At 73.6% G+C, this 46,488-nt stretch carries 48 protein-coding genes; 18 read left to right on the forward strand and 30 right to left on the reverse strand.

From position 1 onward, the window contains the following. The 5 genes from EAD96_RS11755 to EAD96_RS11775 all read right to left on the reverse strand — a co-directional run. Window positions 1–483 (reverse strand): GNAT family N-acetyltransferase (locus EAD96_RS11755; RefSeq protein WP_233585659.1); only part of this gene is annotated, 483 nt, incomplete at its 3' end. A gap of 131 nt (window positions 484–614) precedes the next feature. Continuing rightward, on the reverse strand, window positions 615–2,558 hold the full coding sequence (gene dxs / locus EAD96_RS11760) for a 1-deoxy-D-xylulose-5-phosphate synthase (RefSeq protein ID WP_121684282.1): 1,944 nt from the start codon (window positions 2,556–2,558) through the stop codon (window positions 615–617). Between the two features lie 58 nt (window positions 2,559–2,616). Next, entirely contained in the window at window positions 2,617–3,807 is a 1,191-nt protein-coding gene (locus tag EAD96_RS11765) for an anhydro-N-acetylmuramic acid kinase (protein WP_121684283.1), read from the reverse strand. 9 nt (window positions 3,808–3,816) lie between these two features. Next, window positions 3,817–5,025 (reverse strand): class I SAM-dependent RNA methyltransferase, encoded by a 1,209-nt coding sequence (locus EAD96_RS11770; RefSeq protein WP_121684301.1) that lies wholly within the window; start codon window positions 5,023–5,025, stop codon window positions 3,817–3,819. Window positions 5,026–5,144: 119 nt separating this feature from the next. Next, a complete protein-coding gene (locus EAD96_RS11775; RefSeq protein ID WP_121684284.1) occupies window positions 5,145–7,196 on the reverse strand; it encodes an APC family permease in 2,052 nt (683 codons plus the stop codon). Between the two features lie 158 nt (window positions 7,197–7,354). Here EAD96_RS11775 and EAD96_RS11780 point away from each other — a divergent pair, with 158 nt between their 5' ends. Further along, window positions 7,355–8,020: a TrkA family potassium uptake protein gene (locus tag EAD96_RS11780; RefSeq protein WP_120571019.1), complete on the forward strand. Its 666-nt coding sequence runs from the start codon at window positions 7,355–7,357 to the stop codon at window positions 8,018–8,020. 3 nt (window positions 8,021–8,023) lie between these two features. Continuing rightward, window positions 8,024–8,713, forward strand: coding sequence for a TrkA family potassium uptake protein (locus EAD96_RS11785; RefSeq protein ID WP_120571020.1), 690 nt, complete (start codon window positions 8,024–8,026; stop codon window positions 8,711–8,713). Window positions 8,714–8,723: 10 nt separating this feature from the next. Here EAD96_RS11785 and EAD96_RS11790 read toward each other — a convergent pair whose 3' ends face one another. From EAD96_RS11790 to dut, 4 genes are all read right to left on the reverse strand, one after another. After that, window positions 8,724–9,404: a DUF3159 domain-containing protein gene (locus EAD96_RS11790; RefSeq protein WP_120571021.1), complete on the reverse strand. Its 681-nt coding sequence runs from the start codon at window positions 9,402–9,404 to the stop codon at window positions 8,724–8,726. Then, entirely contained in the window at window positions 9,401–9,781 is a 381-nt protein-coding gene (locus EAD96_RS11795; RefSeq protein ID WP_013284795.1) for an OB-fold nucleic acid binding domain-containing protein, read from the reverse strand. The genes EAD96_RS11790 and EAD96_RS11795 overlap by 4 nt, the downstream gene beginning before the upstream one ends. Before the next feature lie 169 nt (window positions 9,782–9,950). Further along, the gene (locus EAD96_RS11800) at window positions 9,951–10,571 is read right to left on the reverse strand and encodes a DUF3710 domain-containing protein (RefSeq protein WP_120571022.1); all 621 of its coding nucleotides are present in this window, start codon (window positions 10,569–10,571) and stop codon (window positions 9,951–9,953) included. A gap of 25 nt (window positions 10,572–10,596) precedes the next feature. Next, entirely contained in the window at window positions 10,597–11,094 is a 498-nt protein-coding gene (dut, locus tag EAD96_RS11805; RefSeq protein ID WP_199733147.1) for a dUTP diphosphatase, read from the reverse strand. An 85-nt stretch (window positions 11,095–11,179) separates the two neighbouring features. On the opposite strand from dut, the gene EAD96_RS11810 reads away from it, so the two are divergent. After that, window positions 11,180–11,671 carry a DUF3093 domain-containing protein gene (locus tag EAD96_RS11810; protein WP_121684285.1) on the forward strand — a complete coding sequence of 164 codons (492 nt, stop codon included), beginning with the start codon at window positions 11,180–11,182 and terminating at the stop codon, window positions 11,669–11,671. A 24-nt stretch (window positions 11,672–11,695) separates the two neighbouring features. Here the strand turns inward: EAD96_RS11810 and EAD96_RS11815 are convergent, their stop codons facing one another. Beyond that, the gene (locus EAD96_RS11815) at window positions 11,696–12,424 is read right to left on the reverse strand and encodes a hypothetical protein (protein WP_176739835.1); all 729 of its coding nucleotides are present in this window, start codon (window positions 12,422–12,424) and stop codon (window positions 11,696–11,698) included. A 292-nt stretch (window positions 12,425–12,716) separates the two neighbouring features. Next, window positions 12,717–13,013 carry a DUF4193 domain-containing protein gene (locus EAD96_RS11820; protein WP_013284790.1) on the reverse strand — a complete coding sequence of 99 codons (297 nt, stop codon included), beginning with the start codon at window positions 13,011–13,013 and terminating at the stop codon, window positions 12,717–12,719. 439 nt (window positions 13,014–13,452) lie between these two features. Between EAD96_RS11820 and EAD96_RS11825 the strand changes: the two genes are divergently transcribed. Beyond that, window positions 13,453–13,968 (forward strand): LytR C-terminal domain-containing protein, encoded by a 516-nt coding sequence (locus EAD96_RS11825; RefSeq protein ID WP_199733148.1) that lies wholly within the window; start codon window positions 13,453–13,455, stop codon window positions 13,966–13,968. Window positions 13,969–14,037: 69 nt separating this feature from the next. Here the strand turns inward: EAD96_RS11825 and EAD96_RS11830 are convergent, their stop codons facing one another. Continuing rightward, window positions 14,038–14,859, reverse strand: a complete 822-nt coding sequence (locus tag EAD96_RS11830; RefSeq protein ID WP_121684287.1) for an inositol monophosphatase family protein — start codon at window positions 14,857–14,859, stop codon at window positions 14,038–14,040. A gap of 286 nt (window positions 14,860–15,145) precedes the next feature. Here EAD96_RS11830 and EAD96_RS11835 point away from each other — a divergent pair, with 286 nt between their 5' ends. Together EAD96_RS11835 and EAD96_RS11840 are read left to right on the forward strand one after the other, a co-directional pair. Next, the gene (locus EAD96_RS11835) at window positions 15,146–16,747 is read left to right on the forward strand and encodes an RNA polymerase sigma factor (RefSeq protein WP_121684303.1); all 1,602 of its coding nucleotides are present in this window, start codon (window positions 15,146–15,148) and stop codon (window positions 16,745–16,747) included. 244 nt (window positions 16,748–16,991) lie between these two features. Then, the gene (locus EAD96_RS11840; protein WP_013284786.1) at window positions 16,992–17,225 is read left to right on the forward strand and encodes a hypothetical protein; all 234 of its coding nucleotides are present in this window, start codon (window positions 16,992–16,994) and stop codon (window positions 17,223–17,225) included. Between the two features lie 100 nt (window positions 17,226–17,325). Here the strand turns inward: EAD96_RS11840 and EAD96_RS11845 are convergent, their stop codons facing one another. From EAD96_RS11845 to EAD96_RS11855, 3 genes are all read right to left on the reverse strand, one after another. Further along, window positions 17,326–19,047 carry a DEAD/DEAH box helicase gene (locus tag EAD96_RS11845; protein ID WP_120573908.1) on the reverse strand — a complete coding sequence of 574 codons (1,722 nt, stop codon included), beginning with the start codon at window positions 19,045–19,047 and terminating at the stop codon, window positions 17,326–17,328. Between the two features lie 192 nt (window positions 19,048–19,239). Further along, window positions 19,240–19,890, reverse strand: a complete 651-nt coding sequence (locus EAD96_RS11850) for a trimeric intracellular cation channel family protein (RefSeq protein ID WP_120571027.1) — start codon at window positions 19,888–19,890, stop codon at window positions 19,240–19,242. 40 nt (window positions 19,891–19,930) lie between these two features. Then, entirely contained in the window at window positions 19,931–20,149 is a 219-nt protein-coding gene (locus EAD96_RS11855) for a DUF3039 domain-containing protein (protein ID WP_013284783.1), read from the reverse strand. Window positions 20,150–20,237: 88 nt separating this feature from the next. Between EAD96_RS11855 and EAD96_RS11860 the strand changes: the two genes are divergently transcribed. Together EAD96_RS11860 and EAD96_RS11865 are read left to right on the forward strand one after the other, a co-directional pair. Further along, the gene (locus EAD96_RS11860; RefSeq protein ID WP_120571028.1) at window positions 20,238–21,158 is read left to right on the forward strand and encodes a pseudouridine-5'-phosphate glycosidase; all 921 of its coding nucleotides are present in this window, start codon (window positions 20,238–20,240) and stop codon (window positions 21,156–21,158) included. After that, the gene (locus EAD96_RS11865) at window positions 21,155–22,051 is read left to right on the forward strand and encodes a carbohydrate kinase family protein (RefSeq protein ID WP_120571029.1); all 897 of its coding nucleotides are present in this window, start codon (window positions 21,155–21,157) and stop codon (window positions 22,049–22,051) included. Before EAD96_RS11860 ends, EAD96_RS11865 begins: the two co-directional genes overlap by 4 nt. A gap of 39 nt (window positions 22,052–22,090) precedes the next feature. Here EAD96_RS11865 and EAD96_RS11870 read toward each other — a convergent pair whose 3' ends face one another. Beyond that, window positions 22,091–22,447, reverse strand: a complete 357-nt coding sequence (locus EAD96_RS11870; RefSeq protein ID WP_013284780.1) for a DUF3099 domain-containing protein — start codon at window positions 22,445–22,447, stop codon at window positions 22,091–22,093. 106 nt (window positions 22,448–22,553) lie between these two features. On the opposite strand from EAD96_RS11870, the gene EAD96_RS11875 reads away from it, so the two are divergent. Both EAD96_RS11875 and EAD96_RS11880 read left to right on the forward strand, forming a co-directional pair. Next, the gene (locus tag EAD96_RS11875) at window positions 22,554–22,865 is read left to right on the forward strand and encodes a hypothetical protein (protein ID WP_216932656.1); all 312 of its coding nucleotides are present in this window, start codon (window positions 22,554–22,556) and stop codon (window positions 22,863–22,865) included. Next, window positions 22,855–23,166 (forward strand): hypothetical protein, encoded by a 312-nt coding sequence (locus EAD96_RS11880; protein ID WP_121684289.1) that lies wholly within the window; start codon window positions 22,855–22,857, stop codon window positions 23,164–23,166. The genes EAD96_RS11875 and EAD96_RS11880 overlap by 11 nt, the downstream gene beginning before the upstream one ends. Window positions 23,167–23,170: 4 nt before the next feature. Here the strand turns inward: EAD96_RS11880 and EAD96_RS11885 are convergent, their stop codons facing one another. The 3 genes from EAD96_RS11885 to EAD96_RS11895 form a co-directional block, all read right to left on the reverse strand. Beyond that, window positions 23,171–24,403, reverse strand: coding sequence for a low temperature requirement protein A (locus EAD96_RS11885; protein ID WP_121684290.1), 1,233 nt, complete (start codon window positions 24,401–24,403; stop codon window positions 23,171–23,173). A gap of 72 nt (window positions 24,404–24,475) precedes the next feature. After that, a complete protein-coding gene (locus tag EAD96_RS11890; RefSeq protein ID WP_121684291.1) occupies window positions 24,476–25,060 on the reverse strand; it encodes an HhH-GPD-type base excision DNA repair protein in 585 nt (194 codons plus the stop codon). Between the two features lie 118 nt (window positions 25,061–25,178). Further along, a complete protein-coding gene (locus tag EAD96_RS11895) occupies window positions 25,179–26,399 on the reverse strand; it encodes a S8 family peptidase (protein WP_120571034.1) in 1,221 nt (406 codons plus the stop codon). 180 nt (window positions 26,400–26,579) lie between these two features. Between EAD96_RS11895 and EAD96_RS11900 the strand changes: the two genes are divergently transcribed. Next, window positions 26,580–28,064: a methyltransferase gene (locus EAD96_RS11900; protein ID WP_184977129.1), complete on the forward strand. Its 1,485-nt coding sequence runs from the start codon at window positions 26,580–26,582 to the stop codon at window positions 28,062–28,064. Continuing rightward, the gene (gene dtd / locus EAD96_RS11905; protein ID WP_013474500.1) at window positions 28,064–28,486 is read left to right on the forward strand and encodes a D-aminoacyl-tRNA deacylase; all 423 of its coding nucleotides are present in this window, start codon (window positions 28,064–28,066) and stop codon (window positions 28,484–28,486) included. The genes EAD96_RS11900 and dtd overlap by 1 nt, the downstream gene beginning before the upstream one ends. A 6-nt stretch (window positions 28,487–28,492) precedes the next feature. Here dtd and EAD96_RS11910 read toward each other — a convergent pair whose 3' ends face one another. Continuing rightward, a complete protein-coding gene (locus EAD96_RS11910) occupies window positions 28,493–29,281 on the reverse strand; it encodes a sporulation protein (RefSeq protein WP_121684305.1) in 789 nt (262 codons plus the stop codon). A gap of 220 nt (window positions 29,282–29,501) precedes the next feature. Here EAD96_RS11910 and sigB point away from each other — a divergent pair, with 220 nt between their 5' ends. From sigB to EAD96_RS11930, 4 genes are all read left to right on the forward strand, one after another. After that, entirely contained in the window at window positions 29,502–30,488 is a 987-nt protein-coding gene (gene sigB, locus EAD96_RS11915; protein ID WP_120571035.1) for an RNA polymerase sigma factor SigB, read from the forward strand. A gap of 102 nt (window positions 30,489–30,590) precedes the next feature. Then, window positions 30,591–30,932 (forward strand): helix-turn-helix transcriptional regulator, encoded by a 342-nt coding sequence (locus EAD96_RS11920; RefSeq protein ID WP_199733146.1) that lies wholly within the window; start codon window positions 30,591–30,593, stop codon window positions 30,930–30,932. Beyond that, a complete protein-coding gene (locus EAD96_RS11925) occupies window positions 30,929–31,420 on the forward strand; it encodes an SRPBCC family protein (RefSeq protein WP_121684292.1) in 492 nt (163 codons plus the stop codon). Before EAD96_RS11920 ends, EAD96_RS11925 begins: the two co-directional genes overlap by 4 nt. After that, complete coding sequence (locus tag EAD96_RS11930; RefSeq protein ID WP_121684293.1) at window positions 31,417–31,824, forward strand: VOC family protein; 408 nt, start codon at window positions 31,417–31,419, stop codon at window positions 31,822–31,824. Before EAD96_RS11925 ends, EAD96_RS11930 begins: the two co-directional genes overlap by 4 nt. A gap of 3 nt (window positions 31,825–31,827) precedes the next feature. On the opposite strand, the gene EAD96_RS11935 is transcribed toward EAD96_RS11930, so the two are convergent. From EAD96_RS11935 to EAD96_RS11945, 3 genes are read right to left on the reverse strand one after another with little or no spacing between them, the layout of a single operon-like run. Then, window positions 31,828–34,383: a bifunctional GNAT family N-acetyltransferase/acetate--CoA ligase family protein gene (locus EAD96_RS11935; protein WP_121684294.1), complete on the reverse strand. Its 2,556-nt coding sequence runs from the start codon at window positions 34,381–34,383 to the stop codon at window positions 31,828–31,830. Window positions 34,384–34,408: 25 nt separating this feature from the next. Then, window positions 34,409–35,590 carry an acetoin utilization protein AcuC gene (locus EAD96_RS11940; RefSeq protein WP_121684295.1) on the reverse strand — a complete coding sequence of 394 codons (1,182 nt, stop codon included), beginning with the start codon at window positions 35,588–35,590 and terminating at the stop codon, window positions 34,409–34,411. Between the two features lie 47 nt (window positions 35,591–35,637). Continuing rightward, window positions 35,638–36,495 carry a sulfurtransferase gene (locus tag EAD96_RS11945; protein WP_121684296.1) on the reverse strand — a complete coding sequence of 286 codons (858 nt, stop codon included), beginning with the start codon at window positions 36,493–36,495 and terminating at the stop codon, window positions 35,638–35,640. Between the two features lie 97 nt (window positions 36,496–36,592). Here EAD96_RS11945 and EAD96_RS11950 point away from each other — a divergent pair, with 97 nt between their 5' ends. Continuing rightward, the gene (locus EAD96_RS11950; protein ID WP_030274585.1) at window positions 36,593–37,279 is read left to right on the forward strand and encodes a metal-dependent transcriptional regulator; all 687 of its coding nucleotides are present in this window, start codon (window positions 36,593–36,595) and stop codon (window positions 37,277–37,279) included. 75 nt (window positions 37,280–37,354) lie between these two features. On the opposite strand, the gene EAD96_RS11955 is transcribed toward EAD96_RS11950, so the two are convergent. The 7 genes from EAD96_RS11955 to nrdR form a co-directional block, all read right to left on the reverse strand. After that, complete coding sequence (locus EAD96_RS11955) at window positions 37,355–37,903, reverse strand: hypothetical protein (RefSeq protein WP_120571040.1); 549 nt, start codon at window positions 37,901–37,903, stop codon at window positions 37,355–37,357. An 87-nt stretch (window positions 37,904–37,990) separates the two neighbouring features. Beyond that, a complete protein-coding gene (locus EAD96_RS11960; RefSeq protein ID WP_071096262.1) occupies window positions 37,991–38,224 on the reverse strand; it encodes a DUF5522 domain-containing protein in 234 nt (77 codons plus the stop codon). A gap of 29 nt (window positions 38,225–38,253) precedes the next feature. Continuing rightward, window positions 38,254–39,696: an alpha/beta hydrolase gene (locus EAD96_RS11965; protein WP_121684297.1), complete on the reverse strand. Its 1,443-nt coding sequence runs from the start codon at window positions 39,694–39,696 to the stop codon at window positions 38,254–38,256. Window positions 39,697–39,798: 102 nt separating this feature from the next. Next, a complete protein-coding gene (locus tag EAD96_RS11970; RefSeq protein ID WP_121684298.1) occupies window positions 39,799–40,440 on the reverse strand; it encodes a class I SAM-dependent methyltransferase in 642 nt (213 codons plus the stop codon). A gap of 146 nt (window positions 40,441–40,586) precedes the next feature. Further along, complete coding sequence (locus EAD96_RS11975) at window positions 40,587–41,522, reverse strand: DUF2332 domain-containing protein (protein WP_121684299.1); 936 nt, start codon at window positions 41,520–41,522, stop codon at window positions 40,587–40,589. Between the two features lie 100 nt (window positions 41,523–41,622). After that, window positions 41,623–44,517 (reverse strand): vitamin B12-dependent ribonucleotide reductase, encoded by a 2,895-nt coding sequence (locus EAD96_RS11980; RefSeq protein WP_121684300.1) that lies wholly within the window; start codon window positions 44,515–44,517, stop codon window positions 41,623–41,625. A 38-nt stretch (window positions 44,518–44,555) separates the two neighbouring features. Further along, window positions 44,556–45,056 carry a transcriptional regulator NrdR gene (nrdR, locus tag EAD96_RS11985; protein ID WP_013284751.1) on the reverse strand — a complete coding sequence of 167 codons (501 nt, stop codon included), beginning with the start codon at window positions 45,054–45,056 and terminating at the stop codon, window positions 44,556–44,558. 489 nt (window positions 45,057–45,545) lie between these two features. On the opposite strand from nrdR, the gene lexA reads away from it, so the two are divergent. Continuing rightward, on the forward strand, window positions 45,546–46,328 hold the full coding sequence (gene lexA / locus EAD96_RS11990; RefSeq protein ID WP_013284750.1) for a transcriptional repressor LexA: 783 nt from the start codon (window positions 45,546–45,548) through the stop codon (window positions 46,326–46,328). Window positions 46,329–46,488: the final 160 nt, after the last annotated feature.

Here is a 46,488-nt window from a genome sequence, read left to right on the forward strand (position 1 = left end):
CACGTAGGGGGTCTCGGCTGGGCCGGGGCGGGAGGTGCCGTCGGGGCGCCATCCGTGGCGCGTGTAGAAGGCGCGGGCCCGGGTGTTGCGCTCCCACACCTCCAGCACGCCCAGCGCCAACCCCTCGTCCGCCAGGTGACGTACGAACAGCGCGTGCAGCGCACTCCCCACGCCTCGTCCCCACATCTCCGGGTCGACGTGGATCTGGTAGAGCTGCGCGGTCGTCCGCGGATCCAGGTCGGACGAGTGCGGCGGCCCCATGGCGAGCACCCCGGCCAGCACACCGTCCACGATGGCGCACCGCACCCGCTTGTGCGCCGAGGTGATCGCCGCCGCCCAGCCCTCCCGCTGTTCCCGGGCCAGCTCCGGAGTGAGGATGTCCCCGATCGGCAGCCCGCCGGCCCCGTAGTAGGCGACCCGCGCCCGGCTGTGCACCTCGACGATCCCCAAAAGATCCCCGAGCCCCGCCTCCCGCACCTCCACGAGCCCTCCCTCCACGTCAAGGCCCCCGCGATCTTGCGATTGCGGCCCTCCGTAATCGGGCGAAGCCGACATCAGGAGGGCCGCAAGTGCAAGATCGACGCGGGTGGCGACCGAGGCGCGCGCGGGGCGGGTCAGCTCTGGGCTCGGGCTCCGTTCGTGGCCGGGTCGACCGGGGCGGCGTCCAGGCCGGAGATCCAGCCGGTGACGTCGCGCGCCACGTCCTGTGCGGTCAGCCGCAGGTCGGCCAGGATCTGCGCGCGGGTGCCGTGCGGGTGCCAATCGGCCGGTACGCCCATGTCCTTGACCGGTACGCGGACGTCGGCGTCGCGCATCGCCTGGGCCAGCGCGGAACCGACGCCGCCGATGCGCACGCCGTCCTCGACGGTGACCACGAGCCGGTGACCGGCGGCCAGCTCGACCAGTTCGGCCGGCACCGGGCGCACCCAGCGCGGGTCGACGACCGTGACGCCGTAGCCCTGCTCGGCGACGCGGGCCGCGATCTCCACGCCGAGGCCGGCGAACGAGCCGACCGCGACCAGCAGCACGTCGGTACGCGCCGACTCGGCCAGCACGTCGACCGGACCGACCCGGCGCACGGCGGGCAGGTCGGCGGCGACGGTGCCGGTCGGGAAGCGCAGGATGGTCGGGCCGTCGTCCACGGCGACCGCCTCGCGCAGTTCCTCGCGCAGCGTGGCCGAGTCGCGGGGCGCGGCGATCCGCAGGCCGGGCACCACGCCGAAGACGGACATGTCCCAGATGCCGTAGTGGCTGGGCCCGTCCGGGCCGGTGATGCCGGCCCGGTCCAGCACGAACGTGACCGGCAGCTTGTGCATGGCCACGTCCAGCAGCACCTGGTCGAACGCGCGGTTGAGGAACGTGGCGTAGACCGCGACGACCGGGTGCAGCCCGCCCATGGCGAGGCCGGCGGCGGAGGTGGCCGCGTGCTGCTCGGCGATGCCGACGTCGTACACCCGCTCCGGGTACTTGCGGGCGAGCGTGGCGATGCCGGTGGGCTCGGCCATGGCGGCGGTGATGCCGACCACGTCGGGCCGCTCGTCGGCGATCGCGACCAGCTCGTCGGCGAAGACGTTCGTCCACTTCACCGACGGCACGGCGAGCAGCTTGCCGGTCTCGGCGTCGAACGCGCCGGGACCGTGCAGGCAGTCGGCCTCGTCGTCCTCGGCGGGACGGTAGCCGTAGCCCTTGCGGGTGACCGCGTGCACGATGACCGGGCCGCCGAAGTTCTTCGCGGCGCGCAGGGCCGCCTCGACCGCCGGTACGTCGTGGCCGTCGACCGGGCCGACGTACTTGATGCCGAGGTCCTCGAACATGGCCTGCGGGGCGACCGCGTCCTTGATGCCCTTCTTGACCGCGTGCAGCACCTCGTACATCGGCTTGCCGACGAACGGGGTGTTGCCCAGCGCGTCCTTGACCGTGTCGAGCACCTTCTCGTAGCCGGGGTTGAGCCGCAGCGACGACAGGTGGTCGGCGAGGCCGCCGATGGTCGGCGAGTAGGACCGGCCGTTGTCGTTGACCACGATCACCAGCGGGTTGCCGGCGGTGGCGATGTTGTTCAGCGCCTCCCAGCACATGCCGCCGGTGAGCGCGCCGTCGCCGACCACGGCGACCACGGACCGCTTCTCGCCGCGCAGCGCGTACGCCTTGGCCAGGCCGTCGGCGTACGACAGGGCGGTGGAGGCGTGCGAGTTCTCGATCAGGTCGTGCTCGCTCTCGGCCTGGCTGGGGTAGCCGGAGAGGCCACCGCGCTGGCGGAGCTTGTCGAAGCCCTCCTGCCGGCCGGTGAGGATCTTGTGCACGTACGCCTGGTGGCCGGTGTCGAAGAGGAGCCGGTCACGCGGGGAGTCGAAGACCCGGTGCATCGCCAGGGTCAGTTCGACCACACCGAGGTTGGGGCCGACGTGGCCGCCGGTGCGGGAGACCTTGGCGATCAGGAAGTCACGGATCTCGGCGGCGAGGATGTCCAGCTGCTCGGCGGTCATCCGCTTCACGTCCTGCGGGCCGTGGACGGTGCCCAGCAGCCGACCGTGGTTGGCCGTGCCCTCTTCAACACTCATGACCGGAGAGTCTATCGGCCGCCGAACAGTCCGCAGCCCGGCCGTGCATCGACCCAGGTCAGGCGGCCACCACCAGCCGCCTCGGGGCGGGTGGGCGCGGCGCGGCGGCGGACGGCCCGGCCGGGGCCCAGGAGCCGAGCACGGCGGCCCGGGACGCCCCGGTCACCGACGGCACCGCGCCCGGCAGCCCGTGCCAGGACAGCCAGCCCAGCAGCGCGAACGCGTACGCCTCCTTCGCCTGGGCGGGCACGCCCAGCTCGTCGGTGGTGCGCAGCCGCCAGCGCCCTCCGCCCAGCGCGGCCAGCCGCGCCCGGAGTGTGGGATTGCGCACTCCCCCGCCGGCGGCCACCACCTCGGTCACCCGGTGCCGGTCGCAGGCGTCGGCCACCGTGCGGGCGGTCAGCTCGGTGAGCGTGGCCAGCACGTCGTCGGCGGCCACCGGCTCGCCGAGCGCGGCCAGCGCGGCGTCCAGGTAGCCGCCGTGGAACAGCTCCTTGCCGGTCGACTTGGGCGGCGGCGCGGCGTAGTACGGCTCGGCGAGCAGCCGGGCCAGCAGCGCCTCGTGCACCCGGCCGGCCGCGGCGCGGACGCCGTCGACGTCGCAGGGCCGGTCCAGGAAGCGCCGGGCGGCGGCGTCCAGCAGCGCGTTGGCCGGGCCCACGTCGTACCCGAGGACGGGCGCGCCGGGCGCGACCACTGTGAGGTTCGCGATTCCGCCGAGGTTCAACGCGGCGCGGGCCCCGGCGGCCGCGCCCCCCGGTGCGCGCGGGGAGGCAGCCGGGTCGAGCAGCAGCGCGTCGAACGCCGGGACCAGCGGCGCGCCCTGGCCGCCGGCCGCCACGTCCGCCGAGCGCAGGTCGTGCAGCACCGGTACGCCCACCCGGGCGGCCACCCGGGCCGGCGCGCCGAGCTGGAGCGTGCCGCGCACCCGGCCGTCCTCGACCCAGTGGAAGACCGTCTGGCCGGGCGACACGACCGCGTCGGCCGCTCCCCCGGCCAGCTCGACGCCGACGGCCGCCGCCTCCGCGAACGCCTCGCCGAGCCGGTTGTCCAGCCGGCAGACCGCCTCGATCGTGGTGGCCGCCGGGGGCAGCAGCGCGCCGATCTCGGCCCGCAGGTCGTCCGGGTACGCCAGCTCCCGGTGCCCGAGCGGCCGCAGCCGCAGCGTGTCGCCGTCGGCGGTGAACTCGGCCGCGACCACGTCCACGCCGTCGTAGGACGTGCCCGACATCAGCCCGACGATCTTCATCGGGTCAGGCTAGCCAGGCAGGAACAGGCCCACCAGCTCCACGTGCTGGGTCATCGGGAACAGGTCGAAGCCGCGCAGCGCGGCCAGCCGCCAGCCCGCGTCGGCGAACGTGCGCACGTCGCGGGCGAACGCGGCCGGGTCGCAGGCCACGTACGCGACCGCGCGCGGCCCGGCGGCCGCCACGGCACGGACCACCGGGGCGCCCGCGCCGGAGCGCGGCGGGTCGAGCACCACCAGGTCGACCGGGCCGGTGATCCGCCGCCGGGACAGCGCGGTCTCCACCCGGGCCGCCACCACCTCGACGCCGGCCAGGTCGGCCAGGTTCTCCCGGGCCGCGGCCACGCCGTCCGGCGCCGACTCGACGAGCGTCACCCGGGCGCCGCCGACCCGTCCGGCGAGCGCGGCGGCGAACAGGCCGGCCCCGCCGTACAGATCCCAGGCCGTCTCGCCGGGCCGCGGGTCGAGCAGGTCGAGGACCGCGCCGGTCAGCGCGTCCGCCGCCGCCGGGTGCACCTGCCAGAACCCGGAGGCGGGCAGCGTGAAGGTCCGCCCGGCCGCCGTCTCCCGGACCCGCTCCGGCCCGCTCACCGCCGTCGGAACCCCGTCGGTGTACGCGACCACGGCGACGTCCCCGCCGGTGCTGGCGACCGTCTCCACCGCGTCGGCGTCCGGCCAGCGGGCACCGGTGGGCGGGAGCACCGGCAGCTCCTGGATCGCCGGGTGCGCGATCAGGCACCGCTCGATCGGCACCACCTCGTGCGAGCGGTGCTTGAGCAGCCCCGCCCGGCCGGCCGCGTCGACCGCGTAGCGGACCCGGGAACGCCAGCCCAGCGGCCCGCCGGGCAGCGCCTCGACGCGTACGCCGAGCGCGTCGACCTGCTCGGCGGTGAGGCCGCCCAGCCGGGTGAGCTGTTCGCGCACCACCGCCAGCTTCCAGTCGAGCTGGGCGGCCGGGGCGACGTGCTGGAGGTCGCAGCCGCCGCACGCGCCGGGCCGGGCGTACGGGCAGGGCGGGGTGACCCGGTCCGGCGAGGCGTCCAGGATCTCCACCGCGTCGGCGCGGGCGAAGCCCCGGTGCAGCTCGGTCACCTCGGCCACGACCCGCTCGCCGGGCAGCGCGTGCCGGACGAAGACCACCTGACCGCCGACCCGGGCCACGCAGTGCCCGCCCGGCGCGACGGCGTCGACGGTCAGCTCGACCCGCTCGGCCTCCTCCAGCCCGGGCCGGTCCGCCGACGCAGGGCCGGGCCGGTCCGCCGACGCAGGGCCGGGCCGGTCCGTCGACGCGGCACCGGGCCGCCCGGCCGGCGACGCAGGCCCAGACCGCTCCACGGCGCTCACGAGCGCTCCTCCGGCTCGGCGGAGGGGGTGGACGCCACCGGCGGCGGCAGCGTGCTCTGCGGCGCCACCCGGGGGCCGCGCGCCGGCCCGCGGCTCAGCGTGGCGTCCAGCCGGTCCAGGTTCTTGCTGGCGGTGGAGGCGAGCTGCCAGGGCACGCTGGTCACCATCACGCCCGGCTCGAACAGCAGCCGGCCCTTGAGCCGCAGCGCGCTCTGGTTGTGCAGCAGGTTCTCCCACCAGCGCCCCACCACGTACTCGGGAATGAAGACGGTGACCACGTCGCGCGGCGACTCCCGGCGCACCGACGCGACGAAGTTGAGGATCGGGCGGGTGATCTCCCGGTACGGGGAGTCGATCACGGTGAGCGGCACCGGCAGCTCGCGGCGCTCCCAGTCGGCCTGGAGGTCGCGGGTGTCCTGCTCGTCCACGTTCACGGTGACCGCGGTGAGCGTGTCCGGCCGGGTGGCCCGGGCGTACGCGACGGCCCGCAGCGTCGGCTTGTGCAGCTTGCTGACCAGCACGATGGCGTGGTTGCGGGCGGGCAGGACGGCCCGCTGCTCGGTCGGCTCCAGCTCCTCGGCGATCCGGTCGTAGTGGCGGCGGATGCCGAGCATCACCACGTACATCACGGCCATCGCGACGATCGCGATCCAGGCGCCGAGCAGGAACTTGGTGGCCAGCACGATGATCAGCACGACGCCGGTCATGACCATGCCGAACGTGTTGATCGCCCGGGAGCGGATCATCCGGCGGCGCGCCTCCGGGTCCCGCTCGCGGCGCAGGTGCCGGTTCCAGTGCCGGATCATGCCGGCCTGGGAGAGCGTGAACGAGACGAACACCCCGACGATGTAGAGCTGGATGAGCTTGGTCACCTCGGCCTGGAAGCCGACGATCAGCACCACCGCGAAGACGGCCAGGAACAGGATGCCGTTGGAGAACGCCAGCCGGTCACCGCGGGTGTGCAGCTGGCGGGGCAGGTAGCGGTCCTGCGCGAGGATCGAGCCGAGCACCGGGAAGCCGTTGAAGGCGGTGTTCGCGGCCAGGAACAGGATCAGCGCGGTCATCCCGGCGACCACGTACAGCAGCACCGAGCCGCCGCCGAAGACGGTCTCGCCGAGCTGGGTGGTGACCGTCTTCTGCACGTACCCGTCCGGGCCGGAGATGATCTGCGTGCGCGGATCCTCGACGAACTGGAGGCCGGTGAGGCGGGCCAGCCAGATGATGCCGACGAGCATGGCCACCGCGATGCCGCCGAGCAGCAGCAGCGTGGTCGCCGCGTTCTTCGACTTCGGGCTCTTGAACGCCGGTACGCCGTTGGAGATCGCCTCCACGCCGGTGAGCGCGGCGCAGCCGGAGGAGAACGTGCGCAGCAGCAGGAACACCAGCGCGAACCCGGTGACGCTGTGCTCGGCCTGGATCTCCAGTCCGGCGCTCGGCGCGCGCAGGTCGTCGCCGAGCACGAAGACGCGGACCAGCCCGGTCAGCAGCATGCCGCCGATCACGATCACGAAGCCGTACGTGGGGATGGCGAAGGCGGTGCCCGACTCGCGCAGGCCGCGCAGGTTGATCGCGGTGAGCAGCACCACCGCGCTGACCGCGATGAGCACCTTGTGGGTGGCCACGAACGGCACCACCGAGCCGAGGTTCGCCACGCCGGAGGAGACCGAGACGGCGACGGTGAGCACGTAGTCGACGAGCAGCGCGCTCGCCACCGCGAGGCCGGCCTTGGGACCGAGGTTGACCGTCGCCACCTCGTAGTCGCCGCCGCCGGAGGGGTAGGCGTGCACGTTCTGCCGGTAGCTCGCCACCACAGTCAGCATGACCACGACGACCGCGAGCGCGACCCACGGCGAGAAGATGAACGCCGAGGCGCCGGCGATGGACAGCGTCAGGAGGATCTCGTCCGGGGCGTACGCCACGCTGGAGAGCGCATCCGAGGCGAAGACCGGCAGCGCGATGCGCTTCGGCAGCAGCGTGTGCTGGAGGCGGTCGGACCGGAACGGTCGACCGAGGAGGAGTCGCTTCAGCAGCGAGGTGGGTCGGGCCACAACCGCCAAGCGTACGACCACCGGGTCCGGGGCGCGGGGGTGGTCGATCTCCCCCGCACGCGGCCGCGCGGTACGGTTCGGTCCCCCGTCCGGCAGAGGGACGTGGCAGGCTCGCAGACGACGGGTCGGCGGGCGGCGCCGTGGGAGGAGCGGACACCGTGCATGTGGTGATCATGGGCTGCGGCCGGGTCGGGTCGACCCTGGCCCACAGCCTGGAGGCGCGTGGCCACTCGGTGGCGGTGATCGACCAGGACGCGGACGCGTTCCGCCGTCTCGGGCCCGACTTCGCCGGCATCACCGTCACCGGCGCCGGCTTCGACGGCGAGGTGCTGCGCCAGGCCGGCATCGAGCGGGCCGACGCGTTCGCGGCGGTGTCCAGCGGCGACAACTCCAACATCATCTCGGCCCGGCTGGCCCGGGAGACGTTCGGCGTGTCCCGGGTGGCGGCCCGCATCTACGACCAGCGTCGCGCCCAGGTCTACGAGCGCCTCGGCATCCCCACCGTGGCGACCGTCCGGTGGACCGCCGACCGGATGCTGCGCCACCTGGTCCCCGAGGGCAACGTGGAGATCTTCCGCGACCCGACGAGCACCGTCTCGATCATCGAGGTGCCGGTGCACAAGGACTGGATCGGCCGGCCGCTGCGGCAGCTGGAGCAGGCCGTCGGTGCCCGGGTCGCCTACCTGAACCGGTTCGGGATCGGCACCCTGCCCACCGCCTCCACGGTGATCCAGGAGGGTGACCAGGTCTACATGCTGGTGACCGACGACATCAACGGCCCGGTCACGTCGGTGGCGGCGGCGCCGCCGGAAGGGGGGCACTGAGCCATGCGGATCGCCATCGCCGGCGCCGGCAACGTGGGCCGCTCGATCGCCCAGGAGCTGATCGACAACGGCCACCAGGTGATGCTGATCGAGCGGCAGCCGAAGATGCTGCGGCCCGACCGGGTGCCGGCCGCCGACTGGGTGCTCGCCGACGCCTGTGAGCTGGCCAGCCTGGAGGAGGCCAACGTGGCCGGCTGCGACGTGGTGGTGGCCGCCACCGGCGACGACAAGGTCAACCTGGTGGTGTCGCTGCTGGCCAAGACCGAGTTCGCGGTGCCCCGCGTGGTGGCCCGGGTCAACCGCGCGGAGAACGAGTGGCTGTTCACCGAGCAGTGGGGCGTGGACGTCGCGGTGAGCAAGCCGCGGGTGATGGCGGCGCTGGTCGAGGAGGCGGTCACCGTCGGCGACCTGGTCCGGCTGATGACGTTCCGGCAGGGCGAGGCGAACCTGGTCGAGATCACGCTGCCGCCGACCGCGCCCTACGTGGGGCAGCCGATCCACGCGGTGCCGATCCCCCGGGACGCGGCGCTGGTGGCGATCGTACGCGGCAAGCGGGTGCTGGTGCCGACGCCGGACGACCCGATCGAGGCCGGCGACGAGCTGGTGTTCGTCTGCACCGCGGCGGTGGAGGACGACGTGCGCGCGGTGATCCTCGGCCCGACGAGCGCGGACCGGCACCGGGACCGCTCCTGAGGCGGCGGCCTCAGGAGCCGGGCAGCGGGGTGGGTGCGGTCTCCCGGGTGACCCGGCGCACCACCCACACCGTGATCAGCAGCAGCAGCGCGTACGGCGGGTAGCCCAGGGCGAGCCGGGCCACGCCGAGCGCGGTGTCCTGGTGGGCCAGGTAGAGCCCGGCCTGTACGCCGACCTTGGCCAGCCACACCACGCCCCAGAGCACGGTGAGCTGGGTGAAGGTGCGCACCAGCTTGGGGTCGTCGCGCCACTCGGAGCGGCCCTTGGCCACCAGCACCGACCAGATCCAGCCGACCAGCGGCTGCCGGATCGCGGCCGACAGCAGCAGCGCCAGGCCGTACCCGATGCCGTAGAGGATGCCCGGCAGGTAGAAGTCGCGCTCGTCGCCCGTGCGCAGCGCCAGCAGCGCGCCGATGCCGACACCGAACAGCCCGTTGACCGCGTGCCGCACCGGCTTGCGCTGGGCCAGCCGCAGCCCGGCGATCAGCAGCGCGACCGCCACCGAGGCGTACACGGCGGGGCGCAGCTCCCCGATCACGTTGGCGACCACGAAGACCACCACCGGGATGCTCGACTCGACCAGCCCGCGCCATCCGCCGAGCTGGTCGGCCATCTGCTCGGCGAGGCTGGGCAGCCGCTCCTCGTCCTGCGGGCCGAGGCCGGGCGGGGTCTGCTGCTGTCCGGTCGTCACTTCGGCGACTCCAGCTCGTAGTACGGGTTGTAGATCACCTTGCGGTCGTCGCGCACCGCCACCCGGCCGCGCGCGGTCAGGTGCCGGCCCGGTTCGATCCCGGCGATGTGCCGGCGGCCCAGCCAGACCAGTGTCACCACGTCGTTGCCGTCGTAGAGGTCGGCTTCCAGCGTGGGCAGGTTCGTGCGGGGCGTGTAGACGACGGTACGCAGCCGCCCGGCCACCGACACCACCTGACCCCTGTTGCACTGGTGGGCGGGCGTGCCGCCGGACTCGGCGCTCTCCCGGCGCAGCTCCTGCGCCTCGATCTCGGCCTCGCTCGCGGTGAGCCGGTGCAGGAGCCGCCGCAGCGACCCCCGGCTCTCGTCGGTCGTCATGACCTCCGCGTCACCCTCTCCACAGCGGGGCCCCGCGGGCGGCGGAACCGTCCCGCCAGCGTACGCGCAGTGGCCCGCCGGCGGGAGCGGCGCGGCGCGTACCGCCGGCCGGGACCGGACACGCCGCGGGCCCGGCGCCGTTCCGCGCCGGGCCCGTGCACGTCGTGGATCAGACCTCCTGCGCGTCGGCGGCCTGCTGCTCGGCGACCTCGCGGGGCAGCCGCAGCGGCAGCGGCTCGCGCACCGGCTTGGCCTCCTGGCCGCGGTCGACGACCAGGCCGTCCAGGCAGGCCGCGAGCGGGCCGGCGGAGGCCGGGTCAGCGGCGGCCGCGCCCTGGAAGACGCCGCGCACCATCCAGCGCGGGCCGTCGATGCCGACGAACCGCAGGTCGGTCGGCCCGTCCGGAGTACGCACCCGGGCGCGCAGCTCGGGCCCGTGCTCCCCCTCGACCTCCTGGACGGTCGCGCCGTCGCTCACCAGCGACTGGCGGATCTCCTCGCGCACCTCGTCCCAGATGCCCTCGGAACGGGGTGCGGCGAAGACGCCGAGCTGGAGCGCGTTCTGCCCGTGCACCAGCACGACCTGCTGGATCACGCCCTGCGGGTCGGCCTGCACCCGCACCTCGACGTCCGGCACCGCCGGGATCTGCAGGCTGCCCAGGTCGAGGCGAGGCGCCTCGGGTGCCTCGCTGACGTCGTACGGGCCGCGGTCCGGCGCCGACGGGGTCTCCTCGGCGTCGAGGACCCCATTGTCACGCGCCTCGTCGGCCCGCTTCCGGGAGAAGATCACTGCGCCCACCCTCCGCTGTTCACACTCACCCTGCCACCTCTTCGCTCTGCCCGCCGGACGGCGCCGGGACCAGCCCGGCGTGCCCGCCGGTGGACCCGTGCCCGCCCGTGCCACGCCGGGACCCGGGCAGCTCGGCCACCGGCCGGAACTCGGCCCGGGCGACCCGCTGGACCACGAGCTGCGCGATGCGGTCGCCCCGGCTGATCTTCGCCGGCGTGTCCCGATCGTGGTTGATCAGGTTGACCAGGATCTCACCCCGGTAGCCGGCGTCGACCGTACCGGGCGCGTTGAGCACCGTCACGCCGAGTCTGGCGGCGAGTCCGGATCGCGGGTGCACCAGCCCGACGTAGCCGTCCGGCAGCGCCACCGCCACGCCGGTGGGCACCAGGGCCCGGCCGCCGGGGGGCAGCTCGACGTCCGCGGCGGCCACCAGGTCCGCCCCGGCGTCGCCGGGATGGGCGTACGCCGGCAGTGGCAGCTCCGGGTCGAGCAGCCGTACGGGCACGGGTACGACGTCTGTCACGGTCATCCTCTTCCGTCCGGTCCTGCGGGGTGCCCCTGCCATCCTGCCGGTTGCCGGGCCGCTCCCGCGCCGTACCCTCGTCTGTGTGCGTCAGTCGTCATCTCCGGCCGCCCCGACGGCCACCGCCGCGCCGTACGCGGAGCGCCTCGGGCTGCCCTGGTGGGCGTGGCCGCTCGGGCTGGCCGCGGCCGGCCTGCTCGCGGTCGAGCTGTGGATGGGCGCGACCGGGGTGCGCGCCTGGCTGCCGTTCGTGCTGCTGATCCCGGCCGCGGTGGCCGCCCTGTGGTGGCTGGGCCGGATCCGGGTCGAGGTGCGCGACGGCGAGCTGCGGGTGGACGACGCCCACCTGCCGGTGCGGTACGTCGCGGACGTGGTGCCGCTGGACGCGGCCGGCCGGCGCGAGGTGCTCGGCGTCGGCTCCGACCCGCTCGCCTTCGTGGTGCAGCGCCCGTGGATCGGCGGCGCCGTGCAGGTGGTGCTGGACGACCCGGCCGACCCGACGCCGTTCTGGGTGGTCAGCACCCGGCACCCGGTCCAGCTGGCGACCGCCCTGCTGGCCGCCCGCGACGCGGCCTGACCTGCTGCCGCCCGGCCCGCACGGTCAGGACGGCGCCTCCGGCAGGGCACGCGCGGTGCGCCGCAGGTCCTTGCGCAGTTGCTCGCCGAGCGCGCGGGTGGCCCGGCGGTTGAGGTACCCGGCCACGGCGGCGCCGGTCAGGAACGGCCCGAGCGTGGTGAGGTTGCGCCCGAAGCGGCGCATCAGGCTGTCCCGCAGTTCGCGGCGGGCGGCGGTGCCGAGCACCGCGCTCACCCCGACGCCCGGCATCATCGGGTTGACCCCCCGCTGGGTGGCCCAGGACTGCACGAGCGCCACGGCACGGCCGGCGCCGCCGGCCGGCAGCGGCACCCGGTGGACCTCGTGCAGCTCGCCGATCAGCTTCAGCTCGATCGCCACCACGGCCACCGTCTCGGCGGCCAGCAGCACGGGCGCGGAGAGCAGCGTGGGCGTGACCGCCCACTCGACCGCGGCCACCCCGCCGCCCGCGGCGCCGACCCCGGCGGTGGCGCGGGACGCGTTACGGACCAGCCGGTCGGCGAGCGCGTCGTCGTCCAGGCCGGGGAAGTGCCGCCGCAGCGTGGCGAGGTCGCGGATCGGCACGTGCGGGGCGACCTCGGCGACGGTGTCGGTCATCCAGCGCACCGCGGCACGGGGCTTGAACAGGTCGGTGATCCCCCGGGCCCGGGCCTGCCCGACCAGCCGGGTCAGCAGTTGGCGCCGGCGGGCCGGCGCGATGTCGTCGGCGGTCAGGGCGGCGACGGTGGCACCCAGCTCCTCGGTGTCCGGGCCGGTCGGATCGGGTGTCGTGCCCGCGCCGTCCGGGCCCCTGTCCGGTCCGGCCGCTGTCACGTCCGGCCCGGTCGGTGCCGGCCTCGCCGCCGGAGCCGGGGTCCGGTCGGCGCCGGTCCCCTCGCTGCGCTCGCTCACCCGTCCGCCCTCCCGCTCCGCGCGGCGTGGCAGCCGCCCGTAACGAGTCAAGCAGCAATCGGCCGCACGCGCACGGCGGCGGCTCGAACAGCGGCGGCCCCGTCGAGGAGGCCGCCGCTGGTGTCCTCGGTCGGGATCAGACGCACTCGCGGCAGATCAGGTCGCCGTTGCGCTCGACCGCCAGCTGGCTGCGGTGGTGGACCAGGAAGCAGCGGGCGCACCGGAACTCGTCCTGCTGCATCGGGAGGACCTTGACCGTGAGCTCCTCGTCGGCCAGATCGGCGCCGGGCAGCTCGAAGCTCTCGGCCACCTCGGCCTCGTCGACGTCCACGGCGCCCGACTGTGAGTCGACCCGCCGGGCCTTGAGCTCTTCCAGGCTGTCCTCGCCGAGGTCGACCTCGTCGCGACGCGGGGCGTCGTAGTCGGTGGCCATCGGTTTCACTCTCCAATATCGATATTGTCGCTGCCGGTTGTAACGCCGGACGACGCCGTTTCGGTTCCCCTGACCGGCCACCATCTCTGTCGGGCACCCGACCCGACGAGCGGTGGGCCGGGCTCGCCGGTGCGAAATGCCCCCGGTGAGCGCGGAACCTTACCCCCCCTGTGGGCGAGGCATGTATACCGCCCTCGCGGGAGAGATGTACGCCTCTGCGCCCGAAGTTGTTCCCAATGTGACTCAGGCGACACGAAGATAGGGGTAGTCCTACCGGTTCACCGCGTGGCGCGCCGGTATGTCGGACTGTTTCCACGCCTGAGCCGGACAAGCGTTAACCTCAGCGGCGTACTGGACGGCCGACAGGTCGCGGCCCGACCGCGTCGCCCGCCACCACCCAATCACTGTCCGGGGAGCGCCCAGGATGAGTTTTGCGCGAGTGCGGGCACTCGTTGTCGTCGGACTGCTGGCGGTCGTCGCCCTGGTCTTCGTGGTCGTCGCCGTGCTGAAGGACAGCCAGGGCACAGCCGGTACGGCGGCCGCCTGCCCGGACGGCTGGCCGCTGGTCGACCTGCGACTGCGGGAACAGAAGGACGTCAAGATCAACGTCTACAACGCCACCGACGAGGCAGGCCGGGCCGGCAGCGTCGCGGACGACTTCCGCAACCGCAAGTTCCAGGTCAAGAAGGTCGGCAACGAGGCCAAGGCGTTCGACGGCGTGGCCCAGTTGCGGTTCGGGCCCAAGGCCGTGGGCTCGGCGCACCTGCTGCGCGCGTACTTCCTCAACGAGGCCGACCAGAAGTTCGACGCGAACCGCAAGGACGACGTGGTCGACGTGGTCCTGGGCAACCAGTTCCAGCAGCTCGCCACCACCACCGAGGTCAACCAGTCGCTCGGCGACCTGGGCGCGCCGCAGGCGCCGCCCGAGACCTGCCCGATGCCGATCGAGAAGTAGGCGGCGGCGCGACGACGGCACAGGGCGGTCTCCCTCCGGGGAGGCCGCCCTGTCGCGTGTGCGGCGCCGTCACGGCCCGCCGGAGGCGTCCAGGTCGACCAGCCGGTCGTGCAGCGGCCCGTGCAGCGCCGGCGGCGCGGCGAGCACCAGGTCCGGGCCGGGCGGGCGGCCGGACAGGCCGGTCACCAGCAGCCCGGCCTCCCGGGCGACCAGCCCGCCGGCGGCCAGGTCCCAGTCGGCCAGGCCCTTCTCGTAGTACGCGTCCACCCGCCCCTCGGCGGCCAGGCAGAGGTCGAGCGCGGCGGCGCCCATCCGGCGGATGTCCCGGATGTGCGGGATCAGCTCGGTCACCACCCGCGCCTGGTGGGCCCGGCGGCCGGCGTCGTAGCCGAAACCGGTGGCGACGAGCGCCTGCCCGAGGTCGGTCGCGGTGGAGCCGTGCAGCCGCTGCCCGTCGCGCCAGGCGCCGCCGCCCAGCGTCGCGGTCCACTCCTCGCCGGTGACGACGTTGCGGACCACCCCGGCGACCACCTCGCCGGCCACCTCGGCGGCCAGCGAGACGGCGCAGTACGGCAGCCCGTACAGGTAGTTCACGGTTCCGTCGATCGGGTCGAGGATCCAGCGCACGCCGTCGGGGTCGGCGGGGCCGGTCTCGCCCGCGCCGTACTCCTCGCCCAGCACCGCGTCGCCGGGCCGCCGCTGCCGCAGCGCGGCGACCACCTGCCGTTCCACCGCCCGGTCGGCGGCGGTGACCACGTCGGTCACAGTGCTCTTGGTCGCGGCCACCGAGACGCCCTCGACCCGCATCCGGTACGCGGTGGCGGCGGCCTCCCGGGCCACGTCGACAGCGATCGTGAGCAACTCCCGCGCCGTGGGCGTCGAGGTGATCATGTCTCTCCCCTTCCGGCACGATCGGGACCGGCCGTCTCGTGCGCGGGTATCATCCTTACAAAGTCCACATCTGCGCCGAATCTGCGGTCCCGGACCGCAGGTCCGCCGTGCGGCGCGGGATGATCGCGGCAGACGGCGTTACAATTCACCCTGCCCACGCGCCACGGACCGCCAGCGACCGGACGGCCCGGGACACGGGGGTCCTCAACGACTCGCCCGGCGCGGCCGTCCCATGCTGCGCCGGACGACCCGGCCGTGCTCGCTCTTTCGCCTCCGGAAGGTCTTCGTGACAGATCCCCGCCAGACCGGCGCCGACGTTCGCTCGCTCACCGACACCCTGATCGCCCACGCGCAGAGCGCCGGCGGCCAGCTCACGTCGGCCCAGCTCGCGCGCACCGTCGAGTCCGCTGAGGTGACCCCGGCCCAGGCCAAGAAGATCCTCCGCGCGCTCTCCGAGGCGGGCGTGACGGTGGTGGTGGACGGCTCGGCGAGCACCCGCCGCCGCGTCGCCGCCGCCCGGTCCGCCACCCCGGCCTCCCGCGCCACCACCGCCAAGACCACCAAGAAGGCCGCCGCGCCCGCCCCGAAGCAGGCGCCCGCCGCCGACGAGTCGCCCGCACCGGCCCCCCGGAAGGCGACCGCGCGCAAGGCCACCACCGCCGACGTGGCCAAGGCCGCGGCCCCGGCGAAGGCCACCAAGGCGACCCGCGCCACCAAGGCCACGGTGGCGGCGAAGACCGCCGCGGCCAAGCCGGCCAAGGCCGGCGGCAAGGCCGAGGGCCCCGACGGTGAGATCGACCCGGAGGAGCTGGCCGCCGAGATCGAGGACGTGGTGGTCGAGGAGCCGGCCGAGCTGACCCAGGCCGCCGAGGCCGACGCGGCCAGCTCCGCCACCGACAACGACTTCGAGTGGGACGACGAGGAGTCCGAGGCGCTCAAGCAGGCGCGCCGGGACGCCGAGCTGACCGCCTCCGCCGACTCCGTGCGGGCGTACCTGAAGCAGATCGGCAAGGTGCCGCTGCTCAACGCCGAGCAGGAGGTCGAGCTGGCCAAGCGGATCGAGGCCGGCCTCTACGCCGCCGAGCGGCTGCGCGCCGCCGACGAGGGCGAGGAGAAGCTGGTCCGCGACCTCCAGCGCGACCTGATGTGGATCTCCCGGGACGGCGAGCGGGCCAAGAACCACCTGCTGGAGGCGAACCTCCGCCTGGTGGTCTCGCTGGCCAAGCGCTACACCGGTCGCGGCATGGCCTTCCTCGACCTCATCCAGGAAGGCAACCTCGGCCTCATCCGCGCCGTCGAGAAGTTCGACTACACCAAGGGCTACAAGTTCTCCACCTACGCCACCTGGTGGATCCGCCAGGCCATCACCCGCGCCATGGCCGACCAGGCCCGCACCATCCGCATCCCGGTGCACATGGTCGAGGTGATCAACAAGCTCGGCCGGATCCAGCGCGAGCTGCTCCAGGACCTGGGCCGCGAGCCCACCCCGGAGGAGCTGGCCAAGGAGATGGACATCACACCGGAGAAGGTGCTGGAGATCCAGCAGTACGCCCGGGAGCCCATCTCGCTCGACCAGACCATCGGCGACGAGGGTGACAGCCAGCTCGGCGACTTCATCGAGGACTCCGAGGCGGTCGTCGCGGTCGACGCGGTGTCGTTCTCGCTGCTGCAGGACCAGCTCCAGCAGGTCCTCCAGACGCTGTCCGAGCGTGAGGCGGGCGTGGTGCGGCTGCGTTTCGGCCTCACCGACGGCCAGCCGCGCACTCTGGACGAGATCGGCCAGGTGTACGGCGTGACCCGGGAACGCATCCGGCAGATCGAATCCAAGACCATGTCCAAGTTGCGGCACCCCTCGCGTTCCCAGGTGCTCCGCGACTACCTGGACTGACCGCGCACGTCAACAAATCGTGCCGGTTTGATCACCAGCCGTACAACACTCTTTGGTGATCGGTCGGTTGCCTGTTTGTGATCGTTGACGTGGCACCCTTGGTGCACGGCACACTGTCCTCCACGCCAGGTGTGACCTCGGTCCCCCGCGGGCACACAGGGAAGGCAGGGCCCGAGATGGGTGTTGCACGATAGGTGAGCAACCGAAGAGAGTGTTCATCGGTGACGACCAGAGGAGGAAGGCGATGACCCCGACCCTCACGCCGCCGCCCGAGACGGTGAGCCCCCCGGCCGCCGATGAACGGTGCGACCGCTGCAATGCTGCCGGCAAGCTCCGGATCACTCTGGCGGGTGGGAGCGAGCTGGTGTTCTGTGGGCACCACGCGAACAAGTACGCGGAGGATCTCGTGAAGATCACCGTGCGCTACGCGTCGGACCCGGAGTTCAGCTGGCGTGGCGCCGATCTGATGGCGAACTGAGGTCCGACAGGAAGTCCATAACCCGACATGACCGGCCGGAGGCACCCGCAAGGGGAGCCTCCGGCCGGTTTTTCGTGTCCGGTGCGACCCGGCCGACCCGTCAGAGGGTCTGCACGGTGGCGATGCGCTCCTCGAGCTGCTCGATGGTGGCCTGCGCGCTGGGCGGGCCGCCGCAGATCCGGCGCAGCTCGGCATGGATCTTGCCGTGCGGCTGGCCGGTGTGGTGGTGCCGGGCGGCCACCAGGGCGTTCAGCTGCCGCCGTAGCGCCACGCGGCGCTGGGCGGCACTCATCGGTGGGGGCGCCGCCGCCGGGGCCGCAGCGGCCGGCTCAGCGGTCCGCTGGGCGGCCCGGCGCTTCTGCGCGGCGAGCTGCTCGGCCTGCCGCTTGGTGAGCAGCAGCGAAACCTGGTCGGCGGTGAGCAGCCCGGGCAGGCCGAGGTATTCCTCCTCCTCCGGCGTGCCGGCCTGGGCGGCGGTGCCGAAGGAGGCCCCGTCGAAGATCACCTGGTCCAGCTCGGCGGTCGCGGAGAGCGCGGCGAAACGCTTCTCCAGTTCCCCGCTGGCGCCGTCGTCGCGCTGGGCGCGCTCCAGCAGGTCGTCGTCGAAGCCCTCGCGGTCCTTCGGCTTGCCGAGCACGTGGTCCCGCTCGGCCTCCATCTCGCTGGCGAGCCCGAGCAGGTGCGGCACGCTGGGCAGGAAGACCGACGCGGTCTCGCCGGAGCGGCGGGCCCGGACGAACCGGCCGATCGCCTGCGCGAAGTACAGCGGGGTGCTGGCGCTCGTCGCGTACACGCCGACGGCGAGCCGGGGGATGTCGACGCCCTCGGACACCATCCGCACCGCGACCAGCCACCGTTGCTGTGAGGCGGCGAACGTCGCGATCCGCGCGGACGCGCCCTGGTCGTCGGAGAGCACCACGGCGGCCTTCTCACCGGTCACCTGCTCCAGCAGCTTCGCGTACGAGCGGGCCACCTGCTGGTCGCTGGCGATGACCAGGCCGCCCGCGTCGGGCATGCCGTTGGCCCGCAGCACGCTGAGCCGGGCGTCGGCGGCGCGCAGCACCTGCGGCATCCAGTCGCCGGCCGGGTCGAGCGCGGTACGCCACGCCTGGGCGATCAGGTCCTGCGTCATCGGCTCGCCGAGGCGGGCGGCCAGTTCCTCGCCGGCGTTGGTGCGCCACCGGGTCTCCCCCGAGTACGCCAGGAACAGCACCGGCCGGACCACGCCGTCGCGCAGCGCGTCGGAGTAGCCGTAGACCGAGTCGGCGCGGGAGCGCAGCAGCCCGTCGCCGCCGCGCTCGTAGCTGACGAACGGGATCGGGTTGTCGTCGGAGCGGAACGGCGTACCGGTGAGCATCAGCCGGCGTACCGCGGGCTCGAACGCCGCCTTCACACCGTCGCCCCAGGTACGGGAGTCGCCGGCGTGGTGGATCTCGTCGAGGATGACGAGCGTGCGGCGGGTCATGGTGCGGCGCCGGTGCACCTGCGGCGCCATGCCCACCTGGGCGTAGGTGACCACCGCGCCGTGGAAGTCGGCCGCGGAGTGCAGGTCGGCGTTGCGGAACGCGGCGTCGAGCTGGATGCCGACCCGGGCGGCGGCCTGCGCCCACTGGGTCTTGAGGTGCTCGGTCGGCGCGACCACGGTGACCGCCTCGACGCTGCCGTCGGCGAGCAGCTCGGCGGCGATGCGCAGCGCGAACGTGGTCTTACCGGCGCCGGGCGTGGCGACCGCGGTGAAGTCCTCGGTCCGGCGGCGCAGGTATTCCACGAGCGCCTTGCGTTGCCAGGCGCGCAGGGGCGGGAACGTGTCGAGCGCCGGCATCCGCGGTGGCACGCGTAGCTCCTCTCCGCCGCGGACGGCGGCGGGCCCGACCGGGGCCACGGGAGCCGCCGCCCATGAAAACGCCCTCGCGCATCCGGTGCCGCGAAGGCCGGGGTCAGCATAACCAGCGCGGGCCGTACGCCCCACTCGACGCCACGCCTGTCACATCCGCCCACCCCGGCGCACGGCGGGTCAGGGCAGTGGTCCCCGGGTGCCGGTGCGCGGCGGCCGCATCGTCGCCACCGGTGCGGACCAGCGGCGGCGCAGCGCGATCAGGCGCAGCCCGAACACGAACATCGCGGCGCCGGTGAGCGGCACGGCGGTGGCCTGTCCGCACGCCGACAGCAGCGCCACCGCGATCGAACCGGCGAGCGCGGCCAGCGCGTAGATCTCGCGGCGCAGCACCACCGGGATCTCGCCGGTGAGCAGGTCCCGGCCCAGCCCGCCGCCGATCGCGGTGAGCATGCCGATCATGCAGGCGCCGACGGCCGGGACGGCGGCGTCGAGGGCCTTGAGCGTGCCGGTGACGGTGAACAGGCCGAGGCCGGCGGCGTCGAGCACCAGCACCGTGGTGCGCAGCCGGGCGAGCTGGGGGTGCAGCCAGAACACGGCCGCGGCGACGACTGCGGCGGTGGCGGCGTAGCGCCAGTCGGCGAACGCCAGCGGGGGTACCTCGTCGATCGCCAGGTCACGGAAGATGCCGCCGCCGAGCGCGGCGACCACGCCGACGAAGACCACCCCGAACAGGTCGAGCCGTTTCGCCACCGCCGCGGAGGCGCCGGAGGCGGCGAAGACCGCCACGCCGGTCAGATCGGCGAGCAGAAGGGGGGTGGAGGTGGTCACCGCCGCAGGTTACGTCCAGGGGCGGCGGAGCCGCCCGGGATCACTCGGCGTACGAGTCGTAGATCTCCTTGCACTTCGGGCACACCGGCGAGCCCGGCTTGGCCGCCTTGGTGACCGGGAACGTCTCGCCGCAGAGCGCGACCACGTAGGTGCCCATGACGGCACTCTCGGCGATCTTCTCCTTGCGGACGTAGTGGAACATCTCCGGACCAGTGTCCGCGTCCTTCAGCTCGGGACGCTCGAGAACCTCTGTGCTCACGACTACACCTCCGGCGTTCCAGTTTTGCAGGTCGGTCCGCCCCGGTCCACCTGGGCCCCGGCCGGAGGCGGCCCGTACGGTAGCCGACGTGACCAACTTTCACATCAGTCTCGGTAGTGAGGTGGCCGACGCCCTGCGGGACGGCCGCCCGGTCGTGGCGTTGGAGAGCACGATCGTCTCGCACGGGCTGCCCCGGCCGGACAACCTGCGCGTGGCGCGCGAGATCGAGCAGGCCGTGCGGGACGCCGGGGCGGTGCCGGCCACCATCGGCATGGTCGCCGGCAGGCTGCGGGTCGGGCTGGACGACGACCAGCTCACCCGGCTCGCCACCGTCGACGGCGTGAGCAAGCTCTCCGTCCGCGACCTGGCCCCGGCGGCGGCCACCGGAGCGGACGGCGCCACCACCGTCGCGGCCACGAGCGCGGTCGCGGCGGCGGCCGGGATCGGCGTGTTCGCCACCGGCGGGCTCGGCGGCGTGCACCGCGAGGCGGCGCAGACGTTCGACGAGTCGGCCGACCTGGTCACGCTGGCCCGGACGCCGATCGCCGTGGTCTGCGCCGGGGTGAAGTCGATCCTCGACGTGGGGGCCACGCTGGAGCGGCTGGAGACGCTCGGGGTGGGCGTGGTCGGCTACCGCACCCGCCGGTTCCCCGGCTTCTACCTCACCGACGCGGGCTTCGACCTGGACTGGTCGGTCGAGTCGCCGGAGCAGGTGGCCGACGTGCTGGCCGCCCGCGCGGCGCACGGCGTGCACCACGGCGGTCTGGTGGTGGCCAACCCGCTGCCCGCCGACGAGCAGCTCGACCCGGCGCTGCACGACCGCACGCTCGCCGAAGGACTGGCGGCGCTGGCCCGCGAGGGGATCACCGGCAAGGCGGTCACCCCGTTCCTGCTGTCGCACTTCCACTCCGCGACCGAGGGCGCGAGCCTGGCGGTGAACGTCCGGATCATCCTGCGCAACGCCGATCTCGCGGCCCGGATCGCGGTCGCCGCGGCGACCACCTCATGAGCGGGAGGCCGCGCATCGTCGTCGTCGGCGACGTGATCACCGACGTGCTCGCGGTGCTGTCCGGGCCGCTGGCGACCGGCTCGGACACGGCGGCCGGGATCCGGTTCAGCGGCGGCGGGCAGGCGGCGAACACCGCGGCCTGGCTCGCCGGTCAGGGCGCGGCGGTGACGCTGGTCGCCGCCGTGGGCGACGACGAGACCGGCCGGGAGCGGGTGGCCGAGCTGACCCGGATCGGTGTCGAGTGCGCGGTGGAGCGGCACGAGGGCTACCCGACCGGCACCGTCATCGTGCTCGCCCACGACGGGGAGCGCACGATGATCAGTCAGCGGGGTGCGAACCTGCGGCTGACCGCCGGGCACGTGGACGCGGCGCTGGCCGCCGCGCCCGACGCCGGGCATCTGCACCTGTCCGCGTACACCCTGTTGGACGTCGGGTCGCGCGGCGCCGGCCTGCGCGCGCTGGCCACGGCCCGCGAGCGCGGGCTGACCGTCAGCGTCGACGCGGCGTCCGCGGCGCCGCTGCGGCGCGTCGGCGGGGCGTTCCTGACCTGGGTACGCGACGTCGACCTGCTGCTGGTCAACACGGACGAGGCGACGGTGCTGGCCGGCGGGCTGGACCCGGCGGCGCAGGCGCGGGCGCTCACAGCGGTGGCGCACCGGGTGGTGGTCAAGCGCGGCGCGGCGGGCGCGGTGTGGGTGGAGCGCGGCGGTGTGGTGGAGTTCGCGCCCGCGCCCGGGGTGGACGTGGTGGACGTGACCGGCGCCGGGGACGCGTTCGCGGCCGGGCTGCTCACCGCGTGGCTGGCCGGCGCCGACCCGCGTGCCGCGCTGGCCCGGGCCGGTGACCTGGGCGCGCTCGCCGTGACGACAGTGGGTGCCCGCCCGGCGCCGTGACGCCGGCGGCCGGTCCGGGCGGCGCTCCGCCCGGGCCGGTCAGGGCTCGGCGTCGATGATCTTGTGCGGGTTCTCCTCGGCGGTGAGGGCCGTGGGCGCGGGCTCCTCGCGGCGCCGGTTCTGGAACCGGTTCGCCAGGCGGTGCTCCTCCTTGGGCGGCCGGTCGTTCGCCAGCAGCACCGCCAGCCAGGGCACGAGCACCATGCCGAGCGCGCACAGCGGCAGCCAGAGCCAGAGCAGCGGTGCCTTCGCGCCGACCAGGATCGCGCCGGCCACCAGACACGCGACCCGGATGGCCATCATCAGCACGTAACGCTTCTGCCGGCTGTTGAGCTGGTCGTCCTGGCTGCGCGGGGCGTCGGTGATCAGTATCGGCTGGTACGCCTGACGCTTCACCACGGACCTCCTACGAGGGGATAGGGCCCATCCTGTCACTCCGGACGGATGATCGGCGAAAATCGTGACAGGCCGGTGCGTGTTACGTGCGTGGTACGCTTCGCCCGTGGCCAACCGGTTCAGCTTCACCGACGAGGCGCTGGCGAACCTGCGGGTCTACGACGTCACACCCGGGGAAGTCTGGGAGGCCCTGCACAGCAACCGCCGGGTCATCCGCCACCTCGGGGACGACGTCATGGTGGTCTACGCCACCGACCACCGCGGCCGGCGGCTCGCCGTGCTGCTGGCCGAGGCCGACGGCACCGACAACGACTGGGACATCCTCTCCGCCCGCGAGCTGAGCGACGTCGAGGCCAAGCGCTACGACGAGGCGGTGCGGAACTCACGCCGACGAGGAGGCGGTCACGATGCACCGTGACGAGGCGACCAAGCGGTTCCACTCCGGAGGCGACGCGTTCGCCGACCTGATCGACGACACGTCACCGGCGCAGCTGCCCACCCCCGACACCGACGTGCCGATGGTCAGCCGGTCGGTCCGGCTCCCGCTGGAGACGTACGAGCGGGTCCGCGCCGCCGCCGACGCGCGCGGCATCGGGGTGACCACACTGATGCGGCAGTGGATCGAGGCCGGCCTGGCCGACCTGGACGACTCGGCCACCGTCTCGCTGGCCGACGTACGCCGCGCGCTGGCGTCGCTGTCCCGCCCGACCGCCGCCTGACGGCTCACGCCTCCGGGCCGGCCTCGTCGAGCACCTCCCGCCCGATCGGTGAGGCGGAGGGCTCCGGCGGCCGGTGCCAGGCCCGGCGGGCGTCGGCGAACGCGACCAGCGCCAGCACGAGAGCCACCGCGCCGAGCGCGAACATCGCCGGCACGGCCGCCAACGCGGGCAGGAGCAGCACCAGGGCGAGCAGCCCGACCAGCCGGGGGCGGGACACCCGGCCGAAGATCTCGTACTCGAACCGGGACCGGGCGGCCAGGAACAGCGCGGGGCCGCCCGCCACGAAGACCAGCCAGTTCGGCTGAACCGTGTCGTACGGGTGGGCGATGACCAGCTCGTAGCCGACAGCGGCGCCGATCACGCCGAGCACCATGAACAGGTGGGTCTGCGCGGCCGACTCGGCCAGCCGCCCCGGCGTGCCGGCCATCCGCAACGCCTCCGCCAGCAGGTGACCGGCCCGGTAGAAGTAGATGCGCCAGAGCAGCGCCGTGATCACGAACGAGATCGCGAACGCCACCGCAGCCTCACCGGAGAACTCCTTCCCGCTGTACGTCACGCCGATCACCAGGATCGACTCCCCCAGCGCGATGAGGAAGATCTGCTGGTAGCGCTCGGCGAGGTGTTCCCCGGCGACGAGCCACTGCCGGATACGCGACGCCCCGATCCACGGCAGCGGCCAGCCCAGGAACGTGCCGAGGTGATCCACCGCCAGCGCGACGACCCACAGCGCCAGGCGGGGACCGGGCATCAGGGCGCCGGCGAGCCACAGCGGGGCGCTGGCCACCGCCCAGGCGGCCAGCCGCACCGGGACCAGACGCCGCGGGTGGCCGCGCAACGCCACCGCGATCAGCAACGGCCGGCCGACCATCACCACCACGTACGCGAGCGCGAACGGCAGCGCCCGCTCCTCCAGGGCGCGGGGCAGCGTCACGCCCAGCACCAGGCTGCCGAACATGGTGCCGACCACCACGACCTGGATGACGACGCGCTCCGGCTCGTACCGGCTGGTCACCCAGGTGGTGATCGTCCAGACCTGCCACAGCACCATGAACAGCAGCAGGGTCTTGCCCACTTCGGCGGCCACCGCGCCGGCGGAGCCGTCGAGGCCGTTGATCAGCCGCTGGGAGACCCGGGTCAGCGCGAACACGAAGACCAGGTCGAAGAAGAGCTCCAGGAACGTGGCCCGCCCGGGACTGGACGCGGTACGCAGCAGCGCCCCGCCCCGCTGCTCGGTCATCGTCCGCTCCCGTCCCCCGTCCTGGCGACCAACGACAGCGGCGACGGGCCGGTTGCGGCGGCGGGCGGCGGATCAGCCCTTCGCGGCCTTCGCCTCCGCCTTCATCCGCTGCTTGAACTCGCGTACCCGGCGCAGCGACTCCGGATCGGTCACGTCCGCGACCGACCGGTGGGCGTCCGCGTCGCCGTAGTCACCGGCCGCCTCGCGCCAGCCGTCCGGGGTGATCCCGAACCGCTTGCCGAGCAGCGCGACGAAGATCTGCGCCTTCTGCCGGCCGAACCCGGGCAGCTCACCCACCCGGCGCAGCAGTTCCCGGCCGTCGGTCACGTCGGACCAGAGCCGGGCCGGGTCGCCGTCGTAACGCTCCACGAGCGCCCGGCACACCTCCTGCACACGGGCCGCCATCGCCTTGGGAAAGCGATGCAGCGCGGGCGGCCGGGCGAAGATCTCCACCAGCGCCTCCGGGTCGTACCCGGCCAGTTCCGCGGCGTCGGGCTCGTGGCCGAGCCGCTGCGCCAGCACGTACGGGGAGGAGAACGCCTTCTCCATCGGCACCTGCTGGTCCAGCACCATGCCGAGGAGCAGGGCCAGCGGGCTGCGCGCCAGCAGTTCGTTGGCCTCGGGATCGATGGGCAGTGACAGCGTCATGGGAACCATCCTGCCGCCCCGCCCGCCGGTCGCGGGCGCCGACTCCCCGACGACGTGACGCGGCCCGGCGGACCCCTGCGAGGTCCACCGGGCCGCGGCCCACGGTGTGGTCAGGTCACCCGTGTCGTCAGTTGACGACGAAGAGCAGCCGGTTCGGCGAGCCCGAGCCCGGGCTGGTCACCTTGCCGGTGGTGGCGTTGCTGGTCAGGTAGCTGGCCACCTGAGCCGGGGTGTAGGAGGTGTTCGCGGACAGCACGAGCGCCGCCGCGCCGGCCACGTGCGGGGACGCCATCGAGGTGCCGCTGATCGAGTTGGTGGCGGTGTCGCTGGTCCGCCACGCCGAGGTGATCGACGAGCCCGGGGCGAAGATGTCCACGCAGGAGCCGTAGTTCGAGTAGGAGGCACGGGCGTCGGTGCTGGTGGTGGCGCCCACCGTGATCGCCGAGGCGACCCGGGCGGGCGACGAGTTGCACGCGTTGGCGCTGGAGTTGCCGGCCGCGAGCGCGTACGTGATGCCGGAGTTGATCGAGTTGGCCACCGCGTTGTCCAGCGTGGTGCTGGCGCCGCCGCCGAGGCTCATGTTGGCCACGGCCGGCTTAACCGCGTTCGAGGTGACCCAGTTGACGCCGCTGATCACGCCGGCGGTGGTGCCGCTGCCGGAGCAGTTGAGCACCTTGACGGCCACCAGGCGCACGCTCTTGGCCACGCCGTACTTGGTGCCGCCGACGGTGCCGGCGACGTGCGTGCCGTGGCCGTTGCAGTCGGTGTTGTTGGTGTCGACCGTGTTGGTGCCCCAGGTGGCCCGGCCGCCGAAGTCGCTGTGCGTGGTGCGGATGCCCGTGTCGATGATGTAGGCGCGCACGTTGCTGGCGGTGTTCGGGTAGGTGTAGGTGCTGTTCAGCGGCAGGTTGCGCTGGTCGATCCGGTCCAGGCCCCAGGTGGCACCGGTCTGGGTGCCCTGGGTGGTCATGACGCGGTCCTGCTCGACGTACGCGACGGCCGGGTCGGCGGCGAGCCGGCGGGCCTGGGCGGGCGTCATCTTCGCGCTGTAGCCGGTGAGAGCGGAGCTCCACACCGTGCCGACGTTGCCGCCGTAGCGCTTGGCCAGGCCGGCGGCCCGGTCCGGCACGGCGGTACGGGCGGCGAGGGTGTTCGCGGTGCCGACCGCGTCGCCCTTGAGCACGACCACGTAGCTGCCGCTGACGGCGTCCGCGGCGCCGGCGTACCGGATCTCCCCGGTGGGCGCGGCGAGAGCGGGCGTGGAGGCGGCGGCGGCGAAGGCCGCGGCGGCGGCCGTGACGGCGAGCGCACGCAGCGCGCGCCGCCGGGGAAGGGACACGTCGGGCATCGTCTGGCTCCCTACCGGGCGGCCCGGTTCGTGGCCGGATCGCCCATCGACGGATGTTGGCAGGAATGCTAGCCAGAGATCGATAAACATGAAAGAGATAGCCGCCGATAGATACGGTCGACGTTATGGATTCGGCGGGTGCCGCGCCACGCCGGACCGCGCCCGGGGCAGGATGAGCACGTGGACCGTCACGACATGCTGCTCTCCCCCGCCGGGGTCGACGCGCTGCGCACCGCGCTGACGCTCGCCCGCTTCACCGCCAACGGGATCGCCGACCGCCTGGGCCCGCAGGCCACCGGCGCGGTGGCCCGCAACGACTACCGGGCCGCACTGCGCGCCACCGAGGACCGGGACCGGCTGGCCACGATGATCCGGGTGTTCATCTGCGACCAGACCGAGCCGGAGGCGGCGGTGGCCGCCGCGCTGGCCCCGCTCGCGCTGGACGAGGCACTGGCCGGGGGCATCGTGGAGCGGCACGGCGACGGCCTGCGTGCCGGGGTCGACCTGGAGCCGTACGGGGACGAGTGGTGGGTGCTCGCCGACGTGCCGGCCGCCGCGCGCCCCGGGCGCCCGCTGCACGCCGAGCACGTGCTGGGCATCGGCGGCGCCACCCAGACGCTGATCTCGGCCGCGGTGCGCCCGACCGTGGACACCGCGCTCGACCTCGGCACCGGCTCCGGCGTCCAGGCGTTGCACCTGGGCACCCACGCCCGCCGGGTCACCGCCACCGACGTGTCCGAGCGGGCGCTGCGGTTCGCCGCGACCACCGCCGCGCTCAACGGGCAGGACTGGGAGCTGCTGCGCGGTGACATGGTCGCCCCGGTGGCCGGGCGCCGCTTCGACCTGGTGGTCAGCAATCCCCCGTTCGTGGTCGGCCCGGGCACCACCACGCACGTCTACCGGGACTCCGGCCGGGTCGGCGACGCGATCGGCGCGGAGCTGGCCGCCGCCGCGCCGGACCTGCTCACCGAGGGCGGCACCATGCAGTACCTGGCGAACTGGGTGCACGTCACCGGCGAGGACTGGGCCGAGCGGGTCACCGGCTGGTTCGCCGGCACCGGCCTGGACGCGTGGGTGATCCAGCGCGAGGTGGCCGACCCGATGGCGTACGTGAACCTGTGGCTCACCGACGTCGGCGAGAGCGCCGACCCGCAGCGGATGGCGGCCTGGCTGGACTGGTTCGACGCGCACAAGGTGGAGGCGATCGGCTTCGGCATCGTCTCGCTGCGCCGCTCCGGCCACGACCAGCCGGTCGTCCGGGTGGAGGACCTGCGCCAGCGGGTCGAGCCGCCGCTGGGCGACCGGATCGGCGAGTGGTTCGCCCGGCAGGACTGGCTGCGCGCCCGGAACACCGAGGGTCTGCTCGCCGCCCGCTACCGCGCCGCCGAGGGCCTCCAGCTGCGGCAGGAGGCCACCATGGGCGACGACGGCTGGGCTGTCGACCGGCAGGTCCTGGCCATGCCGCGCGGGCTGCGCTGGTCGGAGGAGATCGACCCGCTGGTGCTCGCCCTGGTCGGCGGCGCCGACGGCCGGCTGCCGCTGCGCGACCAGCTCGCCCTGCTGGCCGCCGCGCACGACGTGGCACCGGACGAGCTGGCCGAGGCGGCCGGGCCGATCGTGGCGCACCTGGTCGAGCGCGGCATCGTCGAGCCGGTGACCGACTGATGCGGGCGGTGGTGCAGACCGTCGGCCGGGCCCGGGTGACAGTCGACGACGAGGTGACCGGTGAGATCGCCGACGGGCTGCTGGTGCTGCTCGGCGTCACCCACACCGACACCCCGCAGGTGGCCGCCACGATGGCCCGCAAGCTGCACGAGCTGCGGATCCTCGACGACGAGCGCAGCGCCGCCGACGTCGGGGCGCCGCTGCTCGTGGTCAGCCAGTTCACGCTCTACGGCGACGCCCGCAAGGGCCGGCGGCCGAGCTGGACCGCCGCCGCGCCGGCCGAGGTGGCCGAGCCCCTGGTGGACGCCGTGGTCGAACAGCTGCGCGCCCGGGGCGCGAAGGTGGAGACCGGCCGTTTCCGCGCCCACATGCTGGTGGAGAGCGTCAACGTCGGTCCCCGGACCCTCGTGCTCGACCTCTGAGGAGGATCAGAAGAACAGCCCGCGGCGGGACAGCGACTGACGCAGCCAGCCGTCGAGCTGGGCGGCCCAGTCCGTACGGTCCGCCGTCGCGTGGTCCACTGTGAACCGGCCGAACGCGTCGCGGCCCTCGGTGAACAGGCCACCCCGCTTGTCCAGCTCCAGCACCACGTGGACCTGCCGCGGATCGGTCACGAAGGTGACCTCCAGCTGGTTCATCGCGCCCGCGTACTGCGGCGCCGGGTAGAACTCGATCTCCTGGTAGAAGGGCAACTGCTGGTGCAGGCCGTAGATGTGTCCACGCTCGACGTCGGCGCGCGCGAAGCGGAAGCCCAGCCGTAGCAGCGCCTCCAGCAGCCGCTCGTGGGCGGGCAGCGGGTGCACCGCGACCGGGTCCAGGTCACCCTTGTCCATCGCCCGCGCCACCTCCAGCTCGGTACGCAGACCCATCGTCATGCCGTGCAGGTGCTGGCCGTACAGGTCGGTGAGCGGCGTCTCCCACGGCACCTGGAAGCGGAACGGCACGTCGTGACGCTGCCCCGGCTCCAGCCGGAACGGGCCGGTCATCTGGGCCCGGCCGAACTCCTGGTTGACGTCGTACTCCGAATCGGAGCTCTCCACCTCGACCCGCGTGACCAGACCGAGTGCGACGTAGCTCACGTCCACCGGGTGGTCGCCACCGACCACCTGGATCCGGCCCTCCAGAACGCCGCCCGGGCGGCAGTTCGGGTTGGCCAGCACCGTCTCCACCGACGGTCCGCCCACACCCATCGCCTGCATGAGCCGCTTGAAGACCACCACGTTCTCCGATCATCAGTGCCGGGCCGGCTCCGACGGCCGGTCGGTGGCACGGTAACCGCGCCGGGCAAGCGGATGCCGGATTCCCGCGAGGATTCCTGTCGGTTCCCCGATCGCCTCACTCCCGTCTCACGCCCCGACCGCCAAGCTGTTTGTCATCGGCCACCACCGCGTGGGCGGCACGGGACCGGTAGGCACGTCGGACACGGGGAGAACAGAGATGACCCAGCAGATGATCGAGCACCAGGACATGGACGTCACCCTCACGGACCTCGACGCCACCGACGAGCGCGGCGTCTCCACCGACCTGGTCCGGGCGTACCTGAACGGCATCGGCCGCACCAAGCTGCTCACCGCGGCGCAGGAGGTCGAGCTGAGCAAGCGGATCGAGGCCGGCCTCTTCGCCGAGGAGAAGCTGGCCACCTGCACCCCCGTCTCCGCCGAGCTGCGCGCGGACCTGGCGCTGATCGCGGCCGAGGGTCGCGCCGCCAAGGACCACCTGCTGGAGGCGAACCTGCGGCTGGTGGTGAGCATCGCCAAGCGCTACACCGGTCGCGGCATGGCCTTCCTCGACCTCATCCAGGAGGGCAACCTCGGCCTCATCCGCGCCGTCGAGAAGTTCGACTACACCAAGGGCTACAAGTTCTCCACCTACGCCACCTGGTGGATCCGCCAGGCCATCACCCGCGCCATGGCCGACCAGGCCCGCACCATCCGCATCCCCGTGCACATGGTGGAGCAGGTCAACCGCATGGTCCGGGTGCGCCGCGAGCTGTCGGTGACGCTGGGCCGCGAGCCCACCGTGAGCGAGGTGGCCGTGGCGCTGGAGATCCCGGAGTTCCAGGTGATCGAGCTGATCTCCTACGACCGGGAGCCGGTCAGCCTGGACCAGGCCGTCGGCGAGGACGGCGAGAGCGCGCTCGGCGACTTCGTCGCCGCCGTGGACCCGCGCGCCGAGCCGGGCGACGCCGCCACGAATGGCGAGCTGCGCAACGAGGTCCGGATCGTGCTGGCCACGCTGTCCCAGCGGGAGCAGGCGGTGATCCGGCTGCGCTTCGGCCTGGACGACGGCCGGCAGCGCACGCTGGACGAGGTGGGCCGCGAGTTCGGCCTGTCCCGGGAGCGGATCCGGCAGATCGAGAAGGTCACGCTGCTCAAGCTGCGCGACCCGGAGCGGGCGAACCGGCTGGAGGCGTACGCCTGCTGATCCCCCCTGCCCCGACAGGCCCCGGCGGTTCGCCGGGGCCTGTCGCGCTTGACCCGGGCGCTCCCGCCGTATAGAACCGACTGGTTACACAACCAGGAGGTTATGAACGTGTCCGCGGATCTGCTCGACGCCACATTCGCCGCGCTCGCCGACCCCACCCGGCGCGCCATCCTCACCCGGCTGGCCGCCGGTGAGGCCACAGTCACCGAGCTGGCCGAGCCGTTCGCGATGAGCCAGCCCGCCGTCTCCAAGCACCTCAAGGTGCTCGAACGCGCCGGCCTGGTCACCCGGGGCCGGGACGCCCAGCGCCGCCCCTGCCGGCTCGACGCCCGGCCGCTGCGGGAGGCCGTCGCGTGGCTGGCGGACTACCGCGACTACTGGGCGGAGAGCTACGCGCGGCTGGACGAGGTGCTCGCCGACCTGACCGCCGGGGAGCAGCGGTGACCGGCCTGACCGTCACGCTGCACGGCGACCGGGAGATCCGGCTCAGCCGCGACTTCGCCGCCCCGCGCCACCTGGTGTTCGCCGCCTTCACCCGACCCGAGCTGCTGGTCCGCTGGTGGGGCGCCCGTGGCTGGCACCTGGTCGAGTGCGAGGTGGACCTGCGGGTCGGCGGGCGCTGGCGGTTCGTCTCCCGGGGACCGGACGGCGACCTGATGGCCCAGGGCGGCACGTACCGGGAGGTCGACCCGCCCGCGCGGCTGGTCTGCACCGAACTCTTCGACGACCAGTCCTATCCGGGCGAGACGCTGGTGCGTCACGACTTCACCGGTCCGGCGGACCGGACCACGGTCGTCACCCACCTGCGGTACGCCACCGCGCAGGGCCGCGACACCGTCCTGCGCTATCCGATGACCCGCGGCCTGAGCGAGGCGTTCGACCGCCTCGCGGCAGCGCTGCACAACGATTCGACGACAGGAGCGACAACGTGAACTGGACGCTGGAAGTGGTGGTCGTACCGGTCTCCGACCTGGACCGGGCCAAGGAGTTCTACGTGCGGCGGCTCGGCTTCGTCCTAGACCACGACACCGATCTGGGCGGCGCGGGGCGGATCGTCCAACTCACTCCCCCGGGCTCCGGGTGCTCGATCGTGCTCGGCCGGGGCGTCGTACCGGAGATGCCCCCGGGCTCCCTCAAGGGCCTGCAACTCGTCGTGCCCGACCTGGAGCGGGCGCACGCCGAGCTGGTCGAGCGGGGCGTCGAGGTGAGCGAGATCCAGGTGATGGGTCAGAACCCGCGCCCGGTGCCGCACCCGCTGGACAACGTCGGCTTCGTGTTCTTCCGCGACCCGGACGGCAACGAGTGGGCGGTGCAGCAGATCTCCGAGCGCGGCTGAGGCCTACAACCTCCGCGGGCCGGTGTCCGGACGGGCGGCCTCGGCGCCGGTGCGCACAGTGGCGTGCAGCACCGAGATGCCGTCCGGCCGGGCCAGCACCGGGTTGAGCGTGAGCGACCGCACCCGGGGCTGCTCGTCGGCGAGGCGGCCGACCCGCACCAGCAGGTCGACCAGGGCCGCCCGGTCCACCGGCGCGGCGCCCCGGTGCCCGCGCAGCAGCGGCGCGGCCCGGGGTTCGTCGACCAGCTCGGCGGCGTCCCGGTCGGTCAGCGGCACCGCGCGCCAGGCCCGGTCACCGAGCAGCTCGGTCGCGACACCACCCAGCCCGAACCCGACCACCGGCCCGAACGCCGGATCCTCCACCAGCTCCACCACGCACGCCACGCCCGGCGCGACCATCGGCTGCACCAGCACCTCCGCGCCGAACACCGGGGCCATCTCCGCGTACGCGCGGCGCAGCGCGGCGGCGTCGGTCAGGTCGAGGCGTACCGCGCCCAGGTCGAGGCGGTGCCGCAGCCCGGGGGCGGCGGCCTTGAGCGCCACCGGCCAGCCGAGCCGCTCCCCCACCGCCGCCGCCTCCTCGGCCGAGCGGGCCGGCACCGAGTCCACCACGTCGATCCCGTACGCGCGCAGCAACGCCGCCGAGTCGGCGCCGTCCGGCCGCAGCGCGGCGTGCCCCGCCGTCCGGTCCACGTCGGCCAGCTCCGGCAGCACCCCGGCGGGCCGGCGCAGCCAGTCCGCGTACGCGGTCACCCGGCCCAGCGCGCGCACCGCCTCCTCCACGCTCGGGTACGCCGGCACCCCGGCCGGCACCAGCCCGGCCAGGAACGTCGCCACCACCGGCTTGCCGGTGACCCGCGCCTCGGGCAGCGCCGCCGCGAAGTCGGCCACCGGATCGGCGAGCTGGCCCGGCAGCGGCGGCGCGAACACCGCCACCACGGCGTCCACCCGCTCGTCGGCCACCGCCTCGCCGAGCGCGGCGGCGTACGCGGCGGCCCCGGCGCTCGGCCCGACGTCCCGCGGGTAGCCGTCGACAACGGTCAGTCCCTGGGCAGCGCAGGCGGTAGCGGCCAGCCCGGTCAGCGCCGACGAGTTGCCCACCACCGCCACCCGGCGCCCGGCCGGCAGCGGCTGGTGGGCCAGCAGCACGCCCACGTCGAGCAGTTCGGACACGGTGTCCACCCGGATCACCCCGGACTGGGCGAACAACGCGCTCACCGCCGCCGCGTCCAGCGCGGGCGCCTCCCCCACGCCCGGCGGCCGGGCCAGCGAGGCGAGCGCCACCACCGGCTTGCTGCGGCCGATGCGCCGGGCCAGCCGGGCGAACTTGCGCGGGTTGCCGAACGTCTCCAGGTAGAGCGTGATGACGTCGGTGGCCGGGTCGTCCTGCCAGTACTGGAGCAGGTCGTTGCCGGACACGTCGGCCCGGTTGCCGGCCGAGACGAAGCTGGACAGTCCGAGCCCGCGCCGGGACGCCTCGGCCAGCAGCGCCACCCCGAACGCGCCGGACTGGCTGAACACGCCGACGCGCCCCGCCGCGGGCAGCACCGGGGCGAGGGTGGCGTTGAGGCGTACCGCCGGGTCGGTGTTGGCGACGCCGAGACAGTTCGGGCCGACCACCCGCATGCCGGCCAGGTGCGCGGCGCGGACCAGCGCGCGCTGCGCCGCCGCGCCGGCCGGGCCGGACTCGGCGAACCCGGCCGAGATCACCACCAGGCCGTGCGCGCCCGCGCGGGCCGCGTCGCGGACCACGTCGGTCACCGCGTCCGGCGGGACCGCCACCACGGCCAGGTCGACGTCCTGGCCGGCGTCGGCCGCCGACGGGTACGCGGGCAGCCCCGCCACCGTCGCCGCGCTCGGGTGCACCGGCACGATCGCCCCGGCGAAGCCGCCGTCACGCAGGTGCCCGAGCAGCGCCGCGCCGACGCCCTGGCCGGTGGTGCTGGCGCCGTACACGGCGATGCCGCGCGGCGCGAGCAGCCGGGCGATCGACCGCGCCTCGGTGCGGTGCTCCCGGCCGCGCTGCACCTCGAGCGTCGCCTCGGTGGGCGCGATCGGGAAGCTCAGGTGCACCACGCCGTCGGCGTACTGGCGCTGGACCTGGTAGCCGAAGTCGGCGAAGACCCGCAGCATCGCCCCGTTGGCCGGGAGCACCTCGGCGACGAAGTGCACGATGCCGTTGCGTCCGGCCGCGTCGGCCAGATGTTCCAGCAGCACCGAGCCGATGCCCCGGCCCTGGTAGGCGTCCTCGACCACGAACGCCACCTCGGCCTCGGGCGAGGAGGGGCCGAGCCGCTCGTACCGGCCGACGGCGACGATCCGCTCGCCGGCGAGCACCACGAACGCCTCCCGGTCGCGGTGGTCGACGTTGACGAAGCGCTTCAGGTCGCGTTCCGGGATACGCGGGTACGGCGAGAAGTACCGCAGGTATCGGGTGCGCTCCGAGAAACGGCCGTGCATGGCCACGATCTCGGGCGCGTCCTCCGGACGGATCTGTCGCAGCTGGACGGTCGTGCCGTCGCTGAGCAGCACGTCCACCGGTTGTTCGACGGTGGTCACCGGTCGGTCCTCCCCTGCCGCCGGCTCAGTCGCGCGGGTCGTGCGGATCGAGCCCGAGCAGCGGGAAGACGGCCTTGCGGGTGGCCGCGACGGCCCGGTCCACCGCGTTCGGCTCACCGCTGGGCTGCCACGGCTGGTACGACGGGTCCACGTCGTCGGTCATCCGCAACGGCACGTCGTGCCCGGGTCGCCGCCGCGCGGCCAGCTCCCGCCAGCCGGGCGGGGTCAGCGTGGCCGGTTCGACCGGCTCGCCGGTGGCGATCGCGAGCAGGTGCGTCCAGGCCCGGGGCACCACCTCGACCAGCGCGTACCCGCCGCCGCCGGTGGCGACCCAGCGGCCGTCGCACAGCTCGTCGGCGAGCGCCCGCAGCGCGCGGTAGGTGGCCCGCTGCCCGTCCACCGAGAGGTGCAGGTCGGCCAGCGGGTCCTTGCGGTGCCCGTCGGCACCGCACTGGGTGACCAGCACCTGCGGCCGGAACGCGCGCAGCACCGACGGCACGATCGCGTGGAACGCCCGTTGCCAGCCGGCGTCGCCCACCCCCGGCGGCAGCGGCACGTTGACGGCGGTGCCCTCCGCGCCCGGGCCGCCGGTCTCGTCCGGGAACCCGGTGCCGGGGAACAGCGCGAGCGGCGTCTCGTGCAGGCTGACCGTGAGCACCCGCGGGTCCCGGTAGAAGATCTCCTGCACGCCGTCGCCGTGGTGCACGTCCACGTCCACGTACGCGATCCGTTCCGCGCCGAGGTCGAGCAGCCGCGCGATGGCCACGGCCGGGTCGTTGTAGACGCAGAACCCGGCGGCCCGGGCGGGCATCGCGTGGTGCAGCCCGCCGGCCACGCTCACCGCACGCCGGGCGTCGCCGCGCCACACCGCCTCGGCGGCGGCCGTCGTGGCGCCGGCGATCAGCGCGCTCGCCTCGTGCATCCCGTCGAAGACCGGATTGTCCGACGTGCCCAGACCGAAACCGGCGAACAGCGGGTCGCGCGGCGCGGACCGGACCGCGTCCAGGTAGGCCGGATCGTGCACGCGGGTGAGCAGCGCGTCGTCGGCCGGCTCGGGCTTGACCAGCCGCACGCCGGGCCGGTCCAGCACACCCAGCTCGCGGGCGAGCGCCATGGTCAGCTCGACCCGGACCGGGTCGAGGGGATGGTCGCCCATGTCGTAGGCGAGGAGACCCTCGTCCCACACCACCACCGTGTCGTCGGCCATGCGGCCATCGTCGCACGTGGCCCGGGACGCGCCCACCAGTCGTGCGCTCACCGGCCGGACGTGCCGCCGGTCGCGACCGGACGGTCCGGGTCGGCCACCCACTCGCTCCACGAGCCGACGTACAACGCGGCGTCCGGCCGACCGGCCAGGTGCAACGCGAGCACCGCCTGCGCGGCGGTCACCCCGGAGCCGCAGTACGCACCGACCGGCGCGTCCGCGTCCACCCCGGCGGCGGCGAACCGCTCCCGCAGCGCCTCGGCGCCCGGGAACCGGCCCTGCGTGACGTACTCAGGGGCGGGCAGGTTGACCGCGCCCGGCACGTGCCCGGCGACCGGGTCGACCGGCTCGTGCTCGCCCCGGTAGCGGGGCGCGGCCCGTACGTCGATCAACACGCCGGGCCCGGCGGCGGCGAGCCGGGCGGCAGCGGCGGCGTCGAGCACCGGCAACGCGCCGGGCGCCACGGTCACGTCGCCGGGCACCGGGGCGGGCACGCTCGTGTCGACCGGCAGGCCGGCGGCCGTCCAGGCCGGGAAGCCGCCGTGCAGCACCCGCACCTGCCGGTGCCCGGCCCAGCGCAGCGTCCACCAGGCGCGGGCGGCGGACATGCCGTCGCCTCCGTCGTACACCACGACGGGACGACCGGCGCGGACGCCCGCGGCCCGCAGCGCGGCCTGCAACGCCGCCGGGTCCGGAAGCGGGTGCCGGCCGGCGGCGCCGGGCGGCCCGCACAGCTCGGTGTCCAGGTCGACGAAGACGGCGCCGGGCAGGTGGCCGGCGGTGTAGTCGTCGCGTCCGGGCGGGCCGGTCAGCCGCCAGCGGACGTCGAGCAGGGTCGGCGGGTCGGCGTGATCGAGTTCGGCGGCGAGCCGGTCGGGCTCGACCAGCAGGTCTGCGGTGGCGGGCATGCGGCCCAGTCAACACCATTCGGCCCGCCACCTCCGGCTTCGCCTGCGTCGATGGTCGGTGGGAGCGGGTACCATCGGAGCCCAGGAGGCCGCAGACGTGAAGCACGACCTTGTTGACACCACCGAGATGTACCTGCGCACCATCCTCGAACTCGAGGAGGAGGGGGTGCCGCCGCTTCGTGCCCGCATCGCCGAGCGGCTGAAGCAGAGTGGTCCGACCGTCAGCCAGACCGTCGCCCGCATGGAGCGCGACGGCCTGCTCACCGTCGAGGGCGACCGGCACCTGACTCTCACGCCGCAGGGCCGCAACACCGCCGTGTCGGTGATGCGCAAGCACCGGCTGGCCGAGTTGCTGCTGGTGAACGTGATCGGGATGCCCTACGAGGAGGCCCACGAAGAGGCCTGCCGGTGGGAGCACGTGATGAGCGACGCGGTGGAGAAGCGGGTCTTCGACCTGCTCAACCGCCCGACCCGCTCGCCGTACGGCAACCCGATCCCGGGCCTGGCGGAGCTGGGCGACCCGGGCCAGACGCTTGCCGACGCCGTCGAGGGCGAGCGCAACCTGGCCTTCCCCGGCCTGTCCGGCCCGGTCGTGGTGCGGCGGATCTGCGAGAGCGTGCAGACCGACTCGGACGTGCTCCGGCAGTTGCACGCCGCCGGCGTCGACCCGGGCGCGACCGTGACTGTGGCGCAGGAACGCGACGCCGTCTCCATCGACCGCTCCGGCGACCGGGTACGCCTTCCCCGCGAGGTGGCGTCCCGGGTGTTCGTCGCGGCCCGCTGATCGCGTCCGGCAGCTCTGGCCTGCGGTCGGAGCTGCCTGCGTGACCTCCGGTCAGAGCTGCTCGGCGACCTCCGGTCAGAGCTGCCTCGTGTCGATCACCTTGGCCAGCGTGACCAGCTTGCCGGCCGTCTTGTCCGCCTCCGCCTTCGCGGTGCCGGCCGGGGCGGTCCAGCGCAGGGTGGCGAGCCGCCCCTCGGTGGCCAGCCAGCCGACCTCGGCGGCCGGCCCGGACTTCGCGGTCTTGGGCAGCGTGCGCCGGTAGGCGGCCTTGCCCAGCTTGGTGATCTTCGCCGCGCCGCCCGGCTGCACGTCCAGGGCGAACGTGGCCGCGTCGATCGACGTCTCGGTCACCGACAGCGTCAGCTCCGGCAGCACCGCCCCGGCCGCCCGGACCACGCACGTGTGGGTGTCGCCCCGCTCGGTGGCCGCCGCCACGTCGAACGTGCCGCCGGTGTGCTCGGCGATCACCGCGAAGTCGAGCAGCCGGCACGCCCCGCCCGAGGACGCCGCCGCGACCGGCACCGGCGGAGGCGGGGCCGGCGGCCCGGACCGGGTCGGCCCCTCGTCGGCGCAGCCGGCGGCGAGCAGGACGGCCGGAACGGCCAGCCAGATACGTGCACGCACGGGAGACCTCCGCGGTCGGCGGCGGGTCCGACCCGCCGGAGTTCCGTCGGACACCGTACGGCGTGCCCCAGCGGGGACGGAAGCCCCCTAATCGGCCACGTACGGACAGTGCCGGCAGCCTCGCCCGCAGCACGTGCCACGCCGCGCCAGGAAGCCCGCGCTGAGCACGAACAGCCCCGTCTCCGGGTCCAGGTAGCCGGCCTCCCCGGCGGCCAGGGCGGCGGCGTGCGCGGCGAGGATGCGCTCCCGCCCCGGGTGGTCCGGCGACAGCCGCGACGGGTGCGGTTCGGTAAGGGGCCGTCCCGCCAGCTCGTCGCGCACCGCTGAAGTCTACGGACGCCCGGCCCGCCCTAGTTTCCGCCCGGGCCGCTCTCGGTCCCGAGGCGTTCCAGGTACGGCACGAACGCCTCGGGCCGCTCGAACAACGAACGGTGCCCGGCGCGCGGGATCACCAGATGGTCCTTGCGCGGCGCCTGGAGCTGCGCGTACCACTCGTCGAACAGGCGCAGCCGACCCGGCACCTCCTGCGCGCCGTCCACGAAGTACGCCGGCACCGCGAGCTGCCGCACGTCACGCCGGAAGTCGATCTCCTGCAACCGGGGGTAGAGGACGTCCCAGCCGTCCAGGAAACCGAACAGGTGCACCTTCTCCAGTGGGCTGTATTCGGAGACGCCGAGGTTGCCGACGGTCCCGGTCTCGTCCTCGCTCGCGCCTTCCCGGTCGACCGGGAAGGCCCCTGCCTCGTTGGTCAGCAACGGCTCGTACGCCCAGAGGTCGCGGTAGGGCGGCGGCCCCTGCGCGGTCATCCGGTCCGCGAGCGCCGTCCGGCCGGTGCGGCGGGCCCAGGCCACCGTGTCGGCGTACTGGCTGCGGTCGGCCTCGCGCAGGCTCACCACCTGCCCGACGCCCACGTACGCGGCGAACAGTTCCGGGTGCTGTCGCACGGCGAGCAGGCCGGCGATGGTGCCGCCGGAGTGCGCGACCAGGTGGATCCGATCCCGGCCCAGCCGTTCCCGCAGGTGCCGGGCCACCGCGACCAGGTCGTCCACCTCGTCGTCCAGGTGCCAGCCCGACGGGGCGCGGAATCCCGACCAGGAGCGTGGCCCGCCGGCACGGTCCCAGACGGCCACCACGAATCGGCGCTCCAACTCGGGCAGGTGGCGACGGACCGCGCCGATCTCCGAGCCGCCGGGCGGACCGGGCACCACGAGCAGCACCGGAGCGCCGCGGTCCGTACCCCGGATCAGCAGGCCCAGCTCACGCCCGGAGGAGTCGACGGTGTCGAAGCGGGCGATGCCGCCGGAGATCGGGTCGGTGCGGCCCGGCACGGCCGCGCCGACGGTGACGAGCGCGAGCAGCGCAGCCAGCAGGCCGACGCCGACCCGGCCCGCCCAGCGCGGCACCGGCCGGCGCGGCGGCACCGCGCCGAGGCGACGTGCCAGGCCGGCGCCGTAGGCGGCGCCGACCAGCAGCGGCAACAAGGTCAGCAGCCCGTGTACGCCCCGGCCGGCGAGCACCGCCACGACACCGAAGCCGGACAGGTGCGGACGGTCGACGGTGGGCCCGCGCAGCCGCAGCCGGACCAGCTCGACAGCCACCGCGAAGATCACCGGCGCGACGAGCATCAACCAGCGGGACCGGCCCAGCCACCCGGCGGCCAGCCCGACGACGAGGCTCACCGCGACGGAGGCGAGTGCCGCACCCACCGTGCCGGGCCCACGCGGGGTCCACCAGCCGGCGACAGCGCCCCAGAGCAGGGGCGGCGTCGACGCGAGGAGCATCCGGGTGCGCATGACGTCTCCCTCCGCCGAGATCGTCAACCCTAGCCAGAGCGGCCACTCTTCGATGTCCCGTCCTCACGTGCGGTACGGATCGGTGTCGGCGGTGGTGAATGTTCAGCCGGCCGGACGCTGCGCGAGCAGGAACGCCTGGGACTGCCGCTCCCTGCCGACCGGCGCGCGGACCGTCGTCGCCGACACCGCGAACCCGGCCGCCGTGAGCTGCGCGGCCAGCCGATCCGGCGACAGCCAGTAGACGTCGAAGGCGACGGAGTGGCCGTATGCCTGTTCCCGTCGGTCGAGCCGGTCGCCGGCCTTCACGGCGAGCAGCAGGTGACCGCCCGGAGCGAGCACCCGGTGGAAACCGGCGAACACCTCCGGCAGCAGTTCCGGTGGCAGGTGGATGACCGAGTACCAGGACACCAGCCCGGCCAGTGATCCGTCCGGCACGGCCAGCTCGGTCAGCGAGCCGGCCTCGAAGCGCAGGTCCGGGTACGCGCGGCGGGCGACCCGCACCATGCCGGGCGACAGATCGACGCCGCTGATGTCGAGGCCGAGCCGGTGCAGGTGGGCGGTGACGCGACCGGTGCCGCAGCCCACCTCCAGCACGGGCCGCCCCGGCCCGACCGTCTCGGCGAACGCGGCCAGCAGGGCCCGGTCCAGCGGCGGCTCCACCACGTCGGGCAGCAGCCGCGCGTAGTCCTCGGCGACAGCGTCGTAGGCGGCACGCGTCTCGACCAGCCAGGCAGGTTCGGTCACGCCCGCCGACCCTAGTCACGGGTGTCCGCCCTCACCCGGCCCGCCCCTGTCTTCGTTGACCATGAAGTTGACGGCCGTCGCGTCGGCGTGTCGCGCCGTCAACTTCATGATCGCCGGGGGCAGGGCACCCGGACGGGCGCGTCGGGTCAGGTTAGCCAGGTGAGGGACTGGCCGTGTCCGGTCGTCCAGGCCACCGGGCGGCCGTCCAGGGCCAGGACGTTGTGGAAGCCTTGGGCGGGCGGCTCGGGCAGGTCGGCGTGGGGCAGCACCGACGGGTCCTCGTTGGCTATCCAGTGGCCGGGCAGGGTCCGGACCAGCGCGGTGAACGCCTCCCGCCGTGGCGGCGGCACCTGGTACAGCACCGAGCTGTGGAACACCACGAGCGTCGCCCCGGCCGGAGCCTGCGCCGCCAGCGCCGGGAGGTCGTCGACCAGGTCACCGCGTACCAGCAGCGGCGGGTCGGCCGCCGCGACCGCAGCCGCCGCGCGCAGCCGCTCCCGGCGGTGCCGGTGCTCCGGCCAGATCAACGCCTCCAGCCAGGCCACGTCCGCCGGATCGGTGACGTCGAGCGGGTTCACGTCGAGCCCGGCCCGCCACACCACCTCCGGACGCCGCACCGGCGGCTCGGTGCCGGTCAGGTCACAGTCGAGCACCGGCTCGCCGTCGCCGACCCGCCGGTCGCCGTAGCGGTAGGCGTACCGGTCGGGGTAGAGGCACAGCCCGGCGGACGCGCCGACCTCCAGCAACGCCAGCGGCTGCGGCAACGCGGCGAGCACCGGCAGCAGCACCGCGCACCGCCCCGCCTCGTTCGTCTGCGTCGCCCGCATCCGCATCTGCGCCGCGACGTCCGGCCAGTGCGCGATCACGTACGCGCGGAACGCCGCCGGGTCGTCCACCGGCCCGCCGCGCAGCCGCACCACCCCGAACAGCAGGTTCGGCTGACGCTTGGCCGGTGGCAGCGTGTCGAGCAGGGCGAGCAGTTCCGGGTCACCGGCGACCGCCCGCGACAACCGCTCGTACGCCGGGGACACGCCGCGCGTCTCACGCTCGGCGAAGACCCGATAGATGTCTGCCGTGCTCATCCCCCGAGCATTCCAGCTCACGTACACGATGGGGTGTGACAGTGGGCACGCGCGAGCGCGGCAGGGAACTCCCTGCCGCGCTCGCGTCTTCGGTCGTGCGTCAGCTGCAGCCGCTGGTGGAGCCGCAGCCCTCGCAGACGTAGCAGCTACCGGCGGGCCGCATCTTCGTGCCACAGGTGAAGCAGAGCGGCGCGTCGGCGGCCTTGCCGATCACGGCCTCCAGCAGCTCGGTGCTGGAACCCACCGACGGCGCGGGCTTGACGGCCGCGGCGTCGGCCATCTCCTGCGCCGGCTGCGCGATCGGGCCGGTCTTCGGCTCGGGCGCCTCGACCGGGGCGGAGGCGGCCATCGCGGTGAGGTCCGCACCGCTCGCCTCCGCCTCCGCCTCGGCCCGGAGCTGGGCGGCCCGCTCCTTGGCGGTGAAGATGCCCAGCTCGGCGCGGCGGTCGTACGGCAGGAAGTCCAGCGCCAGGCGACGGAAGATGTAGTCCATCACCGAGGCGGCCATCCGCACGTCCGGGTCGTCGGTCATGCCGGCCGGCTCGAAGCGCATGTTGGTGAACTTGCTGACGTACGTCTCCAGCGGGACGCCGTACTGGAGACCGATGGAGATGGCCACCGAGAAGGCGTCCATCACACCGGCCAGGGTCGAGCCCTGCTTCGACATCTTGAGGAAGACCTCGCCGAGGCCGTCGTCCGGGTAGGACGAGGCGGTGAGGTAGCCCTCCGCGCCGCCGACCGAGAAGGAGACCGTCTGCGACGGGCGCTTCTTCGGCAGCCGCTTGCGCACCGGGCGGTACTCGACGACCTTCTCCACGACCTTCTCGACCTCGGCGGCCGGGGCCTGCGTCTCGGCGGTGGCCTTGTTCGGCTTGGCGGCCGACAGCGGCTGGCCGACCTTGCAGTTGTCCCGGTAGATCGCCAGCGCCTTGAGGCCGAGCTTCCAGCCCTCGAAGTAGATCTTCTCGACGTCCTCGACGGTGGCCTGCTCCGGCATGTTCACCGTCTTGGAGATGGCGCCGGAGATGAACGGCTGGACGGCCGCCATCATCCGCACGTGACCCATCGGCGCGATCGAGCGCTCGCCCATGGCGCAGTCGAAGACCGGGTAGTGCTCCGGCTTCAGGCCCGGGGCGTCCACCACGTGGCCGTGGTCGGCGATGTGCTCGACGATCGCCTCGACCTGCTCCTCGGGGTAGCCGAGGCTGCGCAGGGCGCGCGGCACGGTCTGGTTGACGATCTGCATCGAGCCGCCGCCGACCAGCTTCTTGAACTTCACCAGTGCCAGGTCCGGCTCGACACCGGTGGTGTCGCAGTCCATCATCAGGCCGATGGTGCCGGTCGGGGCGAGCACGCTGGCCTGCGAGTTGCGCCAACCGAACTTGTCACCGAGCTTGTTGCCGAGCGTCCACTGCTTGGTGGCCTCGCGCTGCACGGCGGTGGCCACGGTGCCGGTCGCCTTGATCGCGTCGTTGGCTGCGGCGTGCTTGCGCATGACCCGCTTGTGCGGCTCGGCGTTGCGCGCGTAGCCGTCGTACGGGCCGACGATGCCGGCCAGCTCGGCGGAACGGCGGTAGGCGGTGCCGGTCATCAGCGAGGTGATCGCGGCGGACACCTCCCGGCCCTGCTCCGAGTCGTACGGCAGGCCGGAGGCCATCAGCAGCGCGCCCAGGTTGGCGTACCCGATGCCGAGCTGCCGGTAGGCGCGGGTGGTCTCACCGATCTTCTCGGTCGGGAAGTCGGCGAAGCAGATCGAGATGTCCATCGCGGTGATGACGAACTCGACCGACTTGACGAACTTCTCCACCTCGAAGCCACCGTCGGCGCGGAGGAACTTCATCAGGTTCAGCGACGCCAGGTTGCACGAGGAGTTGTCCAGGTGCAGGTACTCCGAGCACGGGTTCGACGCGGTGATCCGCCCGGTCTCCGGGCAGGTGTGCCAGTCGTTGATGGTGTCGTCGTACTGCAGGCCCGGGTCGGCGCACTCCCACGCGGCCTGGGAGATGGTGCGGAACAGCTTCTTCGCGTCGATCGTCTCGATGGTCTGCCCGTCGAGCCGGCCGCGCAGGTCGAAGCCGCCGCCGTTCTCCACGGCGGTCATGAACTCGTCCGAGACGCGGACCGAGTTGTTGGCGTTCTGGTACTGCACGCTGACGATGTCGGCGCCGCCCAGGTCCATGTCGAACCCGGCGTCGCGCAGCGCGCGGATCTTGTCCTCCTCGCGCGCCTTGGTCGCCACGAACTCCTCGATGTCCGGGTGGTCCACGTCGAGGATGACCATCTTGGCCGCACGCCGGGTGGCGCCACCGGACTTGATGGTGCCGGCGGAGGCGTCCGCGCCGCGCATGAAGCTGACCGGGCCGGAGGCCGTGCCGCCGGAGGAGAGCAGCTCCTTCGAGGAACGGATCCGGGACAGGTTGACCCCCGCGCCCGAGCCGCCCTGGAAGATCCGGCCCTCCTCCTTGTACCAGTCGAGGATGGAGTCCATCGAGTCGTCGACCGACAGGATGAAGCAGGCGCTGACCTGCTGCGGCGACGGCGTGCCGACGTTGAACCACACCGGCGAGTTGAAGCTGAACACCTGGTGCAGCAGCATCCAGGTCAGTTCGTGCGCGAACACCTCGGCGTCGGCCGGGGTGGCGAAGTAGCCGTACTCCTCACCGGCGGTGCGGTAGGTCTCGACCACCCGGTCGATCAGCTGCCGCAGCGACCACTCCCGCTCCGGGGTCCCCACCGCGCCCCGGAAGTACTTGGTGGTCACGATGTTCGCCGCGTTCACCGACCAGGACTCGGGGAACTCCACCCCGCGCTGCTCGAAGTTGATCGAGCCGTCCCGCCAGTTCGTCATGACGACGTCGCGGCGCTCCCAGGCGACCTCGTCGTAGGGATGCACCCCCTCGGTCGTCCAGACGCGCTCGATCTTCAGCCCCGCCCCGGCCTTGTTCCGTGACTTGCTGGTCGTCACGCCCTCGCCCCCCTCGTCGGCAACGGTCACCCACCGCGCCTCGTGTACCTGTCAGAAACCCGAAAATGTCAGCTGATCGCGCCGGCGGCGTCCGCCGCACCGGCACCGGCGCCCTCCCGGGCGCGCGCGGCGGCCCGCAGCGTCTCGATCTCGCGCTCGAAGTCGGCGAGCGAGTCGAAGGACCGGTAGACGCTGGCGAACCGCATGTAGGCCACCTCGTCGAGGTCACGCAACGGGCCGAGGATGGCCAGGCCCACCTCGTGGCTGGGGATCTCGGCCGCCCCCTTGGCCCGTACGGTCTCCTCGACCTTCTGTGCCAGCAGCGCGATCGAGTCGTCGTCGACCGGCCGCCCCTGGCACGCCTTGCGCACCCCACCGATGATCTTCGTGCGGCTGAACGGCTCGGTCACCCCGCTGCGCTTGACCACCGCGAGCACCGCCTCCTCGACGGTGGTGAACCGCTTGCCGCACTCCGGGCACGACCGTCGCCGCCGGATGAGCTGGCCGTCGTCGGCCTCCCGCGAGTCGACCACCCGGGAGTCGGCGTGCCGGCAGTACGGACACCGCATTCGCCCGACCTCCTCCGTCGATCGCGGGCACACCTACCGGCTCCCGGGCACGCGTCGACACGGCGGGGCCATCGTCCGATGACCGTCGCCGAGTGCGCGGTGCGGGAGTGCGTTCGGTAGTTGAACCCAACCTGTAGGCAACTTACGCCCGTGTGACTACTACATCTAGGGGTCGACCGTATGCCGAACCCCAAGCGAGGTCAAGTTGGCGGGCGTGTCCGGCGCGTCATCAGGATCACGCCCGGCACGACGCCACCGAGGAGCCCAACGGACGGCCTCCCGCGCTAGTCACGGGCGGCCGGGATAGAACACCCGTTCGAGCGGCGTACTCTTCTATCAGAACACCAGTTCGGAAATCCAGGAATTCGGCGCGACACGCCGACAGCAGGTCGTACAGATGTTTGAAAATGGCCGATCTCACCTATACGGTCAGACCACACGCACCACGAGCCGACGAGGCACCCCAGCGCCGACCAGGGAGGGACGGACGTGACCGAGGACCGGGCCAGCCGGCAGAAGAACCCGCAGCCGAACGACGGGGCGGGTCCTCCGGCGACCCGTCGCCCCCGCACCGCCCGCAGCCGCACCGCCCCCGCGGCGGTGCGTCCGGTCACCCCGGTGGTGAGCAGCTTCCCCGACCCGGCGACGGTCGACCTGACCGCCCGGCAGCGGCGGATCCTGGAGTTCATCCGCAACTGGGTCGAGCGCCACGGCTACCCGCCGAGCGTGCGCGAGATCGGCGAGGCGGTCGGGCTGGTGTCCCCGTCCAGCGTCGCCTACCAGCTCAAGGAACTGGAGAAGAAGGGCTTCCTGCGCCGCGACCCGAACCGTCCGCGCGCCGTCGACGTCCGCGCGCCGGGCGAGGCGGACGACGAGGCGGCCCGCGCGCAGCGGCCCGCCCCGGCGTACGTGCCGATGCTGGGTCGCATCGCCGCCGGTGGGCCGATCCTGGCCGAGCAGGCGGTGGAGGACATCTTCCCCCTCCCCCGCGAGCTGGTCGGCGAGGGCGAGGTCTTCATGCTCCAGGTCAAGGGCGACTCGATGCTCGACGCGGCGATCTGCGACGGCGACTGGGTGGTCGTCCGGCAGCAGCCGAACGCCGAGGTCGGTGACATCGTGGCCGCCATGCTCGACGGCGAGGCGACGGTGAAGACCTACCGGCGGCGCGACGGGCACGTCTGGCTGATGCCGCAGAACCCGGCCTTCGACCCGATCCCCGGCGACGACGCCACCATCATGGGCCGTGTGGTGGCGGTGCTGCGCCGCATCTGAGCGACAGCGACGACGAAGGGGTGACCGGTGGCCGGTCACCCCTTCGTCGTGTCGTCTCAGTAGCGGTCGCCGCGGTACTCCCGGCCACCGCCGGACACCGGGCCGTACTGGCCCCGGCCGTCGTAGCCGTCGTCGCGGCGCCCGCCCCGCGGCTCCTGGC

It is taken from the genome of Micromonospora sp. BL1, from assembly GCF_003667485.1.
Classification (GTDB): domain Bacteria; phylum Actinomycetota; class Actinomycetes; order Mycobacteriales; family Micromonosporaceae; genus Micromonospora; species Micromonospora tulbaghiae.

Coding starts and splice junctions, on each gene's coding strand:
- dxs (WP_121684282.1), bottom strand. CDS start 2,558: ATGAGTGTTGAAGAGGGCACGGCCAACCACGGTCGGCTGCTGGGCACC.
- EAD96_RS11765 (WP_121684283.1), bottom strand. CDS start 3,807: ATGAAGATCGTCGGGCTGATGTCGGGCACGTCCTACGACGGCGTGGAC.
- EAD96_RS11785 (WP_120571020.1), top strand. CDS start 8,024: ATGCGGATCGCCATCGCCGGCGCCGGCAACGTGGGCCGCTCGATCGCC.
- EAD96_RS11795 (WP_013284795.1), bottom strand. CDS start 9,781: ATGACGACCGACGAGAGCCGGGGGTCGCTGCGGCGGCTCCTGCACCGG.
- EAD96_RS11820 (WP_013284790.1), bottom strand. CDS start 13,013: ATGGCCACCGACTACGACGCCCCGCGTCGCGACGAGGTCGACCTCGGC.
- EAD96_RS11830 (WP_121684287.1), bottom strand. CDS start 14,859: ATGATCACCTCGACGCCCACGGCGCGGGAGTTGCTCACGATCGCTGTC.
- EAD96_RS11840 (WP_013284786.1), top strand. CDS start 16,992: ATGACCCCGACCCTCACGCCGCCGCCCGAGACGGTGAGCCCCCCGGCC.
- EAD96_RS11845 (WP_120573908.1), bottom strand. CDS start 19,047: ATGCCGGCGCTCGACACGTTCCCGCCCCTGCGCGCCTGGCAACGCAAG.
- EAD96_RS11865 (WP_120571029.1), top strand. CDS start 21,155: ATGAGCGGGAGGCCGCGCATCGTCGTCGTCGGCGACGTGATCACCGAC.
- EAD96_RS11880 (WP_121684289.1), top strand. CDS start 22,855: ATGCACCGTGACGAGGCGACCAAGCGGTTCCACTCCGGAGGCGACGCG.
- EAD96_RS11885 (WP_121684290.1), bottom strand. CDS start 24,403: ATGACCGAGCAGCGGGGCGGGGCGCTGCTGCGTACCGCGTCCAGTCCC.
- EAD96_RS11890 (WP_121684291.1), bottom strand. CDS start 25,060: ATGGTTCCCATGACGCTGTCACTGCCCATCGATCCCGAGGCCAACGAA.
- EAD96_RS11895 (WP_120571034.1), bottom strand. CDS start 26,399: ATGCCCGACGTGTCCCTTCCCCGGCGGCGCGCGCTGCGTGCGCTCGCC.
- dtd (WP_013474500.1), top strand. CDS start 28,064: ATGCGGGCGGTGGTGCAGACCGTCGGCCGGGCCCGGGTGACAGTCGAC.
- sigB (WP_120571035.1), top strand. CDS start 29,502: ATGACCCAGCAGATGATCGAGCACCAGGACATGGACGTCACCCTCACG.
- EAD96_RS11920 (WP_199733146.1), top strand. CDS start 30,591: ATGAACGTGTCCGCGGATCTGCTCGACGCCACATTCGCCGCGCTCGCC.
- EAD96_RS11940 (WP_121684295.1), bottom strand. CDS start 35,590: ATGGCCGACGACACGGTGGTGGTGTGGGACGAGGGTCTCCTCGCCTAC.
- EAD96_RS11945 (WP_121684296.1), bottom strand. CDS start 36,495: ATGCCCGCCACCGCAGACCTGCTGGTCGAGCCCGACCGGCTCGCCGCC.
- EAD96_RS11965 (WP_121684297.1), bottom strand. CDS start 39,696: ATGCGCACCCGGATGCTCCTCGCGTCGACGCCGCCCCTGCTCTGGGGC.
- EAD96_RS11975 (WP_121684299.1), bottom strand. CDS start 41,522: ATGAGCACGGCAGACATCTATCGGGTCTTCGCCGAGCGTGAGACGCGC.
- nrdR (WP_013284751.1), bottom strand. CDS start 45,056: ATGCGGTGTCCGTACTGCCGGCACGCCGACTCCCGGGTGGTCGACTCG.